At 72.7% G+C, this 57,671-nt stretch carries 49 protein-coding genes and 1 tRNA gene (2 of these 50 cut by a window edge); 34 read left to right on the top strand and 16 right to left on the bottom strand.

What is annotated here, in order from left to right; all coding sequences use genetic code 11:
- The 23 genes from ACZ4UV_RS05885 to ACZ4UV_RS05775 form a co-directional block, all read left to right on the top strand.
- On the top strand, window positions 1-1,408 hold the 3' portion of the coding sequence (locus tag ACZ4UV_RS05885; RefSeq protein WP_451021736.1) for an MFS transporter. The gene continues 62 nt to the left of window position 1, outside the view; only the last 1,408 of its 1,470 coding nucleotides appear in the window; its start codon lies beyond the left edge, outside the window; its stop codon occupies window positions 1,406-1,408.
- Window positions 1,409-1,565: 157 nt separating this feature from the next.
- Window positions 1,566-2,486 carry a MarR family winged helix-turn-helix transcriptional regulator gene (locus ACZ4UV_RS05880; protein ID WP_467836592.1) on the top strand — a complete coding sequence of 307 codons (921 nt, stop codon included), beginning with the start codon at window positions 1,566-1,568 and terminating at the stop codon, window positions 2,484-2,486.
- Between the two features lie 178 nt (window positions 2,487-2,664).
- On the top strand, window positions 2,665-4,380 hold the full coding sequence (locus ACZ4UV_RS05875; protein ID WP_451021735.1) for an NAD(P)/FAD-dependent oxidoreductase: 1,716 nt from the start codon (window positions 2,665-2,667) through the stop codon (window positions 4,378-4,380).
- A 31-nt stretch (window positions 4,381-4,411) separates the two neighbouring features.
- Window positions 4,412-4,981, top strand: coding sequence for a flavin reductase family protein (locus tag ACZ4UV_RS05870; RefSeq protein ID WP_451021734.1), 570 nt, complete (start codon window positions 4,412-4,414; stop codon window positions 4,979-4,981).
- Between the two features lies 1 nt (window position 4,982).
- Complete coding sequence (locus ACZ4UV_RS05865; RefSeq protein ID WP_451021733.1) at window positions 4,983-6,746, top strand: acetyl/propionyl/methylcrotonyl-CoA carboxylase subunit alpha; 1,764 nt, start codon at window positions 4,983-4,985, stop codon at window positions 6,744-6,746.
- 5 nt (window positions 6,747-6,751) lie between these two features.
- Window positions 6,752-7,708, top strand: coding sequence for a hypothetical protein (locus ACZ4UV_RS05860; RefSeq protein ID WP_467835953.1), 957 nt, complete (start codon window positions 6,752-6,754; stop codon window positions 7,706-7,708).
- A 62-nt stretch (window positions 7,709-7,770) separates the two neighbouring features.
- Complete coding sequence (locus tag ACZ4UV_RS05855; protein WP_451023316.1) at window positions 7,771-9,228, top strand: FAD-dependent monooxygenase; 1,458 nt, start codon at window positions 7,771-7,773, stop codon at window positions 9,226-9,228.
- Between the two features lie 138 nt (window positions 9,229-9,366).
- Window positions 9,367-9,696: a TcmI family type II polyketide cyclase gene (locus ACZ4UV_RS05850; RefSeq protein WP_451023243.1), complete on the top strand. Its 330-nt coding sequence runs from the start codon at window positions 9,367-9,369 to the stop codon at window positions 9,694-9,696.
- Window positions 9,693-10,967, top strand: coding sequence for a beta-ketoacyl-[acyl-carrier-protein] synthase family protein (locus ACZ4UV_RS05845; protein WP_390039919.1), 1,275 nt, complete (start codon window positions 9,693-9,695; stop codon window positions 10,965-10,967). The genes ACZ4UV_RS05850 and ACZ4UV_RS05845 overlap by 4 nt, the downstream gene beginning before the upstream one ends.
- On the top strand, window positions 10,964-12,172 hold the full coding sequence (locus ACZ4UV_RS05840) for a ketosynthase chain-length factor (protein ID WP_467835952.1): 1,209 nt from the start codon (window positions 10,964-10,966) through the stop codon (window positions 12,170-12,172). The genes ACZ4UV_RS05845 and ACZ4UV_RS05840 overlap by 4 nt, the downstream gene beginning before the upstream one ends.
- 401 nt (window positions 12,173-12,573) lie before the next feature.
- A complete protein-coding gene (locus tag ACZ4UV_RS05835; RefSeq protein ID WP_351500603.1) occupies window positions 12,574-12,846 on the top strand; it encodes an acyl carrier protein in 273 nt (90 codons plus the stop codon).
- A gap of 85 nt (window positions 12,847-12,931) precedes the next feature.
- The gene (gene fabG / locus ACZ4UV_RS05830; protein WP_390039923.1) at window positions 12,932-13,717 is read left to right on the top strand and encodes a 3-oxoacyl-ACP reductase FabG; all 786 of its coding nucleotides are present in this window, start codon (window positions 12,932-12,934) and stop codon (window positions 13,715-13,717) included.
- A gap of 29 nt (window positions 13,718-13,746) precedes the next feature.
- Window positions 13,747-14,685: an aromatase/cyclase gene (locus tag ACZ4UV_RS05825; protein WP_467835949.1), complete on the top strand. Its 939-nt coding sequence runs from the start codon at window positions 13,747-13,749 to the stop codon at window positions 14,683-14,685.
- A gap of 3 nt (window positions 14,686-14,688) precedes the next feature.
- Entirely contained in the window at window positions 14,689-16,947 is a 2,259-nt protein-coding gene (locus ACZ4UV_RS05820; protein WP_451022071.1) for an SDR family oxidoreductase, read from the top strand.
- Between the two features lie 4 nt (window positions 16,948-16,951).
- Window positions 16,952-18,559 carry an MFS transporter gene (locus ACZ4UV_RS05815; RefSeq protein ID WP_467835947.1) on the top strand — a complete coding sequence of 536 codons (1,608 nt, stop codon included), beginning with the start codon at window positions 16,952-16,954 and terminating at the stop codon, window positions 18,557-18,559.
- Between the two features lie 2 nt (window positions 18,560-18,561).
- The gene (locus ACZ4UV_RS05810; protein WP_390039931.1) at window positions 18,562-19,017 is read left to right on the top strand and encodes an acyl carrier protein; all 456 of its coding nucleotides are present in this window, start codon (window positions 18,562-18,564) and stop codon (window positions 19,015-19,017) included.
- Window positions 19,018-19,025: 8 nt separating this feature from the next.
- Window positions 19,026-19,868 carry a 4'-phosphopantetheinyl transferase family protein gene (locus ACZ4UV_RS05805; RefSeq protein WP_351502895.1) on the top strand — a complete coding sequence of 281 codons (843 nt, stop codon included), beginning with the start codon at window positions 19,026-19,028 and terminating at the stop codon, window positions 19,866-19,868.
- Between the two features lie 7 nt (window positions 19,869-19,875).
- Window positions 19,876-21,495 (top strand): acyl-CoA carboxylase subunit beta, encoded by a 1,620-nt coding sequence (locus ACZ4UV_RS05800; protein WP_467835945.1) that lies wholly within the window; start codon window positions 19,876-19,878, stop codon window positions 21,493-21,495.
- On the top strand, window positions 21,492-21,737 hold the full coding sequence (locus tag ACZ4UV_RS05795; protein ID WP_390039937.1) for an acyl-CoA carboxylase epsilon subunit: 246 nt from the start codon (window positions 21,492-21,494) through the stop codon (window positions 21,735-21,737). Before ACZ4UV_RS05800 ends, ACZ4UV_RS05795 begins: the two co-directional genes overlap by 4 nt.
- A gap of 179 nt (window positions 21,738-21,916) precedes the next feature.
- The gene (locus tag ACZ4UV_RS05790; protein WP_451022927.1) at window positions 21,917-22,492 is read left to right on the top strand and encodes a nuclear transport factor 2 family protein; all 576 of its coding nucleotides are present in this window, start codon (window positions 21,917-21,919) and stop codon (window positions 22,490-22,492) included.
- Window positions 22,493-22,496: 4 nt separating this feature from the next.
- Window positions 22,497-22,805 carry an acyl carrier protein gene (locus tag ACZ4UV_RS05785; RefSeq protein ID WP_351500880.1) on the top strand — a complete coding sequence of 103 codons (309 nt, stop codon included), beginning with the start codon at window positions 22,497-22,499 and terminating at the stop codon, window positions 22,803-22,805.
- Between the two features lie 214 nt (window positions 22,806-23,019).
- Window positions 23,020-23,679, top strand: a complete 660-nt coding sequence (locus ACZ4UV_RS05780) for a TetR/AcrR family transcriptional regulator (RefSeq protein WP_451022926.1) — start codon at window positions 23,020-23,022, stop codon at window positions 23,677-23,679.
- 103 nt (window positions 23,680-23,782) lie between these two features.
- Window positions 23,783-24,472: a GAF and ANTAR domain-containing protein gene (locus ACZ4UV_RS05775; RefSeq protein ID WP_390040434.1), complete on the top strand. Its 690-nt coding sequence runs from the start codon at window positions 23,783-23,785 to the stop codon at window positions 24,470-24,472.
- Between the two features lie 15 nt (window positions 24,473-24,487).
- Here the strand turns inward: ACZ4UV_RS05775 and ACZ4UV_RS05770 are convergent, their stop codons facing one another.
- A complete protein-coding gene (locus ACZ4UV_RS05770; RefSeq protein WP_467835943.1) occupies window positions 24,488-25,123 on the bottom strand; it encodes a TetR/AcrR family transcriptional regulator in 636 nt (211 codons plus the stop codon).
- 224 nt (window positions 25,124-25,347) lie between these two features.
- Here ACZ4UV_RS05770 and ACZ4UV_RS05765 point away from each other — a divergent pair, with 224 nt between their 5' ends.
- Window positions 25,348-27,666, top strand: a complete 2,319-nt coding sequence (locus ACZ4UV_RS05765) for an ATP-binding SpoIIE family protein phosphatase (RefSeq protein ID WP_467835941.1) — start codon at window positions 25,348-25,350, stop codon at window positions 27,664-27,666.
- Window positions 27,667-27,961: 295 nt separating this feature from the next.
- On the opposite strand, the gene ACZ4UV_RS05760 is transcribed toward ACZ4UV_RS05765, so the two are convergent.
- Window positions 27,962-28,034, bottom strand: a tRNA-Arg gene (locus ACZ4UV_RS05760).
- A gap of 321 nt (window positions 28,035-28,355) precedes the next feature.
- On the opposite strand from ACZ4UV_RS05760, the gene ACZ4UV_RS05755 reads away from it, so the two are divergent.
- The 6 genes from ACZ4UV_RS05755 to ACZ4UV_RS05730 all read left to right on the top strand — a co-directional run bounded on the left by ACZ4UV_RS05755 (window position 28,356) and on the right by ACZ4UV_RS05730 (window position 35,701).
- A complete protein-coding gene (locus ACZ4UV_RS05755; RefSeq protein ID WP_390039945.1) occupies window positions 28,356-29,963 on the top strand; it encodes a dynamin family protein in 1,608 nt (535 codons plus the stop codon).
- Window positions 29,964-29,966: 3 nt separating this feature from the next.
- The gene (locus tag ACZ4UV_RS05750) at window positions 29,967-32,135 is read left to right on the top strand and encodes a GTPase (RefSeq protein ID WP_467835939.1); all 2,169 of its coding nucleotides are present in this window, start codon (window positions 29,967-29,969) and stop codon (window positions 32,133-32,135) included.
- Between the two features lie 264 nt (window positions 32,136-32,399).
- Window positions 32,400-32,879: a single-stranded DNA-binding protein gene (locus ACZ4UV_RS05745; protein ID WP_390039949.1), complete on the top strand. Its 480-nt coding sequence runs from the start codon at window positions 32,400-32,402 to the stop codon at window positions 32,877-32,879.
- A gap of 485 nt (window positions 32,880-33,364) precedes the next feature.
- Window positions 33,365-34,747 (top strand): Cys-Gln thioester bond-forming surface protein, encoded by a 1,383-nt coding sequence (locus ACZ4UV_RS05740; protein ID WP_451018369.1) that lies wholly within the window; start codon window positions 33,365-33,367, stop codon window positions 34,745-34,747.
- A gap of 24 nt (window positions 34,748-34,771) precedes the next feature.
- Complete coding sequence (locus ACZ4UV_RS05735; protein ID WP_390039953.1) at window positions 34,772-35,134, top strand: hypothetical protein; 363 nt, start codon at window positions 34,772-34,774, stop codon at window positions 35,132-35,134.
- Between the two features lie 147 nt (window positions 35,135-35,281).
- Complete coding sequence (locus tag ACZ4UV_RS05730; protein ID WP_390039955.1) at window positions 35,282-35,701, top strand: hypothetical protein; 420 nt, start codon at window positions 35,282-35,284, stop codon at window positions 35,699-35,701.
- Between the two features lie 136 nt (window positions 35,702-35,837).
- Here ACZ4UV_RS05730 and ACZ4UV_RS05725 read toward each other — a convergent pair whose 3' ends face one another.
- The gene (locus ACZ4UV_RS05725) at window positions 35,838-36,902 is read right to left on the bottom strand and encodes a zinc-dependent alcohol dehydrogenase family protein (protein WP_467835937.1); all 1,065 of its coding nucleotides are present in this window, start codon (window positions 36,900-36,902) and stop codon (window positions 35,838-35,840) included.
- 103 nt (window positions 36,903-37,005) lie between these two features.
- Entirely contained in the window at window positions 37,006-38,574 is a 1,569-nt protein-coding gene (murJ, locus tag ACZ4UV_RS05720) for a murein biosynthesis integral membrane protein MurJ (RefSeq protein ID WP_451018374.1), read from the bottom strand.
- A gap of 277 nt (window positions 38,575-38,851) precedes the next feature.
- On the opposite strand from murJ, the gene ettA reads away from it, so the two are divergent.
- From ettA to ACZ4UV_RS05705, 3 genes are read left to right on the top strand one after another with little or no spacing between them, the layout of a single operon-like run.
- A complete protein-coding gene (gene ettA, locus ACZ4UV_RS05715; protein ID WP_451018367.1) occupies window positions 38,852-40,516 on the top strand; it encodes an energy-dependent translational throttle protein EttA in 1,665 nt (554 codons plus the stop codon).
- 6 nt (window positions 40,517-40,522) lie between these two features.
- Window positions 40,523-40,936 (top strand): acyl-CoA thioesterase, encoded by a 414-nt coding sequence (locus ACZ4UV_RS05710; RefSeq protein WP_351700066.1) that lies wholly within the window; start codon window positions 40,523-40,525, stop codon window positions 40,934-40,936.
- Window positions 40,933-41,619 (top strand): DUF8185 domain-containing protein, encoded by a 687-nt coding sequence (locus tag ACZ4UV_RS05705; protein WP_451018366.1) that lies wholly within the window; start codon window positions 40,933-40,935, stop codon window positions 41,617-41,619. The genes ACZ4UV_RS05710 and ACZ4UV_RS05705 overlap by 4 nt, the downstream gene beginning before the upstream one ends.
- Window positions 41,620-41,634: 15 nt before the next feature.
- On the opposite strand, the gene ACZ4UV_RS05700 is transcribed toward ACZ4UV_RS05705, so the two are convergent.
- Window positions 41,635-42,039 carry a globin gene (locus tag ACZ4UV_RS05700; protein ID WP_451018365.1) on the bottom strand — a complete coding sequence of 135 codons (405 nt, stop codon included), beginning with the start codon at window positions 42,037-42,039 and terminating at the stop codon, window positions 41,635-41,637.
- Between the two features lie 79 nt (window positions 42,040-42,118).
- Between ACZ4UV_RS05700 and ACZ4UV_RS05695 the strand changes: the two genes are divergently transcribed.
- Window positions 42,119-43,090 (top strand): methyltransferase domain-containing protein, encoded by a 972-nt coding sequence (locus tag ACZ4UV_RS05695; RefSeq protein WP_451018364.1) that lies wholly within the window; start codon window positions 42,119-42,121, stop codon window positions 43,088-43,090.
- 97 nt (window positions 43,091-43,187) lie between these two features.
- Here the strand turns inward: ACZ4UV_RS05695 and ACZ4UV_RS05690 are convergent, their stop codons facing one another.
- From ACZ4UV_RS05690 to ACZ4UV_RS05640, 11 genes are all read right to left on the bottom strand, one after another.
- A complete protein-coding gene (locus ACZ4UV_RS05690) occupies window positions 43,188-44,888 on the bottom strand; it encodes an FHA domain-containing protein (protein ID WP_467835934.1) in 1,701 nt (566 codons plus the stop codon).
- A gap of 68 nt (window positions 44,889-44,956) precedes the next feature.
- The gene (locus ACZ4UV_RS05685) at window positions 44,957-46,297 is read right to left on the bottom strand and encodes a vWA domain-containing protein (RefSeq protein WP_467835932.1); all 1,341 of its coding nucleotides are present in this window, start codon (window positions 46,295-46,297) and stop codon (window positions 44,957-44,959) included.
- A gap of 150 nt (window positions 46,298-46,447) precedes the next feature.
- The gene (locus ACZ4UV_RS05680; RefSeq protein WP_467835930.1) at window positions 46,448-47,845 is read right to left on the bottom strand and encodes a PP2C family serine/threonine-protein phosphatase; all 1,398 of its coding nucleotides are present in this window, start codon (window positions 47,843-47,845) and stop codon (window positions 46,448-46,450) included.
- A gap of 3 nt (window positions 47,846-47,848) precedes the next feature.
- The gene (locus tag ACZ4UV_RS05675) at window positions 47,849-50,356 is read right to left on the bottom strand and encodes a serine/threonine-protein kinase (protein ID WP_451018360.1); all 2,508 of its coding nucleotides are present in this window, start codon (window positions 50,354-50,356) and stop codon (window positions 47,849-47,851) included.
- A 2-nt stretch (window positions 50,357-50,358) separates the two neighbouring features.
- Window positions 50,359-51,684: a hypothetical protein gene (locus tag ACZ4UV_RS05670; RefSeq protein ID WP_351502369.1), complete on the bottom strand. Its 1,326-nt coding sequence runs from the start codon at window positions 51,682-51,684 to the stop codon at window positions 50,359-50,361.
- 47 nt (window positions 51,685-51,731) lie between these two features.
- Window positions 51,732-52,772: a glutamate ABC transporter substrate-binding protein gene (locus ACZ4UV_RS05665; RefSeq protein WP_451018373.1), complete on the bottom strand. Its 1,041-nt coding sequence runs from the start codon at window positions 52,770-52,772 to the stop codon at window positions 51,732-51,734.
- 14 nt (window positions 52,773-52,786) lie between these two features.
- A complete protein-coding gene (locus ACZ4UV_RS05660; protein WP_467835928.1) occupies window positions 52,787-54,202 on the bottom strand; it encodes a hypothetical protein in 1,416 nt (471 codons plus the stop codon).
- Window positions 54,203-54,534: 332 nt separating this feature from the next.
- The gene (locus tag ACZ4UV_RS05655) at window positions 54,535-55,506 is read right to left on the bottom strand and encodes an N-acetylglucosamine kinase (RefSeq protein WP_467835926.1); all 972 of its coding nucleotides are present in this window, start codon (window positions 55,504-55,506) and stop codon (window positions 54,535-54,537) included.
- Entirely contained in the window at window positions 55,497-56,765 is a 1,269-nt protein-coding gene (locus ACZ4UV_RS05650; protein ID WP_451018988.1) for a 6-phospho-beta-glucosidase, read from the bottom strand. The genes ACZ4UV_RS05655 and ACZ4UV_RS05650 overlap by 10 nt, the downstream gene beginning before the upstream one ends.
- A 6-nt stretch (window positions 56,766-56,771) precedes the next feature.
- The gene (locus ACZ4UV_RS05645) at window positions 56,772-57,665 is read right to left on the bottom strand and encodes a carbohydrate ABC transporter permease (RefSeq protein WP_451018987.1); all 894 of its coding nucleotides are present in this window, start codon (window positions 57,663-57,665) and stop codon (window positions 56,772-56,774) included.
- Window positions 57,666-57,667: 2 nt separating this feature from the next.
- Window positions 57,668-57,671, bottom strand: the 3' end of a protein-coding gene (locus ACZ4UV_RS05640) for a carbohydrate ABC transporter permease (RefSeq protein ID WP_351495410.1). Its footprint extends 938 nt past the window's final position; 4 of the gene's 942 nt are visible here — the last part of the coding sequence; its start codon lies beyond the right edge, outside the window; the stop codon is at window positions 57,668-57,670.

Raw genomic sequence — 57,671 nt, 5'->3', positions numbered from 1 at the left:
CAAACTCGGACTGGCGTTACTCGTGATCGCCGCGGCCCAGCTCATGCTCGTCCTCGACAACACGATCGTCGCCGTCGCCCTGCCCAGCATGCAGAGCGCCCTCGGGCTCAGCGAGTCCGGCCTCGGCTGGATCGTCACCGCCTACGCCCTGGCCTTCGGCGGTCTGCTGCTGGCCGGCGGCCGCGCCGGTGACCTCTTCGGCCGCCGCCGGGTCTTCCGCACCGGACTGGTCCTGTTCACCGCCGCCTCACTGCTCGGCGGCCTCGCCCAGAGCGGTGAACTGCTCATCGCCGCCCGGGTGATCCAGGGCGCGGGCGCCGCCATCGCCGCCCCCACCGCCCTGTCCCTGCTGGCCACCACCTTCCCGGCCGGCCCCGCCCGCAACAAGGCGCTCGGTGTCTACGGCGCGATGGGCGGCCTCGGTTCGGTCGTCGGCCTGCTGCTCGGCGGCGCGCTCACCGAGTACCTGAGCTGGCGCTGGGTGATGTTCGTGAACATCCCGATCGCCCTGGCCGTCCTGTTCGGCACCGGCGTCCTCGTCGAGGGCGAGCGCGAGCGCGGCAAGGTCGACGTGCCCGGCGCGCTCACCGCCACCCTGGGCTTCGGTTCGCTCGTCTACGCCATCAACCGCGCCGGCGACAAGGGCTTCGGCGACGGCGTCACCCTGATCGGCCTGGGCGCCGCGCTCGTCCTGATCCTCGCCTTCGTCCTGATCCAGCGCGCGAGCAAGGCGCCGATGATCCCGCGCGGGGTGCTCGCCGACAGGAGCCGCGTCGGCGCCAACCTGATCATGTTCCTGGTCGGCGCGGGCATGCTCGCCACCTTCTACTTCCTGACCCTCTACATGCAGCTCGTCAAGGGCTACGCCCCGATGGTCACCGGCGTCGCCTACCTGCCCTTCGCCCTCGGCATGGGCATCGCGGCCGGCGGCGTCGGCCCGCAGCTGCTCGCCAAGCTGCCCGAGCGCAACGTGATCGCCCTCGGTCTGGTGATCGGCACCGCCGGCATGGTCTGGTTCAGCTTCATCGAGCCCGGCCAGACCCCGTGGGCCGCGCTGCTGCCGGCCCAGCTGGTCGCCGGTCTCGGCCTCGGCATGGTCTTCGTGGCCGTCACCATCGTCAGCGTCCGCGGGGTCGCCCCGCAGGCCACCGGCGCGGCCTCCGGTCTGGTCAACACCGCCCAGCAGATCGGCGGCGCCATCGGCCTGGCGGCCCTCGCCGCGGCGGCCACCGCCATCACCGACCACGAGCTGCCGGGCAGCGTCCCGCACGCCCTCACCACCGGCTACTCGTACGGGTTCCTGCTCGGCGGCGCCTTCTACCTGCTGGCCCTGATCGTGGCCCTGGCCACTCTCCCGGGCACCCGCCCCCAGCAGCAGGACGCCGAGCACCCGCCCGTCGCCCTGTGACCGACCCCGGCGGCCCCGCCCTGACTGCTTCCGGGCGGGGTCGCCGGTTCCCGGTTCCGGCAGCCGGTGTCGGTGTCGGAGCCGGCCGGCAAGCCGTCGATATACTCGGGCAGGAGGTGCTGTCTTGCGGTACGAGAGCGACGACGAGCGCGGCCCGGTGACCCGGACCGAGCAGACCGCGGAGGTCCCCGGCGTCCTCCCGGACGCGCTCACCGACTTCATCGGCTACCTCCTGCGCCGCGTCTACGCGCAGTTCGCCGCCACCGACGACGGCGGCGGCAGCGACCCCCGCGACTTCCTGGTCCTCGACGCGCTCACCGGCCGCAACTGGGAGTCCCAGCTCGACCTCGCCGAAAGGCTCGGCATCAACCGCACCATCATGGTCGGTGTCATCGACCGGCTGGAGGCCCGCGACGAGGTCCGGCGCACCCGCAACCCCGACAACCGGCGCCAGTACGTGCTCTCCCTGACCGACCGCGGACGCGAGGCCGTCGAGGCCAGCCGGCGGGCGGTCGCCGAGCGGGACGCCCGGCTCACCGCCGTACTGACGGACGAGGAGACCGCCCGGCTGGACGAGCTGCTGGCCCGGCTGCTGCCCGAGTCCGCGCAGCCTCTCGTGCAGGGCACCGAGTACCTGGTCGGGCAGGCCCACCACCGGCTGCGCAAGCACGGCGACGACAAACTGGCCGGCACCGGACTCAGGGTGCGGCACTACGGCCCGCTCTCCGCCCTCGACGTGCTCGGGCCCATCGCCCAGCAGCGGCTCGCCGAACTGCTCGCCATCACCGGGCCCGCCGCCTCCCAGCTCGTCGACGAACTCGTCAAGCTGGGCCTGGTGCGCCGCGGCCGGGACCCGCACGACCGGCGCCGCTACGCCCTCGAAGTGACCGACCTCGGCCGCGAGCAACTCGGTGTCGTGGCCCGGGCCGTCGCGGGGCTCGCCGCGGACGTCGCCGCCATGCTCGGCCCCGGCGGCGAGGACGAACTGCGGGAACTGCTGCTGAAACTCCTGGCCCCGACGCATTCCGGTCCGGCATTCGCCGAGAACACCAAGTCATCCGTTTCCGCAAGGGGTTGACCCTCTGGCCAAAGGATGTCACGCTTAATTCAGCGGATACTCCGCGCCCTTTTCCAGGCTCTTCGCACCGCCCTTCCGATTTCCTTTCGGAAGGGCCGCGAGGGGTCTTTTTTCATGCGGATGTCCCGCGGCACATGGTTTTCCCGTTGCGCACCGCCCCTCGACGAAGGAGACAGTCATGGTCGCCCAGAAGACCGACGGCGCGCCGGAACCGGCGCGCATACCCGAGGACATGACCTTCGACGTCATCATCCTCGGCTCGGGCCTCGCCGGCTCCGTCACCGGTGCCGTCCTGGCCAAGCACGGTGCAAAGGTGCTGCTCGTCGACGCCGCCGCGCACCCGCGCTTCGCCATCGGCGAGTCCATGACCCCGCAGCTCGTGGAATGGATCCACATCCTCTCCGAACGCCACGACATTCCCGAGCTGAAAAGCCTGGCGAGTGTCGAGGCCTCCACCCGTGACATCGCACCGACCTTCGGCACGAAGGCCCACTTCGGCTTCATGAAGCACGAGGTCGGAAAAGAGCCGAACCCGCGTGAGGCCACCCAGCTCGCACTGCCGAAGATATTCCACCAGAACAGCCACATGTTCCGGCAGGACAGCGACTCCTTCATGTTCCACGTCGCCGTCAAGTACGGATGCACCCCCCGGCAGAACTGGCGTGCGAACGAGGTCGAGTTCGACGAGGACGGCGTCACCGTCCTCGGCCGCAGCGCCGCCCCCGGCGCCGAACCCGAGCTGTACCGGGCGAAGTACCTGGTGGACGCCTCCGGCTTCCGCTCCCCGCTCGCCGACAAGTTCGACCTGCGCGACAAGCCCACCGCCCGCTTCAAGCACCACTCCCGCTCGATGTTCACGCACTACGTCGGCATCAAGCGGTTCGACGACGTCAGCGGCCACCCCCAGGAGCTGCGCCCGCCGGCCGACTGGCACACCGGCACCATGCACCACCTCATCGAGCGCGGCTGGTTCTGGATCATCCCCTTCGACAACCACCCCAAGTCCCGCAACCCGCTGTGCAGCGTCGGCCTGACGATGGACGAGCGCACCTACCCCAAGCCCAAGGACCTCACCCCGGAGCAGGAGTTCCAGTCCTTCCTCGACAAGTACCCGGCGGTCAAGCGCCAGTTCGACGGCGCCACCCGGGTCCGCGAGTGGATCTCCACCGACCGGCTGCAGTACTCCTCGAAGCAGACCATCGGCGACCGCTGGTGCCTGATGTCCCACGCGGCCGGCTTCCTCGACCCGCTGTTCTCCCGCGGCCTGTCCAACACCATGGAGGTCGTCGACGCGCTCACCTCGCGGCTGATCCCCGCCCTCAAGGACGGCGACTTCTCCGCCGAGCGCTTCGCGTACGTCGAACGCGTCGAGCAGGGCCTGCTCCAGTACAACGACGACCTGGTCAACAGCTCCTTCATCGCCTTCTCCCACTTCCGGCTGTGGAACGCGGTCTTCCGGGTCTGGGGCTCCTTCATCACCCCCGGCACCATGCGGCTGACCCGGGCCCGCCTCAAGCACTTCAAGGACCACGACGTACGCCACTTCGACGAGCTGGAGAACGTGGCCCACCCCGGCCTGTGGTGGCCGCAGAGCGACTCCTTCAAGCGGATCCTGGAGACCACCGCCGAGACCTGCGAGAAGTACGAGGCAGGCGCGCTCACCGGCGACGAGGCCGCCGACATCGTCTTCGGGCTGCTCAAGGAGTCCCCGGTCGTCAACCCGGTCTTCGGCTGGAAGGACGAGGAGCGGCGGTTCATCTACCCGTCCACGCTGACCATGGCGCGCTTCCTGTACTGGGCCTCCGTCGAGGCCCCCGCCGAGATGAACAGCGTCGGCCGCGAGTTCCTGCTCGGCATCCTCAAGGCCGGTGCGAAGGTCCGCAAGCTCCTCTGACCACTCCCAGCCAAGCCAGAAAGGGATCCGCATGTCCGCAGCAGCGCGGTCGCTGACCCGCGCCGAAGAGACCCGGCCCGTCGAACCGCTGGATCTGCGCCGCGTGTGCGGCCTGTTCACGACCGGCGTCACGGTCATCACCACCGGCCCCGACGGCGACGCGGACGGCACCACCGTCAACTCGTTCACCTCGGTCTCGCTGGACCCCCCGCTGGTGCTGTTCTGTCTGCACCACCAGTCCCGGCTGCACACGCTCCTGGAGCGGAGCGGCGGGTTCACCGTGAACTTCCTGTCCGGACGGCAGCAGCCGCTGGCCCGGCACTTCGCCGGACGCCGGACCACCGCCGGCGCGAGCGCCTTCGAGGGCGTCCCGCACCACTTCACCGAGGACGGGCTGCCCGTGCTCAGCGAGGCCCTCGCCCACCTGACCTGCACCACGGTCGACGTGCACACCGCCGGCGACCACGACATCGTCATCGGCGAGGTGGTGGAGCTGGGCGTCCCCGAGCACGGCCTGGAACCGCTGATCTTCTTCGACGGCTCCCTGGGCCCGCTGGAGACCGGCGCGGACCGCTTCCAGCACGCCCGGCAGGCGTCCTGACATGCGCAGGGTGCTCATCGCCAACCGTGGCGAGATAGCCGTACGCGTGGCCAGAGCCTGCCGGGACGCCGGGATCGCGAGCGTCGCCGTCTACGCGGACCCGGACCGCGACGCCCTGCACGTCAAGGTCGCCGACACGGCCTTCGCCCTGGGCGGTGACACCCCGGCCACCAGCTACCTGGACATCGGGAAGGTCCTGCGGGCCGCCCGGGAGACCGGGGCGGACGCCGTCCACCCCGGCTACGGGTTCCTCTCCGAGAACGCCGAGTTCGCGCAGGCGGTCCTGGACGCGGGCCTGACCTGGATCGGCCCGCCGCCGCAGGCGATCCGCGACCTCGGCGACAAGGTGGCGGCCCGGCACATCGCCCAGCGGGCGGGCGCGCCCCTGGTGGCCGGCACCCCGGACCCGGTGGGCGGTGCGGACGAGGTCGTGGCGTTCGCCGAGCAGCACGGCCTGCCGATCGCCATCAAAGCGGCCTTCGGCGGCGGCGGGCGCGGGCTGAAGGTCGCCCGGACCCTGGAGGAGGTGCCGGAGCTCTATGAGTCGGCGGTGCGGGAGGCGGTGGCCGCCTTCGGACGCGGCGAGTGCTTCGTGGAGCGCTACCTGGACCGGCCGCGGCACGTCGAGACGCAGTGCCTCGCGGACCGGTACGGCAACGTCGTGGTCGTATCGACCCGTGACTGCTCGCTGCAGCGCCGCCACCAGAAGCTGGTGGAGGAGGCTCCGGCACCGTTCCTGACGCCGGAGCAGACCGCCGAGCTGTACCGGGCGTCCAAGGCCATCCTGCGCGAGGCCGGCTACGTCGGCGCCGGAACCTGCGAGTTCCTCGTCGGGCAGGACGGCACGATCTCCTTCCTGGAGGTCAACACCCGGCTCCAGGTGGAGCATCCGGTGACCGAGGAGGTCGCCGGCATCGACCTGGTGCGGGAGATGTTCCGGATCGCCGACGGCGAGAAACTCGGCTACGGGGACCCCGAGCTGCGGGGCCATTCCTTCGAGTTCCGGATCAACGGCGAGGACCCGGGCCGGGGTTTCCTGCCCGCGCCGGGCACCGTGACGGTCTTCGAGCCGCCGTCGGGTCCGGGGGTACGACTGGACGCGGGCGTGGAGTCGGGCAGCGTGATCGGCCCGGCCTGGGACTCGCTCCTCGCCAAGCTGATCGTCACCGGCCGCACCCGCGCCGAGGCGCTGGAGCGGGCCGCACGGGCGCTCGACGAGTTCCGCGTGGAGGGGATGGCCACGGCGATCCCGTTCCACCGGGCGGTCGTCAGGGACTCGGCCTTCACCGGGGACCCGTTCCGCATCCACACCCGGTGGATCGAGACCGAGTTCGTCAACGGGATCGAGGCCTTCACCGCGGCCCCGGCCGCCGGTTCCGAGACGGAGGAGGCCGGTCGCGAGACGGTGGTGGTCGAGGTCGGCGGGCACCGGCTGGAGGTCTCGCTGCCGGCGGCGCTGGGCAGGGTCCCCGACCGGACGCTCGTGGGGGCGGCCGCCGCGCCCCGGTCCCGCCGCCGCACCGCGGGCGGTTCGGCCCCCGCCGCCTCCGGGGACACGCTCAGCTCTCCCATGCAGGGCACCGTCGTCAAGGTCGCCGTCGCCGAGGGGCAGCCGGTCGAGAAGGGCGACCTGGTCGTCGTACTCGAGGCCATGAAGATGGAGCAGCCGCTCACCGCGCACCGGTCCGGCACGGTCACCGGTATTGCCGCCGAGGTGGGGCAGGCCCTCGCCGCCGGGGCCGCGATCTGCGACATCAAGGACTGATCGCCTTGGCAGCACTCACCTACACCGACGCCATGAACGGTGCCCTGGAGCGGCTGCGTTCCGTGGGGTACGAACACGGGCGCAGCTTCGTCAACCACGCCCCGATGGCCGCCGAGGCCCTCGCCCACATGGGCTACGCCGACGAGGTGCCCGGCTGGGTGGAGGGCCATCTGCGCAGCCACACCTTCCACGACGTGCCCGAGCGGCGGTTCACCCTCGACCCGGCCGACGAGGCCGACTGGCGGCAGGCGCTCGGCGAGTTCGGCCGGGTCGCCGACTGGACCGGCCTGTTCGAGCGCGAGCTGGCCGAGGGGGAGTGGACCGACGTCCTGGCCCGCTGGTGGCCCCGGCTGCTGCCCGGCATGTCCGGGGTGCTCACCCACGGGGTGATCCGCACCGCGCACGCGGTCCGGGCGGTGGTGACCGCCGGCCCCGACCACCGCATGCAACTGGCAGAACTGGCACAGGGGCTGGGGTACTGGGCGGCCCGGTACTCCGAGGGCGGAGTCGTGGTCCCGGAGCACCCAGCCGGTGACGACGGCGACGGCGACGGCGGTGATGTCGTACGGGCGCTGGACGAGCTCGTCGCCGAGTTCTGCGGGATCTACGCCACGCTCTCCCTTCCGCACCCGATCCCGCTGATCCACTCGGTCACCGGGCCCGCCGCCGTACGGCTGGTGGTGGAGCACCTGCCGGCGGAGCAGCGGTGGCCGTCGTACCGGGTGGCGCGGGCCGTCAGCCGCACGATGCTCGACTGGTTCCACGCCGTGCCCCGGCCCGCGGCCCCGCTGCCGGCGGCCCCCGACCCGGCCGCCCTGTTCGCCGAGGCCGTCCGGATCGGCGACGAGCACGCCATCAAGCTCGCCGAAGTCGCCGTACGGCACGAGGCGCTGGCACCCGACCCGCGGCACGCGGCGGCCGCGCACGTGGCCAACCGGGCGATCGGCCGCCTGTACCGCTGACAGTTCGTCTTCGCCGACGGTCTCCCCGACGGAGCCGTACGGAACCGTTTTCGAGGAGTGTCATGGACGCACAAGTCATCGTCGTGGGCGCCGGTCCTGCCGGCATGATGCTCGCGGGCGAGCTACGGCTCGCGGGCGCCGACGTCATCGTCTTGGAGAAGCTGCCCGCGCGCACCGGAGAGTCGCGCGGGCTCGGCTTCACCGCCCGCACCATGGAGGTCTTCGACCAGCGCGGACTGCTGCCCCGCTTCGGGGACATCGAGGTCAGCAACGTGGGCCACTTCGGCGGCCTGCCGGTCGACTTCGGTGTCCTCGACGGCGCCCACCAGGCTGCCAAAACGATCCCGCAGTCGGTCACCGAGACCGTCCTGGAGGAGTGGGCCGGCCGGCTCGGCGCGGACATCCGGCGCCGGCACGAGGTGCTCTCCGTCAAGGAGAAGGAGGACAGCGTCGAGGTCGAGGTGCGCGGCCCCGAGGGCGTGCACCGGCTGCGCGCCGAGTACCTCGTGGGATGCGACGGCGGCCGCTCGACCATCCGCAAGGCCGCCGGGTTCGACTTCCCGGGGACGCCGTCGACGCTGGAGATGTACCTCGCCGACGTGCGCGGCATCGAGCTGGAGCCCCGGATGATCGGGGAGACCCTGCCCGGCGGGATGGTGATGGTCGGGCCGCTGCCCGGCGGCATCACCCGGCTGATCATCTGCGAGCGCGGCACCCCGCCGCAGCGCCGCGAGAAGCCGCCGACCTGGGCGGAGGCCGCGGCGGCCTGGCAGCGGCTGACCGGCGACGACATCTCGCACGCCGAGGCGGTGTGGGTGTCGTCCTTCGGCGACGGCACACGCCTGGTCACCGAGTACCGGCGGGGCCGGATCCTCCTCGCCGGCGACTCCGCGCACATCCACCTCCCGGCCGGCGGGCAGGGCATGAACACCAGCATCCAGGACGCCGTGAACCTCGGCTGGAAGCTGGGTGCGGTGGTGCGGGGGCGGGCGCCGGAGACGCTGCTCGACACCTACCACGACGAACGGCACCCGGTCGGGGAGCGGCTGATGATGAACACCCGGGCGCAGGGGCTGCTGTTCCTGTCCGGGCCCGAGGTGCAGCCGCTGCGCGACGTGCTCAACGAGCTGATCCGGTATCCGGAGGTCAGCAGGCACCTGGCGGCGATGGTGTCGGGTCTTGAGATCCACTACGACCTCGACGGGGGCGCGGGCGCGCTGCTCGGCCGACGGCTGCCGAACGTGCCGCTCACCGGGCACAGGAGGGTGGCCTCCAGCACGGAGGCGCTGCGCGCCGGGCGAGGTGTCCTGCTCGACCTTGCCGACAACGAGAAGTTGCGGGACCGCGCCTGGGCCTGGCGGGATCGAGTGGACGTGGTGACCGCGGTGGCGACGGACGGCTCGCTCGCAGGTACCACGGCTGTGTTGGTGAGGCCCGACGGATATGTGGCGTGGGCGGCGCCGGGTAGTCACGCGGATCTGCCGATGGCCCTTGAGCGGTGGTTCGGGCCTGCGCGGTGAGGATGCCAGGTTGCGTCGAGTTGCGGCTGACCCGCCGTCGTGGCTGGTCGCGCAGTTCCTCCCCCAGCCTTCGGCCGGGGGTGCCCCCAGCGCCCCTGACGGGGCGCTTCTTGCTGGACACCTTTGAGGAGTGAACCCATGCACAGCACTTTGATCGTCGCCCGGATGGAACCGGGTAGCAGTACGGAAGTCGCCCGACTGTTCGGGGAGTTCGACCGGACCGAGATGCCGCATCTGATGGGCACGCGGCGGCGGGAGCTCTTCGCGTACCGCGGGCTGTACTTCCACCTCCAGAGCTTCGACACCGACAACGGCGGTGAGCTGATCGAGGAGGCCAAGAGCGACCCGCGGTTCGTGCGGATCAGCGAGGACCTCAAGCCGTTCATCCAGGCGTACGACCCCGCCACCTGGCGGTCTCCCGCCGACGCGGTCGCCACGCGCTTCTACGACTGGGAGGGCCGGGCGTGAACGCCAGGCGAGTGGTCATCACCGGGGTCGGTGTCATCGCCCCCGGCGGTGTCGGCACCAAGAACTTCTGGAACCTGCTCAGCGAGGGCCGCACCGCGACCCGCGGCATCACCTTCTTCGACCCGTCCTCCTTCCGCTCCCGGGTCGCCGCCGAGGTCGACTTCGATCCGGAGGAGCACGGGCTGAGCCCGCAGGAGATACGGCGGATGGACCGGGCGGCGCAGCTGGCCGTCGTGAGCGCCCGGGAGGCCCTCGCCGACAGCGGGCTCGACCTGTCCGGCGCCGACCCCTACCGGGTCGGGGTCACCATCGGCAGCGCGGTCGGCGCGACCATGGGGCTCGACCAGGAGTACCGGGTGGTCAGCGACGGCGGCCGGCTCGACCTCGTCGACCACACCTACGCCGTCCCGCACCTCTACAACTACCTGGTGCCCAGTTCGTTCGCGGCGGAGGTCGCCTGGGCGGTGGGCGCGGAGGGCGCGGCCACGGTCGTGTCGACCGGCTGCACGTCGGGGCTCGACTCCGTCGGGCACGCCGTGGAGCTGATCCGGGAGGGCTCGGCCTGCGCGATGATCGCCGGCGCCACCGACGCCCCGATCTCCCCGATCACCCTGGCCTGCTTCGACGCCATCAAGGCCACCACCCCGCGCAACGACGACCCCGAGCACGCCTCCCGCCCCTTCGACGGCACCCGCAACGGGTTCGTGCTGGGGGAGGGGTCGGCCGTCTTCGTCCTGGAGGAGCTGGAGGCCGCGAAGCGGCGGGGCGCGCACATCTACGCCGAGATCGCCGGGTACGCCTCCCGCTGCAACGCCTTCCACATGACCGGGCTGCGGCCCGACGGCGCGGAGATGGCCGAGGCCATCACGGTCGCCCTGAACGAGGCGCACCTCGACCCCGGGGCGATCGACTACATCAACGCGCACGGCTCCGGCACCAAGCAGAACGACCGGCACGAGACCGCCGCGTTCAAGAAGAGCCTCGGCGACCACGCCTACCGGACCCCGGTCTCCTCGATCAAGTCGATGGTCGGGCACTCGCTCGGCGCGATCGGCTCCATCGAGATCGCCGCGTCCGTCCTCGCCATGGAGCACAACGTCGTGCCCCCGACGGCGAACCTGCACACCCCCGACCCCGAGTGCGACCTGGACTACGTCCCGCTCACCGCCCGCGAGCACCGCACCGACGCGGTGCTCACCGTGGGCAGCGGGTTCGGCGGCTTCCAGAGCGCGATGGTGCTCGCCCGACCGGAGAGGAGCGCGGCCGCATGAGCACGCGGACCGTGGTGACCGGGCTCGGCATCGCCGCGCCCAACGGCCTTGGCACGACCGACTACTGGGCGGCCGCCCGCGCCGGGAAGAGCGGGATCGGCCGCATCACGCGGTTCGACCCGTCCGGGTATCCGGCGAAGCTGGCCGGTGAGGTGCCCGGGTTCAGCGCCGGGGAACACCTGCCGAGCCGGCTGCTCGCCCAGACCGACCACATGACCCGCCTTGCGCTCGTCGCGACGGACTGGGCGCTGGCCGACGCGGAGGTCACTCCGGCCGACCTGCCCGCCTACGACATGGGCGTCGTCACCGCCAGCTCCTCCGGCGGCTTCGAGTTCGGGCAGGGCGAGCTGCAGAAGCTGTGGAGCCAGGGCAGCCAGTTCGTCTCGGCATACCAGTCGTTCGCCTGGTTCTACGCCGTCAACAGCGGCCAGATCTCCATCCGCAACGGCATGAAGGGCCCGAGCGGGGTCGTCGTCTCCGACCAGGCGGGCGGCCTCGAGGCCCTCGCGCACGCGCGCCGGCAGATCCGGAAGGGGACGCAGCTCATCGTCTCCGGGGCGATCGACGCGTCCATCTGCCCGTGGGGCTGGGTGGCGCAGCTCGCCAGCGACCGGCTGTCCACGTCGGAGGAGCCGGACCGGTCGTACCTGCCCTTCGACTCCGCCGCGGCCGGGCACGTGGCCGGCGAGGGCGGGGCGATCCTGATCCTGGAGGCCGAGGAGACGGCCGTACGGCGCGGTGCCCGGGTGTACGGGGAGATCGCGGGGTACGGCGCGACGTTCGACCCGGCGCCGGGGAGCGGGCGGCCGCCGGGGCTGCGCAAGGCGATCGAGCTGGCCCTCGCCGACGCGGGCGCCGACGCGGCCGACGTGGACGTGGTGTTCGCCGACGCGGCGGCCGTGCCGGAGCTGGACCGGGTGGAGGCGGACGCGATCAGCGACGTGTTCGGGCCGCACGGGGTGCCGGTGACCGCGCCGAAGACGATGACCGGGCGGCTCTACTCGGGAGCGGCGCCGCTGGATGTCGCCACGGCGCTGCTGGCCGTCCGGGACGGGGTGGTGCCGGCGACGGTGAACGTCGCGCCGGAGGCGGGCTACGACCTCGACCTGGTGGTGGGGGAGCCGCGACTGACCGAGGTGCGGACGGCACTGGTGCTGGCGCGCGGGTACGCCGGGTTCAACTCTGCGATGGTCGTGCGGGCGTAGCGCTCGCCCACGGCCGTAGGCGCTGGTGCGGTGGCGCGGCTGCAGGCCGGTGGGGGCTGATCGCGCAGTTCCTCCCCCAGCCTTCGGCCGGGGGTACCCCCAGCGCCCCTGACGGGGCGCTGCCCCACCGCGTCCTACGTAGCCGCGGGCGGCCGCGTCAGCTCATCCAGCCGCGGGCAGTCGTGCCGCTGGGGCGGCACGGGTGGGCGCTGGGGGTCCCCCCGGCCGAAGGCTGGGGGAGGCACCCGGCCAGCGCCGGTGAGCGTCCCTCCCCCCACCCCAGCCCCCGCTGACCTCAGCCCTCTCAAAGACCCGCCCGTCCTCCCGGCCCCTCCATCTCTCCCACGCCCGGGGCCGGCAGGGCGGGCGTTCCCATTCGTAGTCGTGAAAGGAAGATCACCGTGGCCACCCAGTCCTTCACCCTCGACGACCTCAAGCGGATCCTGCTGGAGGCCGCCGGCGCCGATGAGAGCGTCGATCTCGACGGGGACATCCTCGACACCGACTTCGAGGAGCTCAGCTACGAGTCGCTCGCCATCCTGGAGACCTGCGGGCGCATCGAGCGGGAGTACGACATCACGCTGGACGACACCGTGGTGACCGAGGCCAAGACGCCCCGCGAGCTGCTCGCCGTCGTCAACACGCAGCTCGGTGACGTCGCCGCCGCTGCCTGACCTTCTCCCCACCCCCTCCGGCCGCCGGCGCCCGCCCTGACCGGGCGCCGGCGGCTCCCCCATGCCCTGAAAGGGAGCTGCAGACATGTCCGAACAGCAGCAGAGGGTCGCCCTGGTCTCCGGGGCCACCAGCGGAATCGGTCTCGCCTCGGCGCGGCTGCTGGCCCGGCAGGGCCACCGCGTCTTCATCGGCTCCCGCGACGCCGGGAACGTCGAGCGGACCGTCAAGGAACTGCGCGCGGAGGACCTCGACGTCGACGGGACCACCCTCGACGTGCGGTCCGCGCTGTCCATCGAGAACTTCGTGCGGGCCGCCGTCGAGCGGTACGGCACCGTCGACGTGCTGGTCAACAACGCCGGGCGGTCCGGCGGCGGCGTGACCGCCGACATCGACGACGAGCTCTGGTACGACGTCGTCGAGACCAACCTCAACAGCGTCTTCCGCCTCACCCGCGCCGCCCTCACCACCGGCGGCATGCGGGAGAAGAGCCGGGGGCGGATCATCAACATCGCGTCCACGGCCGGCAAGCAGGGCGTCGTGCTCGGGGCGCCGTACTCCGCCTCCAAGCACGGGGTGGTCGGGTTCACCAAGGCCCTCGGCAACGAGCTGGCCCCCACCGGCATCACCGTCAACGCCGTCTGCCCGGGGTACGTCGAGACGCCCATGGCGCAGCGCGTACGCGCCGGTTACGCCGCCGCCTACGACACCAGCGAGGACGCCATCCTCGACAAGTTCACGGCGAAGATCCCGCTCGGCCGCTACTCGACCCCCGAGGAGGTCGCCGGGCTTGTCGGCTACCTCGCCTCCGACACCGCCGCCTCCATCACCGCACAGGCCCTCAACGTCTGCGGCGGCCTCGGCAACTTCTGAAAACCCCGGCATCTTCTAGGAGTTCACCCATGTCCGAGCCGAAGGAAGTCGAGCACGAGGTCACGATCTCGGCGCCGGCCGCCGAGGTCTACCGGCTGATCGCCGACGTGGCCAACTGGCCGCGGATCTTCCCGCCGACCATCTACGTCGACCACCTGGAGCGCTCCGGGAACGAGGAGCTGATCGGGATCTGGGCCACCGCCAACGGCGAGGCCAAGAACTGGACCTCGCGCCGCGTCCTGGACCCCGAGGGCCTGCGGATCACCTTCCGCCAGACCGTCTCCACCCCGCCCGTCGCGAGCATGGGCGGTACCTGGATCATCGAGCCCCTCGACGCGGCCACCTCCCGGGTGCGGCTGCTGCACGACTACACCGCCGTCGGCGACGACCCGACGGGGCTGGCCTGGATCGACGAGGCCGTCGACCGCAACTCCCGCTCCGAGCTCGCCGCGCTGAAGACCAACGTCGAACTCGCCACCGCCTCGCAGGAGCTGACGTTCTCCTTCGAGGACACCGTCCGGGTCGAGGGGGCCGCCAAGGACCTCTACGACTTCGTGAACGAGGCCGACCGCTGGTCCGAGCGGCTGCCGCACGTGGCGACCGTCCGGCTCACCGAGGACACCCCGGGCCTGCAGACCCTGGAGATGGACACCCGCGCCAAGGACGGCTCGACGCACACCACCAAGTCGTACCGGGTCTGCCTGGACGGCCGGAAGATCGCCTACAAGCAGACCACCCTGCCGGCCCTGATGAACCTGCACACCGGCTACTGGACCTTCCGCGAGACCGACGAGGGCACCTTCGCCTCCTCGCAGCACACCGTCGTGCTGCGCCCCGAGAACATCGCGAGGATCCTCGGTCCCGAGGCGGGCGTCGCCGAGGCCCGTGAGTACGTGCAGGGCGCGCTCAGCACCAACAGCCGCGCCACCCTGAACCACGCCAAGGCGTACGCCGAAGCGAGGCGCTGACCGATGGCCGGTGCCGACGCGGTCGACACGCACGTCCTGGTGGTCGGCGCCGGACCCGTCGGGCTGATGCTCGCCGGGGAACTGCGCCTCGGCGGCGCCGACGTGACCGTCCTGGAACGGCTGGCCGCCCCGACGACGGAGTCCCGGGCGTCCACCCTGCACGCACGGACGATGGAACTGCTGCGGCAGCGCGGGCTGCTGGACGGCCCCGGCGGCCTCGCCGACCCCGAGCCGCCGCCGAACGAGCCCCGCGGCCACTTCGGCGGCCTCCCCCTCGACCTCACCCTGCCCAGCAGCCACCCCGGGCAGTGGAAGGTCCCGCAGACCCGCACCGAGGAACTCCTCGGCGCGTGGGCCGAGCGGCTCGGGGCGCGGGTGCTACGGGGCCATGAGGTCCTGGACCTCGGGCAGGAGCAGGACCGCGTCCGGGTCGTCGCAGAACACCATGGCACCCGCCGTGAGTTCACGGCCCGCTACGCCGTCGGCTGCGACGGCGAGGGGTCGGCCGTCCGGCGCCTCGCGGGCATCGGTTTCCCCGGCAACGACGCCGAACGGGAGCTGATCCGCGCCGACGTCGACGGCATCGACATCCCGAACCGGCGGTTCCAGCGGCTGCCGAACGGGCTCGCCATCGCCGCCCGGCGCGGGGACGGCGTCACCCGGGTGATGGTCCACCGCTTCGGCACCCCGCCGCGCGCGGGCGAGGCCCGCTTCGCCGACATCGTCAGTGCCTGGCGGGACGTCACCGGCGAGGACATCGGCCACGGCACCCCGCTGTGGGTGAACTCCTTCGGCGACGCCTCCCGGCAGGCCGAGCACTACCGCGCGGGCCGGGTGCTGCTCGCCGGCGACGCGGCCCACCAGCAGATGCCGATCGGCGGGCAGGCCCTCAACCTCGGCCTCCAGGACGCCGTGAACCTCGGCTGGAAGCTCGCGGCCACCGTCCTCGGCCGGGCCCCGGCGGGGCTGCTGGACAGCTACCACGACGAACGGCACGCCGTCGGGCGCCGTGTCCTGTCCACCATCCGCGCCCAGGCCCGGCTGCTGCTCGGCGGGCCCGAGGTGGAGTCCCTGCGTTCGGTCGTCGGCGAACTCACCTCGTACGAGCCGGTCCGGGCGCACCTCGCCGGGACGATCAGCGGCCTCGACGTGCGGTACGGGGACGACGAGAACGTGCTGGTCGGCGCACGGCTGCCCGAGACGCGGCTCGACTCGGGGGCGACCACGGCCGAACTGCTCCACTCCGCCCGCGGGTTGCTGCTCGTGACCGACCCGGCGCTCGGCGGGGCGGCGGCGGACCGGTCCGCGTCGGTGGACACGGTCGTCACCCGTCCCGCAGGGCCCCTCGACGGCCTCGCCGCCGTGCTCGTACGGCCGGACGGCTACGTCGCCTGGGCCGGCGACGCGGCGGAGGACGGCCTGCACGAGGCCCTCGGCCGCTGGTTCGCACCCGACCCACGCGTCCCCCGCACACCACAACCAACCGTCAGGAGAAGGAAGATGGGCAACCTGGCCGGAAAGACCGCCCTCGTCACCGGCGCCAGCCGGGGCATGGGCCGGGCCACCGCCGAACGGCTGGCCGCCGACGGCGCCCTGGTCGCCGTGCACTACGGCAGCAGCGCGGAGGCCGCCGCCGAGGTGGTCGCCGGGATAGAGAAGGACGGCGGGCGGGCGTTCGCCGTCGGGGCCGAACTGGGCACGCCCGGCGACGTCCACGAGCTGTTCCTCGCCCTGGAGGCGGGACTCAAGGAGCGCACCGGCGAGACCGAGCTGAACATCCTGGTCAACAACGCCGGAGTGATGGGCGGGGTCAAGGCCGAGGACACCACCCCGGAGGAGTTCGACCGGATCTTCGCCGTCAACGCCAAGGCGCCGTTCTTCGTCATCCAGCGGGCGCTCGCCGACATGCCCGACGGCGGCCGGATCGTGAACATCTCCTCCGGGCTGACCAGGTTCGCCAACCCGGACGAGATCGCCTACGCCATGAGCAAGGGCGCCGTGGAGCAACTGGCGCTCCATTACGCCAAGTTGCTCGGTCCGCGCGGGATCACCGTGAACAGCGTCGCGCCGGGCATCACCCGCAACGGCAACCCGCTGTTCGACATCCCCGAGGCCGTCGAGGCCATGTCCGCGCTGTCCGCCTTCAACCGTGTCGGCGAGCCGCAGGACGTCGCCGACGTCATCGCCTTCCTCGTCTCCGACGACGCCCGCTGGGTCACCGGCTCCTTCGTCGACGCGAGCGGCGGCACACTCCTCGGGTGACGCGGTGACCAGGACCCTTCCGGCACCGGTCGCCGCCGGCACGGACGAGCGGTTCGGCCCCCGGCTGTGGGGGCTGCTGCTCGTCCTCGCCGGCAACATGCTCATCGACGCGCTGGAGGTGTCCGTGGCGGTGGTGGCGCTGCCCGCCATCGGCACGGACCTGGGGCAGCCGCCGACCGTCACCCAGTGGGCGATGACCGGCTTCGCCGCCGGCTTCGGCGGCCTGCTCCTCTTCGGCGCCCGCGTGGTGACCCTCCTCGGCCGCCGCCGCGTCTACCTGGCGGCCCTCCTCGCCTTCGCCGCCGCCTCCGCGCTCAGCGCCCTCGCCCACGACCCCTGGCTGCTCCTCGCCACCCGACTGACCAAAGGCTTCTGCGCCGCCCTGACCGCCCCCACCGGCCTCGCCATCATCACCGCCACCTTCCCGGAGGGCCGCCCCCGCTCCCGGGCGGTCTCCGTCTACACCCTCTTCGGCGCAGGCGGCTTCACAGCAGGCCTCCTCCTCTCCGGCTGGCTGACACAAACCTCCTGGCGCTGGGCCTTCGCCTTCCCGGCCCCGGTGGTACTGCTGCTCTTCGCGTTCGGCCTGCGCCTGATACCGAGGGGCGCCGACGAGAGCGCGCCGAAGGGGACTGACCTCAGCGGTCCAAGAAGGCCCGCGGAGAGCGCCCCGAAGGGGACTGACCTGAGCATTCCAAGAAGGGACGGCGAGAGCGCCCCACAGGGGCGCGGGGAACTGCGCGACCAGCCCCCACGGCGCCGCACCATGACCGCGACGGCACAGCGCTACGACATCCCCGGTGCCCTCACCTTGTTGGCGGCCCTCCTGGCCCTGGTCCAGGGCATCACCCAACTCCCTGACCACGGCTGGAGCGACCCGAGAGCCGTCGGACCGCTCACCGCGGCCGCCCTCCTCCTCCTGCTGCTCTGGCGAGTAGAGCGGCACGCCCCGGCTCCCCTCCTGAACACCGCCCCCCTGCGCGGCAACCCCACCCTCATCCGCTCCGCCCTCGGCGCAGCCTGCCTCAACGGCTCCTACCTGGGCCTCCTGTTCGTCCTGACGTACCAGGCCCAGACCCTCGCCGGCTGGTCCCCCCTCCACACGGCGTTCGCCCTGCTCCCGGCCGCCGCGCCCCCGGCGCTCACCGCGCTGGCCTCCGGCCGCCTGGTCGCCACGTTCGGCGCCCCCCGCCTCATCGTGGCCGGCGCCGCCTGCGCCTTCGTGGGCGGGCTGCTCCAACTCCGGCCGCACGCATGGCCGTTGGATTACCAGGGCCGGATGCTGCCGACCCTCCTCCTCGTCGGCGCCGCCTTCGTGCTCTCCTTCGCCGCACTCAACATGCAGGCGATGTCCCGCCTCGCCCCCGCCGACCGGCTCACCGGCAGCGGCCTGTACCAGACGGCCGTCCAGCTCGCCGCGGTCCTCGCGGTCGCGCTCGTCGCCGCCCTGCTCGCCGCCCACGCGCCCGCCCCCGGCGCGGGTCCGGCCGCCGCGGCGGCGGCCTGCCGGCCGGCGCTGACCCTGGTCGCCACCCTCGGCTTCCTGGGCCTGCTCGTCGGCCTCACCGGCCTGATCCGCACCCCACCCTCCTCACTCCACCACGGGGAATGACCATGGACCAGACAACGCAGACCTGGGTCTTCGACGACCTGGACGACGAACTCGACGATCTGGACTACGAGTTCGAGCGCGACAAGATCGTCGAGGTGGTGCCGCCCAGCCTCGCGCACCTCGCCTCCGTCGGCCTCGCCGAGCGCACCCGACTCATCGACGCGTACGTGCGCGGCGAACTCGCCCGAGTGCTGCGCGTGGCACCGGACAGCATCGACACCGTGGGCCGCCCGATGAACAGCCTCGGCATCGGCTCCATCAACGGCCTGGAACTCCAGCGCCGCATGGAGGCCGCGCTGCGTGTCGACGTCAACCTCAACCGGCTGCTGCGCGCCAACAGCGCCGCCGAGCTGGTCGACTGCCTGGCCGGCCAGCTCGGCCCGGAGGACAGCCCGCACAAGCACGCAGGCCGGGGCCGGCACCACCTGGTCGCGCACGACGTGCCGAGCCCGAGGTGATCGGGGAGATGCCGGTCCTGGAGTTCGGCACGGCCACCCTCGCCGTCGAGCCGAGACTGCCCGCCGCCGGGCAGCTGGACGTCTGGCTGGTCCGCCGGGCCGCCCTGGAGACCGCGGCCGAGCTGCTCGACCTGTCCGAGCTGAGCGAGGCGGAGCGCCGGCGGACCGCGTCCTTCGTACGGCCCACGGACGGGGTGACGTACGCCTCCGCGCATGTCGCCCTGCGCCGGCTGCTCGGCGGCTACCTGGGGCGGCCCCCGCAGGACGTGCCGTTCGTGCGGGAGCCCTGCCCGGGCTGCGCCGAGCCGCACGGCCGGCCGGCGGTCGCCCACCCCGACCCGCCGCTGCACTTCTCCCTCGCGCACAGCCACGGCATGGCCGTGGTCGCCGTCTCCCGTACGGTCGTCGGCGCCGACGTGGAGCGGCTGCCGCGGGCCGAGACCGTCGAGGTCTGCACCCCGGCCCTGCACCCGGGGGAGCAGGCCGAGCTGGCCGCGCTCGGCGACGCCGGGGAGCGGCGCGCTGCCTTCGGGCGGCTGTGGACGCGCAAGGAGGCCTATCTCAAGGCGCTCGGCACCGGGCTCTCCCGCGACCCCGGCCACGACTACCTGGGCGCCGACCCGCGCCGCAGGCCGGTCGGCTGGACGCTGCTCGACCTGCCGTCCGGACCCCGGCACAACGCGGCCGTCGCGGTGCGCGGCACGGCACCGGAACAGGTCACCGTCCGCTGGGTGCCGCCGGCCGCGCTGTACGCGGGCGGGACGGTCGACCTGGACGCCGACGGGACGGTGGGCGTGCCCGTAGCCGTGCCCGTGGGCGTGACCACCCGAGTATCCGACTGGGGAGCGTGACCCGCCAATGTCACTCGAACAGAAAGCCGGTCCGATGGCCGGCCGCCCGAGCCTGCACGACCGTGAGCACCGCGGCCAGTGGACCGCCGCCGAGCGCATCGAGGAGCTCGGCCTGATGAAGGAGGCCGCCCGGCACGGCGACCCCCTCGCCACCGAGCGCCAGCACGCCAAGGGCAAGCTCACCGCGTACGAACGTATCGAACTCCTGCTCGACGAGGGGTCGTTCAACGAGGTCGAGATGCTCCGCCGGCACCGTGCCACCGGCTTCGGCCTGGAGAAGAAGCGGCCGTACACCGACGGCGTCATCACCGGCTGGGGCACCGTCCACGGCCGTACCGTCTTCGTCTACGCGCACGACTTCCGCATCTTCGGCGGCGCCCTCGGCGAGGCCCACGCCCAGAAGATCCACAAGATCATGGACATGGCCATGGCGGCCGGGGCCCCGCTGGTGTCGCTGAACGACGGCGCCGGCGCCCGGATCCAGGAGGGCGTCTCCGCGCTCGCCGGGTACGGCGGCATCTTCCAGCGCAACACCCGCGCCTCCGGGGTGATCCCGCAGATCAGCGTGATGCTCGGGCCGTGCGCGGGCGGCGCCGCCTACTCGCCCGCCCTGACCGACTTCGTCTTCATGGTCCGGGACATCTCCCAGATGTTCATCACGGGACCGGACGTGGTGAAGGCGGTGACCGGCGAGGAGATCACCCAGAACGACCTCGGCGGCGCCGATGTCCACGCCGGTGCCTCCGGCGTGGCCCACTTCGCCTACGACGACGTGCGCAGCTGCATGGAGGACGTACGGCACCTGCTGTCGCTGCTGCCGTCCAACAACCGTGACCTGCCGCCCCGTTCGGCGACCACCGACCCGGCCGACCGCCGTACCGACCGGGTGGTGGAACTGGTCCCGGACGACCCCGGGCGGGTCTACGACATCCGGACCGTCATCGAGGAGATCGTCGACGACGGCGACTACTTCGAGATCCAGCCCGGCTGGGCGACCAACGTGGTGTGCGCGCTGTCCCGGCTCGACGGCGAGGTCGTCGGCCTCGTCGCCAGCCAGCCGGCCTCCTTCGCCGGGGTCCTGGACATCGACGCGAGCGAAAAGGCGGCGCGGTTCGTGCAGTTCTGCGACGCCTTCAACATCCCGCTGGTCACCCTGATCGACGTGCCGGGCTTCCTGCCGGGCGTGGACCAGGAGCACAACGGCATCATCCGGCGCGGCGCCAAGCTGCTCTACGCGTACTGCAACGCCACCGTGCCGCGGATCTCCCTGGTGCTGCGCAAGGCGTACGGCGGCGCGTACATCGTCATGGACTCCCGGTCCATCGGCACCGACCTCGCCCTCGCCTGGCCGTCCAACGAGATCGCCGTGATGGGCGCCGAGGGCGCGGCGAACGTCATCTTCCGCCGGGAGATCGCGGCCGCGGACGACCCCGAGTCCACCCGCGCGCAGAAGATCAAGGAGTACCAGGCGGAGCTGATGCATCCCTACTACGCGGCCGAGCGCGGTCTGATCGACGACGTGATCGATCCGCGCGAGACCCGCTCCACCCTGATCCGCGCCCTCGCGATGCTCCGCAGCAAGCAGGCCGACCTGCCGTGCCGCAAGCACGGCAACCCGCCGCAGTGAGCGCGCCGGAGAGCACGGACGGTGCGGAGGGCGCCCTGGTCATCAGGGTCGTCAAGGGGCAGGCGAGCCCCGCCGAGCTCGCCGCCCTCACCACCGTCCTGCTCGCCCGCGCCGCCGCCCTGGCCGCGGTGGCCCCCTGCCCCCTGGAGCCCCGCCCGGTGGCCGCCTGGCGCCGTCCGGAACGCCTCGCGACGCACCGCGACCCCCGCGGCTGGCGCGTCACCGGCGGCCGGGCGGCATGAGCGGGCCCGCCTGGGCAGCGCCCCGGCAGGGGCGCTGGGGGTACCCCCGGCCGAAGGCTGGGGGAGGAACCGCGCGACCAGCCACGACGGTGCCGCAGCCGGCCGACGGCCTGTCGCGGCACTGCCAGTCGGCCGGCCCCCTCGCCCGCATCCCCGACCGAATCGGAGTCCCGGACCCCATGACCTCCCCGTCCCTCGACCGCACCGACACGGTCGCCGAACTCCGCTCCGAACTCGACGCCCTGCGCACCGAGTTCGGAGCCCTCGCCGACCGCGCGGCGGTCGCCGAGCTGGTCGACCGCTACATCACGCTGCTCGACACCCAGGACGACCACGGCTTCGACCCCACCTGGCCGGCCACGGTCTTCACCCCGGACTGCCGCCTGGAGTTCCCGGTCGGCACCGTCGAGGGCCGCGACCGGGCCGCCGCCTTCCACCACGACCGCAAGTCCCGCTTCGCCCGCACCCACCACCTGGCCGCCAACTACGGCATCCGGGTGTCGGGGGACACCGCCCGGATCCGCGTCCACCTCGTCGCGTCCCACGTGCACCACGAGGACGGCCCGGACCCGGACGGCCGCTTCGACATCGGCGGCCACAGCGAGGGCGAGGCGGTCCGCACCCCGGACGGCTGGCGGCTGCACCGCTGGCGGTTCCGGCTGGTGTGGTCCGACGGCGCCGGCCCGCGTCCCGGCCCCGACCCCCGCGAACTGCGCAGTTCCCAGCCCCGACCACGCCACCCGAAAGGACGATGAGACCGTGTCAGGCACACCGACGACCGCGCTGAACCTGGGCGCCCTGCGCGACACCTCCGGCGACGACCGCAGGCAGGCGTTCGAGACGTTCCTCTGCCGCAACCTGGCCCAGCACCTGGACATCCCCCCGGCCCACCGCATCGCCCGCAACCGCCCCCTCTACACCCAGGGCATCGACTCCCTCACCGCGCTGACCCTCCAGCGCACCCTGGAGTCGGCCCTGAACATCCCGGTACCGGCCCACCACCTGCTGCGCGAGCAGTCGGTGGGCGAACTGGCCGCGACCCTGAGCGAGCTGGTCGACCGGACCTGAGCCCCATGGCGACGCCACCGGTGGGACGACGTCGGGACGGCCACCGGTGGCATCGGGCGCACCCGCATGCGGCCACCGGTGGCATCGGGCGCACCCGCATGCGGCCACCGGTGGCATCGGGTGCCCGGCTTCTGACAACGTTGTCCATCACCCCGGGCCGCCCATGTCAGAATGAGGGCGCCCGTCGTCCGTCCGGTCTTCATCGAGGTTGTCCGTGTCCCAGCCCGTCGGCCGCGTGCCGCAGCGTCGCAACGCACGGTCCAACCGGGCGCGCATCCTGGCCACCGCCCGCCAGGAGCTCGGCCGGAACCCCGACATCACCCTGGAGGAACTGGCCCGCGCCTCCGGTGTCGTACGGCGCACCCTCTTCGGGCACTTCCCGGGCCGGGCCGCGCTCCTGGAGGCGCTGGCCGAGGAGGCCGCCGAGACGCTCCAGGCCGCCGTGGCGCGGGGCGCGGAGCCGGCGGAGCCGGCGGACCGGGCCCTCGCGCGTTTCTCCCTGTCGATGTGGCCGGTGGGCGACCGCTACCGGATGCTGCTGGCCCTCGCCCACCGGGACCTGGGCGCGGAACGCGTCGCCGAGGTCCTCCGGCCCGCCCGGGTCCGGGCCACGGCCGTCGTGGAGCGCGGCCAGCGGGACGGCGTCTTCCACCCCCACCTCCCGCCCGCGGTGCTCGGCGCCGCCCTGGAGGGCATGACGATCGCCCTGCTGGAAGAGGTCAACAGCGGAACGTTCGAGGACGACGGCACCCGCACGGCCGTCGCCAGCCTCATCGCGGCCGGGGTCCCCGAGAAGCAGGCCCGCACGGTGGTCGACGAGATCGCCGCCGAGATCGCCGCCGGGGCCGGGCCGGAGGGGCCCGTCGGGGCCTGAACCGCGCGCCCCCGCGCGGCGGGCGCCTCGTGGGTACGGTCCGGTGGGCGTGGCATGCTGAGGGCGCGGCTTCGGCGCAACCGACCGGGAGGTGGCGGGCGTGGTGGACTGGGCCCGGTTCGCGCAGCAGCTCGCGGCGATGGCGCGGGATCTCCTGGCGCAGGAGTCGGTCGACGCCACCCTGGCCCGGATCACCGGCTCGGCCGTGGAGCTCGTGGAGGGCTGCGAGGCGGCCGGCATCCTGGTGCTGCACGGCGGGAAGGTGCGGACGCTCGCGCCCACCGGGCAACTGGTCGTCGACAGCGACCGGTTGCAGGAGCGGCTGGGTGAGGGGCCCTGCTTCGACGCCGCCCGTACCAGGGCGGGGGAGCGGGTGTTCCGGATCCGGGACCTCACCCGGGAGCAGCCGCGCTGGCCCGCCTTCGCCCCCGAGATCCACCGGCTCGGCGTCGGCAGCATGATGGGCTTCCTGCTGTACACCGAGGACGAGGAACTCGGCGCGCTGAACATCTACTCCCACCGGCCCGGCGCCTTCACCGAGGCCGGTGAGCTGGCCGGCTGGCTGCTGGCCTCGCACGCGGCGGTCGCCTTCTCCAGCGCCCGCACCCAGGCCCAGCTGGAGCAGGCCGTCGCCACCCGCCACCTGATCGGCGAGGCCATGGGCATCCTCATGGGCAGTCACCGCCTCACCGAGGAACAGGCCTTCGACGTGCTGCGCCGCTACTCGCAGGAGAACAACGTCAAGCTCCGCGAGGTCGCCCGCCGGGTCTGCGACCAGGGCAGCCTGTCCTAGGGCAGGCCCTGGCGGTCAGCCGAGTCCGGGCAGCGGGCGCCGGGCCACCTCGTGGGCGTCGTCCGGCGGTACGCCCAGCATGCGCAGGACCATCTCGGCGAGGTTCGCCGCGGCCTCGTCGCCGTCCACCTCGGGGCGGGCGAACCGCAGCTCCACCAGGGACAGCAGGCTGCCGCCGAGGGCACACAGGGCCACGGTCGGGTCGACGGCGGTGAAGCGGCCGGAGGCCGTGCCCACCTGGACGTCCCGGAGCGCCCTCCTGATCAGGCCGTTCTCGGCGTGGATGTGCCCGAGGCCGCGGCGGCGCAGGACCTGCATCAGCTCCGGGTGCGAGTCCGCCATCCGGGCGCTGAGCCGGAAACCCGCGGCGACCAGCTCCGCCGGGTCGTCGATCCCGGTCAGCCGCTCGTCGAAGGCCTGGCCGAACTCCTCCAGGGCGTCCACCACGGCCGTCTCGAACAGCTCCGCCTTGGAGCCGAAGTGGTTGTGGAAGGAGCCGAACCCGACGTCGGCCTGTTCGGCGATCGCCTGGATGCCGGCGCTGGTGTCGCCGGTCTCGACGAGGATGCGCCGGGCCGCGCGCACGAGCGCCTGACGGGTCTCGGCGCGGCGCCGTTCGAACCGGTTGCCGACCGGGGCTGACGTAGGCATGCGCAGAGTCCAGCGCTGGGGCCGATGTCGGCCACAGTTCTGATGAATCCACCATTCACCTCGGGTGATGCGCTGCCGACGGCCGCGGCCGCGGTGCTCCGCCTGCGCCCGGAGATCCGCCGGCCCGGGCGCCGCCCGCCGCCGTGCTGTCCCTGGCGGCGGTGGTGTACGCCTGCCTCTGCGTCGTCGCGAAGCGGCCACCCCCGGGGCGTACCGTCGACTGTGTGGACGGCACCGCCGACGGGCTCGTCTCCCGGGCCGCACATGAACTCGCCCCGCGGGTGGACGAGCTGGTCGCGGACGTCGTCCGGTGCCTGCGCGCCGAGGTCCCCGAGCTGTGGGAGGACCGGGAGCTCGCCCGGATGACCTCCGAGAACATCGCCGACCACGTCGCCGGCGTGCTGACCGGCCTGGAGGCGGGCCTCGACCTGCGGGCCCTGGAGCCGCCCCCGGTCGACGTGGACCGTGTCCGCAGGCTGGCCCGGCGCGGCATCCCCGCCACCGCGATGCTGCGGGCGCACCGGCTCGGCGAGGGCGTCTTCCTCGACGTCCTCCTCGCCGAACTGCCCCGGCTGACGGACGACCCCGAACTGGTCGACGCGGCCGCGCGCCGGCTGCTCGCCCTGTCCACCCGGTACGTCGACCGCATCGCCGAGCAGGGCGTCCTCGCCTTCCAGGAGGAACGGGACCGGCGCCTGCAGTGGCGGATGTCCCTGGTCAACGAGGCCGGCCTGCGGGTCGGGACCACCCTGGACATCGCCCGCACCACCCAGGAGCTGGCCGACCTCGCCACCGAGGACTTCGCCGACCTCGTCACCGTCGACCTGCTCGACTCCGTGGTGCGCGGCCACGATCCCCCGGCGGCGGAGCGGTTCCTGCTGCGCCGGGTCGCCCAGGGAACGTACGCGGCGGGCGGCGGCCCGGAACCGGCGGTCAAGGTGCAGGAGCTGCACAGCTGCCCGGACGGGTCACCGGCGGCCCGCGCCCTGGCCACCGGACGGCCCGCCCGGCACACCGAGGCGGACCGCGCCACGCTGGTGGTGCCGCTGACCGCCCGCGGCAGCACCCTCGGTGTCGCCCGGTTCTCCCGGCACCGCCACCCCGCCCGCTTCGACGACGAGGACCTGCTCCTCGCGCAGGAGATCGCGGCCCGGGCCGCCGTCGCCGTCGACAACGCCTGCCGCTACACCCACGCCCGGGCCACCGCCCTCACCCTCCAGCGCAGCCTGCTGCCGCGGCGCACCGCCGAGCAGTCCGCCGTGGAGGTCGCCTGCCGCTACCTGCCGGCCGGCGGCCGGGCCGGGGTGGGCGGTGACTGGTACGACGTGATCCCGCTGTCCGGCGCCCGGGTCGCCCTGGTGGTCGGCGACGTCGTCGGCCACGGCATCCACGCGGCCGCGACGATGGGCCGGCTGCGCACCGCCGTCCGTACCCTCGCGGACATCGACCTGCCGCCCGACGAACTGCTGACCCACCTGGACGACGTCGTCATCCGGCTCTCCGCGGAGGCCGCCGTCGACCCGGATCCGGACCCCGGTTTCGGCTCCGGCCCGGACCCCGGTTTCGGCTCCGGCCCTGGCCCTGGCCCCGGTTTCGGCTCCGGCCCGGACCCCGGTTTCGGCTCCGGCCCCGGCCCTGGCCCCGGCCTCGGCTCCGACCTCGGCCCCGGTCCTGTTCTGGGTCCCGACGGGGCGTCGGCCGGGGACATCGGCGCCACCTGCCTGTACGCCGTCTACGACCCTGTCGCCGGCCGCTGCAGCCTGGCCCGCGCCGGCCATGTGCTGCCCACCGTGGTGCACCGCGACGGCACCGCCGGTCTCCTCGACCTGCCGCCGGGACCGCCGCTGGGCCTGGGCGGGCTGCCGTTCGAGGCGGTGGAGGCGGACCTGCCGGAGGGCAGTCTGCTCGCCCTGTACACCGACGGCCTGCTCGAAGGCCGCGACCACGACGTGGAGGAGGGCCTCGCCGCCCTGCGGGCGGTCCTCGCCCGGCCCGCCGCCTCCCTGGAGGCGGCCTGCGACACGGTGCTCCAGGCACTGCTGTCCACCGACCGGCCGTACGACGACGTCGCGCTGCTGCTGGTCCGTCCCCGCACCCTGGGCGCGGACCGGGTCGCCGTCTGGGACCTGGAACCGGACCCGGCGGCCGTCGCCCCGGCCCGCTCCGGCGTCGCACGGCAGCTCGCCGCCTGGGGACTGGACGAACTCGCCTTCGCCGCCGAACTGGTGGTCAGCGAACTCGTCACCAACGCCATCCGCTACGGCAGGCCGCCCGTCCGGCTGCGCCTGATCCTCCCCCGGCGTCCCGACCGGCCCGGCGACGATCCCGCCCGCGCCGTCCTGTGCGAGGTCTCCGACGCCGGCGGCACCGTTCCGCACCTGCGCAGGGCCCGCACCTTCGACGAGGGCGGCCGCGGCCTGCTGCTGGTCGCCCAGCTCGCCGCACGCTGGGGAACCCGCCATGCCCGGCAGGGCAAGACGGTCTGGGCCGAACTGACCGAGGCCGGCCCGGCCGGATTTCCGGACCTGACCGCCGACCTGTGACCGCACATGACATGGGCTCACTTCAGAACCCCGCGAGGCTGGTTGGAGGTCCGCGCCGTGGAGCTGACCGACTCGGTCGTGCGAGGAGTCCGTCGGGGGCTCCACCGGGACGGGGAAGCGAGATGACCGACCGCCGGGCTGTCGGCCCTCCGGGTGATCTCGTCGGGTGAGAGGGCGCGATGATCGGTGTGGGTACGGAATGAGCCACCGTCCGCTTGCGGAACTTCCCCGCGGATTCACCGCGACCACCCGCCTGAACAGCAAAAACGCCCTCCCGGAGGAGGGCGGAGACGTGCGCCCCCGGCAGGACTCGAACCTGCGGCCAAGCGCTTAGAAGGCGCCTGCTCTATCCACTGAGCTACGGGGGCCGGCTGTGCTGGCCTCGTACGCACTGCCCTGGTGGGGGCGGGTCCGTGACGTTGCCGGGGACAAGGATAGAACTCCCCGATCCGTGTCCCTGTTGCTTCGCCTCCGTGGCTCAATGTGGAGGTTCGGTGAAGCGGTCCTGATAATCGCAGGCAGGTACGAATCGTGCATCGCTTTTGGCGCCCGACGCACCGGGTGTTGTGCACTCGTTATGCCTGGACTGTGCCTCCGTCCCAGTCGCCCCTTCCGCCCGTTGTGTCCTGTCGGCACGCAGACATGTCTATATGCTTCAGAATTCCCCTAAAATTGGGCATTCTTCGCATGTGGTGACCTTGGACGTACGGCCTCAGCTGCTCGACACACTTTCCGCCCTGCGCGACCGTGTCGCTGCCGCACGCTTCCCGCTGCCCCTGGCGGGGGCTCCACGCGCGCGTGCCAACCGCGACGAACTGCTCGCACAGCTCGACGACTATCTGGTGCCCCGCCTCAAAGAGCCCGAAGCGCCACTTCTGGCCGTGGTGGGCGGATCCACGGGCGCCGGGAAGTCGACCCTCGTCAACTCACTGGTGGGCCGCCGGGTCAGCGAGGCGGGCGTGCTGCGGCCGACCACCCGCACGCCGGTTCTGGTCTGTCATCCGGAGGACCATCACTGGTTCAGCGGCATGCGCGTGCTGCCCGACCTCACCCGAGAGTGGGTACCGCACCAGGAGCCCAGCGACGACCCCTTCCTGCCCGGCGAGAACGCCGCGCGCGTGCTGCGCGTCGAGACCGCCGACAGCATCCCGCGCGGCCTCGCGCTGCTCGACGCCCCCGACATCGACTCCCTGGTCGTCGACAACCGCGTCCTCGCCGCAGAGCTCATCTGCGCCGCCGACGTCTGGGTGATGGTGACCACGGCCGCCCGCTACGCCGACGCCGTCCCCTGGCACCTGCTGCGCGCCGCCAAGGAGTACGACGCCACCCTGGTGACCGTCCTCGACCGGGTCCCGCACACGGTCGTGTCCGAGGTCTCGCGACAGTACGGCGCCCTCCTCACCAAGGCCGGACTAGGCGACGTACCCCGGTTCACGGTGCCCGAGCTGCCCGAGTCGGCCTGGGGCGGCGGCCTGCTCCCGGCCACCGCGGTCGCCCCGCTGCGCGCCTGGCTCCTCCACCAGGCCCAGGACCCCGGCGCCCGCAGCCACACCCTGGCCCGCACCGCTCACGGCCTTCTCGACTCCCTCAAGGCCCGTATGCCCGAACTGGCCGGCGCCGCCGCCGCCCAGTACGCCGCCGCGCTGCGCCTGACCTCCGCCGTCGACACGGCGTACGACAGCGAGCACGCGCGCGTACGGGGACGCCTGCAGAGCGGAGCCGTCCTCGCCGGCGACGCCCTCAAGCGCTGGCGCGCCTACCCCCTCGACTGCTCCGCCGACGAACTGCTGGACGCCCTGGTGGAGAGCCTCGCCGCCCTGCTGCTCTGCTCCGTCACCGCCGCCGACGAACGCGTCGACGACGCCTGGCGCCGCGAGCCGGCCTCCGCCGCCCCCGGACTCACCGACCGCGACCCGTCCATGGAAAGCGCCGAGCACCGCATCGGCCTCGCCGTCCGGCGCTGGCGGCGCGAGCTGGAGGAGTACGCCGAGGACGAGGTGCGCGAGCTCGACCGCAGCGTCGCCCCGGACTCCGAGGTCGTCGCCGCCCTGGTGGCCACCGCGCTGCTCGGCGGCCGGCGCACCAAGATCGCGGGGGAGCGGCTCGCCGAGCGCATCGGCGCCCACGGCGCGCTGCGGCTGCGCGACCGTGCGGGACGGCTGCTCACCGAGCACGTCGACCGCGTCCTGTACGCCGAACGCGAGCGCCGCCTCGCCCCGCTCGACGCCCTCGACGTGCACCCCGAACCCCAGGCCGAACTCATCGCCGCCCTGTCCGTCCTGCAGAAGGAGAGGTGACCGGTGACCGCCGTCACTGACCACGACCACACGGATCACATGGAACGCATGGATCACACCAGTGACTTCACCGGTGACTACGCCAGCGACTTCGAGAGCGGACCGACCACGACGGACCCCACACCGGACGCCGCACGGGAGCCCGCACGAGACCGTGCCCCGGACGGCGCCCAGCACCGGGACGACAGTGGCAAGGACCTCAAGGAGTCCAAAGGCCTCGAGGAGTTCAAGGACCTCGAGGAGTCCAAGGAGTCCAAGGAGCGCGCGGGCACGGCAGGAGCCCCTGGATCTCCGCCCGGATCTCCCGCGGTCAAGCAGGCCTCCGAGGCGGCCGAAGCCGCCGAGCCGGCCGCCGGGACCGAGAGCGTCCCGCACGCACGCGTGCGGGAGCAACGGGAGCCGGCCGACGACCGCCCGCCCGCTACCGCCACCACCGACGACCACCCGCCCGCCGACGACGATCCGGCCACCGGCGACGACGTCTGGGACGACGGTCTCATCGCCCGCCGGGTCACCGAGACCGCCAAAGCCGCCGTCCCCGTCGTGGAGACCCGCGGCCCGGGCGCCCCGACCCCCGCCCCGCTCGCGTACGACGGACCGCTGCGCTCCCGTCTCGACGCCCTGCGCGAACTCGTCGGCCTCTCCCGCACCCGCCTCGACAGCAACACCCTCGCCGAGGCCGGCCGGGTCCTGGACGAGGCGGCCACCCGCCGCCGGCTCTCCGGCCAGCACACCGTCGTCGCCCTCGCCGGTGCGACCGGCAGCGGCAAGTCCCAGCTCTTCAACGCGCTGGCCGGAGTCGCGATCTCGGAGACCGGGGTACGCCGGCCCACCACCGCCGCGCCCATCGCGTGCACCTGGAGCGACGGCAGCGCCGCCCTCATCGACCGGCTCGGCATCCCGGGCCGGCTGCGCCGCCGCCCCGTGCACAACCCGGAGGCGGACGCGCAGCTGCGCGGGCTGGTCCTGATCGACCTGCCCGACCACGACTCGGCCGCGGTCCAGCACCGCGCACAGGTCGACCGGATCCTGAAACTCGTCGACGCGGTGATCTGGGTCGTCGACCCCGAGAAGTACGCCGACGCCGTCCTCCACGAGCGTTATCTGCGGCCCATGGCCGGCCACGCCGAGGTCATGTTCATCGTCCTCAACCAGACCGACCGGCTGCCCGGCGAGGCCACCGACCTGGTCCTGGACGATCTGCGCCGGCTGCTCGACGACGACGGCATCGCCCTCGGCGAGTACGGCGACCCGGGCGCGACCGTGCTCGCGCTGTCCGCGCTCACCGGCGACGGCGTCGGCGAACTGCGCGAGGTGCTCGGCCAGTTCGTGTCCGAGCGGGGCGCGGCGGCCCGCCGCGTCGCCGCCGACGTGGACGCCGCCGCGGCCCGGCTGCGGCCCGTCTACGCCACCGGCAGGCGCGCCGGGCTCAGCGAGGAGGCGCGCGACGAGTTCGCCGGGCGGCTCGCGGACGCGGTCGGTGCCACCGCCGCCGGCGAGGCCGCCGAACGCGCCTGGCGGCGCAACGCCAACCGGGCCTGCGGCACGCCCTGGCTCCGGCTGTGGCGCTGGTACCAGAAGCGCGCCGAGCCGCCCACCGGACGCCTGCAGAAGGCCCAGCCGGAGGAGGAGGCCACCGCGCGGCAGCGCGTCGAGCAGGCGGTGCGCACGGTCTCCGAGCGGGCCTCGGCCGGGCTGCCCGTGCCCTGGGCGCAGGCGGTGCGCGAGGCGGCCGTACGCGGCTCGCAGGGCCTTCCGGAGGCGCTCGACGACCTGGCCGCACGGGCCGGGCTGCCGCCGGGGCGGCCGCCGCGGCCGGGCTGGTGGCCGGTGGCGGTGCTCGCCCAGGCCGCCATGACGCTCCTCCAGGTGCTCGGCGGACTGTGGCTGATGGGGCAGATCGCCGGGGTGACGGCGCCCAACCTGGGCGTTCCGGTGCTGCTGATGGTCTCCGGGATCATCGGCGGCCCGCTGGTCGAGTGGGGCTGCCGGATGGCGGCCCGGGGCCCGGCCCGCCGGTACGGCCTGGAGGCGGAACGCCGGCTCCGCGAGGCGGCGGCCGGCTGCGGGCGGGCCCGGGTGCTGGATCCGGTGGCGGCGGAGCTGCTGCGGTACCAGGAGGTGCGGGAGCAGTACGCGCGGGTGAGGCGGACGGGCGCCGGAGTGGGGTGAGACTCCGTCCGGGGGGACGGAGTCACCCGCCCGGGTGGTGGAGTTTTCCACCGCCCGGCGGTGATCCACAGCGCTCGGCGGGCCCGGGCCGACGGCGGCAGTCTGGGGCCACGGCGATCGCGACCCACAGGGACGCACACGGGCGCATACCGATGCATACCGATGCATACACGCACCCGGTCGCCGCGGTGGACACAGCCGTACGGGACGGACCCGTACGCGGATCCGCCCGGCCGCGGCGGCCGGGCGAGGGAGGGGTTCGTGATGAACGAGACGATGGTCTGCGCGGTGGGCAACGTGGCGACGCAACCGGTGTTCCGGGAGCTGGCGGCAGGTCCGTCGGCCCGGTTCCGGCTGGCGGTGACCGCGCGCTACTGGGACCGCGAGAAGAACGCCTGGACGGACGGCCACACCAACTTCTTCACGGTGTGGGCCAACCGGCAGCTCGCCACCAATGCGGCGACCTCGCTGACGGTCGGCGACCCGGTCGTCGTACAGGGGCGGCTGAAGGTGCGCACCGAGACCCGGGAGGGCCAGCAGTGGGCCTCCGCCGACATCGACGCGGTGGCGATCGGCCACGACCTCGCCCGCGGCACGGCGGCCTTCCGGCGAACCGGCAGGCCGGACTCGACGGCACCGGCGCCACCGCGCCCGGAACCCGACTGGGAGACACCGGCGGAATCCCCCGACCCGCCCGCCCAGGCGCAACCGGAACCGGTGGCGGTGGCGGTGGCCGCACCGTGACGGGACGTGAAGTGGGTCGGCGTCAAGGCCTGTTGGCGCCGACTCGTCCGAACGGCAACAGAGCGACCGCCCGTTGACGCCCGCCGATGTCCGTCGACCGTCATCGCCGGCCGCCGACGGCCCCTGACCGGGCTCGACGGCCCTTGACGACCTTTGGCGATCCCTTGTCGGCCCTTGACGGCTTGTCGGCGAATGCGCTCCGAAGCGCCCGTCACCACGACCGGGTGGATTTGTCGATAGGACCCGCTCGTTCGCGCCTCCGCGATAACGATTACGGATCGGATCGCTCATCGGACCATCTCACCGGGAAAGGGTGGTGCGGCTGATCCATAGGATGCCGGGCATGGCCCCTGGGGCCGCTGATTCTGCTGGTGGGACCGCCCCCCCCCGCGTCCAACGGGTCCTGCTCGAAGGGGAATTCTGTGCTCGCTGCGTTCTCTGGTCTCTCGGCGCCCCGCGCGTCCACCAGGCACTACGGCACTGCCGTGGCCGCGAGAGGCGTGGTCCGCCTCGCCGCCGCGGCCCTGGTGTCCGGGCTGGTGGCCGCCGCCGCGCTGACCGGCGCCGGCCGGGCCGCGGCCGACGACGGGACCGCCCAGAGCCAGAGCGGGGCCACGGCGACCATGAACGGCCTGAAGACCTACGGCGAGGCCGTGGTCCACGGCGACAGCGGCGACGAGCAGGTGGCCGCGGGCCTGTTCGAGATGTCCGTGGACGGCGGCGGCACGCTCCAGACGTACTGCGTCGACCTCCACAACCCCGCCCAGCGGGACGCCAAGTACCAGGAGACGGCGTGGAGCGGCACCTCGCTCGGCGCCAACAAGAACGCCGGCGACGTCCGCTGGATCCTGCAGAACTCCTACCCGCAGGTCAACGACCTCGCCGCGCTGGCCCGCAAGGCCGGTGCCGGCAGCCTCACCGAGCAGGACGCGGCGGCCGGCACCCAGGTGGCGATCTGGCGCTTCTCGGACGGCGCGGACGTCGACGCCGTCGATCCGCAGGCCGAGAAGCTCGCCGACTACCTGGAGAAGAACGCCCGCGGCCAGAACGAGCCGCAGGCCTCGCTGACCCTCTCCCCGCCGGCCGTGTCCGGCCGACCGGGCGGCCTGCTCGGCCCGGTGACGGTCCACACCAACGCGCGCACGGTCACCGTGGTCCCGCCGTCCGACGCGGCCCTCAGCGGCGTACGGATCACCGACAAGGCCGGCAAGCCGGTCACCACCGCGCAGGACGGCAGCGAGCTGTACTTCAAGGTCCCCGACGACGCCGCGGACTCCTCCGCCGAACTGACCGTCCAGGCGTCGACGACCGTCCCCGTCGGCCGGGCCTTCACCTCCGGGAGCCGCAGCCAGACGCAGATCCTGGCCGGCTCCAGCGAGTCCACGGTCGCCGCGACCGCGAACGCGACGTGGGCGGACCGGGGCGCGATACCGGCACTGTCGGCCGAGAAGAACTGCGCCCGGAGCGGCGTGGACATCACCGCGTCCAACACCGGGGACAAGCCGTTCACCTTCAAGCTGGTGAGCACGGAGTACGCCATCCCCGCCGGCGCCTCCCGGACGGTGACCGTGCCGCTCCAGGAGGACCAGGCCTACGACTTCACGATCACCGGCGCGAACGGCCTCGAACGCCGCTTCACCGGTGTCCTCGACTGCAGGACCCAGGGCACCGACGCGGGCCTCGCCACCCAGACCCTCAGCGAGCCCAGCCCGGCCTCGGTCGGCGGCACCGCCTCCGACGTCAACCTGGCCGCGACCGGCGGTGACTCCGCGACCGGCGTGATCACGGGCGTGGCCATCGGGCTGGTGGTGATCGGCGGGGCGGTCCTGGTGATCCTCCGCCAGCGGGAGAACCAGCAGACCGACTGACTCCCGGACGGGCACTATGACGTCATGACCAACTCACCCGCACCCGACAGGTCGTCGTCCTCCGACTCCGTCCTGTCCCTCTGGTCGCACGACTCGGTGCTGTCGATCGGTTCGGTGGGCTCGGTGCTCTCCATCGGATCGGTCGGCTCGGCCCTCTCCGTCGGCTCGATCGGCAGCGCCCTCTCGGCGGGCTCGATCGGCTCGGCCCTGTCCCTCGTCTCGGCCGGCTCCTGGCTGAGCACGGGCTCCGTCCTCTCGGCCAACTCCCGCTGGTCCGTCCTGTCCTGGCGCTCCACCCGCTCCTTCCGCACGGCGGGCGTAGTGGGAGCGGCGGCGGCAACGGCCCTCCTCCTCCACAGGACCCTGCAAGGCTCTCCGACCCGGTGACCGGCCCTTGAAAGCCACTGGCCGGCGTGCTCACCTTGTGCGGTGACTTACGGCTGGAAGAGACGTTCTCTCGTGCTCCTCTTCGTGGCCTCGACGGGGGTTCCGGCGGCACTCGTCCTCGGAGCCGCCACGGGGTGGAGCCGTTCGGTGATCGGCACACCGGCCTGGGTGGCGTGGATGCTCGCGGCTCTGGCGATCTGCATCGGTGTGCCGCTCGCCTGGTTCTCCACACCGTCAGGTACCAGAAGCGCGACGAACCTCCTGCTCAAGGCCTATCGCCGGGAGGGACTGGAGGCCGTCGAACGGCAGTATCTGTCCGTCTTGGCCCCTTACAAGGCCGGGCTCCAGTTGTTCAACCTGGCCCTCGCCCTCGATCGCGCGGGCGATCAGGACGACGCCTGCACGGTCTACCGGCACGCGGCAGACCGCGGATTTCCGCCGGCCATGGCCAATCTGGCGTACTGCCTGAGCCTACGGGGTGAAGAGGACGAGGCTCAGGACTGGTACCGCCGCGCAGTGGAGGCCGGATACAAGCGAGTTGTGCCGGGGCAGGGAGAGGGTGAGTAGAAGGCGCTGCGTCGCCAGGGGTGTGCCGGGCGGCGACCGGGTCTGGCGATAGGCACCACCGAGCAAGGACAACGACGACGCGTGTCTCCGCTGTCCGAATACTGTGTCACACCACGCCGTAGCGCTTCACACCGCTTCATACCTGCCTGTCGTCCTCGGGCCGGACGACGTCGAAGACGAGGAGCGGTTTGGCGCCATGGGCGGGCGCTTCGGCGAACGAGACGGCTTCGGCGAAGCGTTCGAGCGGGAACGGCCGGCCCTCGGGGATGGTCAGCACTCCATTGACGACGAGACTGCGCACCTCGCACAGCGCGTCCAGGACGTCCGCAGGTGAGGCGGCACCGAACCAGCGGTTCAGCCAGAACCCGCGGACCACTTTGGTCTCGTAGATGAGCGAGCGCGCCGACACGGGAATCGTCAGCGCCGCCGGATCGGTCTGACGGTGGGTGGAGAGCGCGCCGTAGACCACGACCTCGCCACCCGGAGCCAATGCCTGGGACACCTGGGCACCCAGCTGCCCCGCGACGCAGTCGGTGGCCTTGCGCACGCCGGCCGGCCCTGCGATCTCGGCCACCCGCTGCACCAGATCCTCGTCCTCCGTGCAGATGACCTCGTCGCCGCCCAGCGCCCTGATCTCCTCGACGGCATCGCGCCGCCGCACCACGTTGATCGTGCGAATCCCCAGATGCCCGGCCAGCTGGACGACGAGCCGGCCGACGGTGGAGCCCGCCGCCGTCTGCAACAGCCATTCGCCCGGCTGCACGTCGAGCTCGCGGGTCACCAGGAGCAGCGCGGTCAAGGGATTGACGGCGAGTTGGCAGGCTTCGGAGTCGCTCAGCCGATCGGGGACCGGCAGCAGCCTCTGCGCATCGGCCACGAGGTATTCCTGCCAGGTGCCGTCGACCCGCGGCCCCGGTACCGCCGGGATCGCGGCGTCCACCACGCGCTCGCCGATCCTCAGCCCCTCGGTGCCCGGACCGAGGGCCTCGATCCGGCCCACGCACTCCATGTATCCCCCGACCGTGGGGAACTCCGGGGAGAAACCGTAACGACCGCGCAGCACGTGCAGATCGCTGGCGTGCACCGGAGTCGCCGTCACGCGGACCAACGCCTGGCCGGCCTCCGCCAGGGGAACAGGCCGGGATTCCAGCCGCAGGACATCGTCCGGCTCGCCGACCTCGCCGGCTACGAGCGCACGCATGGATCGCGGCATGAGCGGCCTTTCGTCTCTCCCGGCCCTCCCAGCTTGCGCTGCCTCGCGAGCGCTGTCATGTCGTGGGCGACCGTGCCCCTGCGTGCCGGGTTCAACCCAGCCCGGGGAGGCTGCGCAGTTCCCCGACCCGCAGGAGCCGCGCCATGAGGACGAACAGCAGGACCATCGTGATGCCGCCCGCGGCCAGCGAGAGCGCCGGTGTCCAGGAGGCCGACGCCAGGTCCTGACCGCAGGCTCGGGCGATGAGCCACCCGGCGGCCCCGGCGGCGGTGGCGGCGGCCGTCAGCCGTGTGTAGGTGCGGCAGATCCGCCGGCCGTCCAGCAGACCCTCGACGCGCCGCCGCAGCCGTACGGCCGTCAGCAGCAGGCCGATCGCGTAGGCCACGGCATAGGCGGCGGCCATCCCGGTGACCGCCCAGCGCGGCGGCAACAGGAGGTGACAGGCCACAGCGAGAGCGATGTCGATGCCGCTGATCCACACCGCCATCCGGAACGGTGTACGGGTGTCCTCGAAGGCGTAGAAGCCGCGCAGCAGGAGGTACTGGGCGGAGAACGGGACCAGCCCCAGGCCGAAGGCCTGCAGCATGTGGCCCAGCGGGCGGGTGGCCGAGGCGTCCGCCGCGCCGTGGGCGAACAGCAGCTGCGCGATCTGCGGTCCGAAGACGAGGAAGAAGAAGGCGGCCGGGACGACGACCACGCCGCTGACCCGCAGCGCCCGGGACAGGTCCGTGCGCAGATCGCCGACGCGGCGTTCGGCCACGGCCCGGCTCATGCGCGGCAGCAGGGCGGTCACGAGGGACACGGTGACGATCGACTGCGGCAGCATCCAGATCTGCTGGGCATAGCTGTAGGCGGTGTAGCCGACGCCGTCGTGCGGCAGCGCGGCGTCCGCGGAGGAGGCCAGGCGGGTGACGACCGTGCTCGCCACGAGGTTGGCCAGCACGAACAACAGGGTCCACCGGGCCGCGCTCACGCTCTTGCGCAGGCCGGTGCCGCGCCAGTCGAAGCGCGGGCGGAAGCGGAAACCGGCCGCCAGAGCGTAGGGGACCAGGGCGAGCGCCTGGAGGGCCAGGGCGAGCGTGGTCCCTGTCCCGAGCAGCCTGACCTGCGCATCGGTGATGTCCGAGACCTGGTCGGGGGCGGTCATCAGACCGAGGTAGAGGCCGAACATGACGGTCAGAACGAGATTGTTCAGGACCGGCGTCCACATCATCGCCCCGAAGCGGTCCCGGGCATTGAGGACCTGGCCGAAGATGCTGAACACGCCGTAGAAGAAGATCTGCGGGAGCAGGAAACGGGCGAAGACCACGGTCAGCTCGAACGCGGCGTGTGTGGCGGGCGTGTCCCGCTGGTAGACGCCGATGATCTCGGGGGCGGCCCACGTGGCCAGCGCGGTACCCGCACCGAGGACGCACAGCACCAGGGTGACCAGGCGCTGTTCGAAGGCGGCGCCGCCGTCGGGGTCCTCCGCGCGGGCCCGGACCAGCTGGGGGACCAGGACGGAGTTCAGCGCGCCGCCGATCAGCAGGAAGTACAGGCTGGTCGGCACCGTGTTGGCCTGGTTGTAGGTGGTGGCCAGCAGCCCGGTGCCCAGCGCGGCGGCCTGCAGCACCTGCCGTATCAACCCGGTGGCCCGCGAGACCACCGTCCCCGCCGCCATCAACGCCGACGAACGCAGCAGACCGCCGCCCCCGGCCTTCTTCGGCGCGGCATGCCTCCGTCTGGTGGCCGACCGGTCTAACCCGTCAGGCGATGCATCTTCGATCACGGCCCCTATCTACGATCCCCGCCCCGCCCCCGAACAAGCCCACCGCACCCAACCACGAACCCCCAGGTCACAGCTCCCCGCCCCAACGAGTTTCCGCACAGGGCTGGCCGTACGGCAAGATGGGGTGTATCTGCCCACTGCCAGATTTCAAGCTGCCGGACGGTTTCTCTTGGCTGAGTTCATTTACACCATGCGCAAGACGCGCAAGGCGCACGGCGACAAGGTGATTCTCGATGACGTCACCCTGAACTTCCTGCCGGGGGCCAAGATCGGCGTCGTCGGTCCGAACGGTGCCGGTAAGTCGACCGTGCTGAAGATCATGGCGGGACTGGAGCAGCCGTCCAACGGTGACGCCTTCATCTCGCCCGGTTACAGCGTCGGCATCCTCATGCAGGAGCCCACGCTCACCGAGGACAAGACCGTCCTGGAGAACGTCCAGGAGGGCGTCGCCGAGATCAAGGGCAAGCTCGACCGGTTCAACGAGATCGCCGAGCTGATGGCCACCGACTACTCGGACGCGCTGCTCGACGAGATGGGCAAGCTGCAGGAGGACCTGGACCACTCCAACGCCTGGGACCTGGACGCCCAGCTGGAGCAGGCCATGGATGCGCTCGGGTGCCCCCCGGGCGACTGGCCCGTCACCACGCTCTCCGGTGGTGAGAAGCGGCGCGTCGCGCTCTGCAAGCTGCTGCTGGAGGCCCCCGACCTGCTGCTCCTCGACGAGCCCACCAACCACCTCGACGCCGAGTCGGTGAACTGGCTGGAGCAGCACCTCGCCAAGTACGCCGGCACCGTGGTGGCCATCACCCACGACCGGTACTTCCTCGACAACGTCGCCGAGTGGATCCTGGAGCTCGACCGCGGGCGTGCCTACCCCTACGAGGGCAACTACTCCACCTACCTGGAGACCAAGGCCACCCGTCTCAAGGTCGAGGGCCAGAAGGACGCCAAGCGGCAGAAGCGGCTCAAGGAAGAGCTGGAGTGGGTGCGGTCGAACGCGAAGGGGCGGCAGGCCAAGTCCAAGGCCCGTCTCGCGCGGTACGAGGAGATGGCCGCCGAGGCCGACAAGATGCGGAAGCTGGACTTCGAGGAGATCCAGATCCCGCCGGGCCCGCGGCTCGGCAACGTCGTCGTCGAGGTCGACAAGCTGAACAAGGCCTTCGGTGAGAAGGTCCTCGTCGACGGGCTCAGCTTCACGCTGCCGCGCAACGGGATCGTCGGCGTCATCGGTCCGAACGGTGCCGGCAAGACCACCCTCTTCAAGATGATCCAGGGCCTGGAGACCCCGGACTCCGGTGACATCAAGGTCGGCGAGACCGTCAAGATCTCGTACGTCGACCAGGGCCGCGCCAACATCGACCCCAAGAAGACGCTGTGGGAGGTCGTGTCCGACGGGCTCGACTACATCAACGTCGGTCAGGTCGAGATGCCGAGCCGCGCGTACGTGTCCGCCTTCGGGTTCAAGGGGCCGGACCAGCAGAAGCCCGCCGGCATCCTCTCCGGCGGTGAGCGCAACCGCCTCAACCTCGCGCTCACCCTCAAGCAGGGCGGCAACCTGCTGCTCCTCGACGAGCCCACCAACGACCTGGACGTCGAGACCCTCTCCAGCCTGGAGAACGCGCTGCTGGAGTTCCCCGGCTGCGCCGTCGTCGTCTCCCACGACCGCTGGTTCCTGGACCGGGTCGCGACGCACATCCTCGCCTACGAGGGCGAGTCCAAGTGGTTCTGGTTCGAGGGCAACTTCGAGTCGTACGAGAAGAACAAGATCGAGCGGCTGGGACCGGACGCCGCGCGTCCGCACCGTGCCACCTACAAGAAGCTGACCCGGGGCTGATCGAACTTGCGTCATCTCTACCGCTGCCCCCTGCGCTGGTCCGACATGGACGCGTACGGCCATGTCAACAACGCGGTCTTCATCCGCTACCTGGAGGAGGCCCGGATCGACTTCCTGTTCCGCCCGGACAAGGAGTTCAAGCAGGGGTCGGTGGTGGCGCGCCACGAGATCGACTACAAGCGGCAGCTCGTCCACCGGCACCACCCGGTCGACATCGAGCTGTGGATCACCGAGATCAGGGCCGCGTCCTTCACCATCACCTACGAGGTGAAGGACGACGACCTGGTCTACGTACGGGCCTCGACGGTCGTCGTGCCGTTCGACTTCGACGCCGGACGGCCGCGCCGGATCACCGCCGAGGAGCGGGACTTCCTGGAGGAGTACCGCGACGACGACAAGGAGGAGGCCGTCGCCGCATGACGGTGCTCCACCTGGCCGACGACGGGGAGACGGCGGATCTCGCCGCCTTCCTCTCCCGGCTGCTCCACTACGACCGCTCGGCCGCGGTGCGGCTGCAGGCGGCCGGCACCGCGCTCGCCGTCTTCGGGCGCCCGCCGTCCTTCGAGGTGCTGGCGATCCGCGCGGTGCGGCTCGCCAAGCCGTACGAGGACGGACTCGACGTCACCCTCGACGTGACCGTGTCGGCGGGGGAGCTGCTGGAGTCGGTCGACGAGCCGGCCGCCACCGCCACCGTGCCGGGGGCGGTCACCGGCCCGCCGTGGGCCGGGGTGCTGCCGCCGAGGGGCGGCTGGCAGCCGGAGCCCGGGCTCCCCGCGCCGCAGGCGCTGCGCGCCACGGTGGCCGCCGCGGTACGTGAATTCCGGTCCCGTACGCAGGAGTTGGCACCGGACGGCCGTACCCGGGCCGAACTCGACCGGATCGGGCGGGACATCTGGTCCCGGACCGTGGGCGGTACCCCGCTCCCGGTACGGGCCGTGCACGCCGCCCAGTCGCTCGGCTTCCTGCGGCCGGCCGCCGCGACCGACATGGCCGACGATGTCGTGCTGCTGTCCTCGGGAGCGTGGCTGCGACTGCGGACGCCGTACGGGTCGATCGCCGTACGGCGGGCCGGGCTCGGGGCGCTGGGCGTCAGCGTCCGCTGAAGGCCGCGCGGCCGCTCAGTCGGGGGTGTTGACCATCGAGGCGGCCGCGTAGGTGAGGTAGTTCCAGAGCTGATCCCGGTGCTCCTCGGAGAGGCCGAGCTCGTCCACCGCCACCCGCATGTGCCGCAGCCAGGCGTCGTGCGCCGCCCGGTCCACGGTGAACGGGGCGTGCCGCATCCGCAGCCGCGGATGGCCGCGGTTGTCGCTGTACGTCGTCGGGCCGCCCCAGTACTGGATCAGGAACAGCGTGAGCCGCTCCTCGGCCGGGCCCAGGTCCTCCTCCGGGTACATCGGCCGCAGGAGCTCGTCCTCGGCGACGCCCTCGTAGAAACGGTGGACCAGCCGACGGAACGTCTCCTCCCCGCCGACCTGCTCGTAGAAGGTCTTCTCCTGAAGCGTGCCGCGCCGAATCTCTCTCACCCGTACATGGTCTCAGACGGGGTGACCGAGGACTCAAGGCTTAGGACCGGGAGCGGGGGCGCGGATCTAGGGTGGACGCATGGGCGCCTACGACTCGCAGACCGAGGGGCCGGCCGCCGTGGCGCGGGCCGGGCTGGTGCGGGAGATCGACGCGGAGGGGGTCTGGGCCGGGGACCCGGTGTGGCGGGAGGCCTTCGCGGCGGTGCCCCGGCATCTGTTCGTGCCCTACTACTACGTCGCCGGGACGCGCGGCTACGAGCGCCGGTGGGGCGAGAGCCCGGATCCGGCGGCCCGGGAGCGGTGGGTGCGCGGCGCCTACGAGGACGTACCGCTGGCCACCCGGCTGCGCGACGGCGAACTGCTCTCCTCCAGCAGCCAGCCCTCGCTGATGGCGCGGATGCTGGTCGCGCTGGAGGTCACGGACGGCGACCGGGTCCTGGAGATCGGCGCGGGGACCGGGTACAACGCGGCGCTGCTGGCGCACCGGATGGGCGACGACGGTCTCGTCACGACCGTCGACGTGGATCCGGAGATCACCGAGTCCGCGCGGCGTCATCTGGCCGCGGCCGGGTACCGGCCGGCCGTCGTCACGGGGGACGGGGCACGGGGGGTGCCGGAGCGGGCGCCGTACGACCGGATCATCGGGACCTGTGCGCTGCCGGGTGTGCCGCGGGCGTGGGTCGAACAGTGCGCGGAGGGGGCGCGGATCCTCACGCCGGTGGCCACCGGGTTGCTGGCGCTGACCGTGCGGGGAGGGGGCGCGGAGGGGAGGTTTCTGCCGTCGGCGGCGTTCTTCGTGCCGTTGCGGGGCGTGGCGAGGGCGGGGGTGGGGGATACGGCCGGGGTGCCGTCCCAGGCTCTCGAGGACGAGCTGTTCCAGTTCCTGGTCGAGCTGACCCAGGGAGTGCTCAGTCCGCGGGAGGCGTATGAGGTGTGGGTGGGGGAGGGAAGGCCCGGGCGCGAGCGGTACGGGGTGTGCGTCGAGAAGGACAGGGAGTGGGCGTGGCTGGACGACCGGGAGGGGCCGTTCGTCTGGCCGCTCCCGGTCTGAGTGCAGTACTTCGGCTGCGGGCCGGTGGGGGCCGGTCGCGCACTTCCTCCCCCAGCCTTCGGCCGGGGGTACCCCCAGCGCCCCTGGGCAGGGATCCCTAGCCCCGCCTGACAGTGATCGTTGTCCACGCCCCCACGTGTACCCGGTCCCCGTCCTGCAGCGGTACCGGGACGAAGGGCTGGATGGGCTCCTCGCCGCCGTTCACCGTGGTGCCGTTCGTCGAGTTCTGGTCGACGACCGCCCAGCTGCCGTCCGGCTGCTGGACCAGGACCGCGTGCTGGTGCGAGACGCCCGGGTCCTCCGGCGGTACCGACAGGTCGATGTCGGGGGTGTCGCCGGTGGAGTGCCGACGGCGGCCGATGGTGACCTGGTTGCCGGTGAGCGTGCGCTGCTGCTCGGGGGAGTACGCGGGCAGGTTGAGACCGGCCGCCTCCGGGCCCGAGCGCTGCATCATCGCCATGAAGTACTCGCGGTCCGGACCGATCGTCGCCGTCCAGGTCGCCGGAGCCTGCGGGGCCTGCGGGAAGCCGGGGCCGGGTGGGGCCTGGGTGGCGCCGGGCTGCGGGTAGCCGTAGCCGCCGGGACGGGCGGGCGCGCCGGGGCCGGCAGGACCGCCGGCCGGTCCGGGCGGGGAGATCACCCAGTCGTCGTCACCGCCGCCGAAGGACGGGCCGCCGGCCGGCTGCCTGGTCTCCTGCGGGAAGCCGGGCGGGGCGGGCGGGGCCGACTGCTGGAAGGCGCCGGGAGCGCCGCCGGTGGTCGCACCGGGGCCGCCCGGCGGCCGGGACGGGTCCGAGCCACCGAAGGGTCCGCCGGCGGGATCGCGGGTGTACGGGCCGGAGGCCTGACCGGCGCCGGGAGGAGCACCGAAGGCGGACGCGCCGCCGGCGTTCTGGCCCGGGCCGCCGCCGAACTGCGGGGGCGGCGGAGAAGAGGGACCGCGTTCGCCGCCGTAGGGCGGGGGAGCGGACTGGCCTCGGTCGCCGCCGCCGAACGCGGGCGGGCCGGACTGGCCTCGGTCGCCGCCGCCGAACGCCGGGGGACCGGACTGGCCACGGTCGTCACCACCGAAACCCGACGGGCCGGACTGGCCTCGGTCGCCGCCGCCGAACGCCGGGGGACCCGACTGGCCTCGGTCGCCGCCGCCGAACGCCGGGGGACCCGACTGGCCTCGGTCGCCGCCGCCGAACGCGGGCGGGCCGGACTGGCCTCGGTCGCCGCCCCCGAACGCCGGGGGACCCGACGGACCCGACGGCGGTGCCGAGGGGCCGCGGTCGGCGCCGAAGGCGGACGGGCCGCCGCGCTCGCCCGCGAACGGCGTCGGGCCCGAGGGCTCGCTGCCGAAGGACGGGATCGGCTCGGCCGGACGGTTCACCTGTGAGGGGCGCGAGCCCTGGTACTCGAACGAGTCGCCGCCGCCGTACGACGGCGGGGCCGGCGGCCGGAAGTTCGGCGCGGCCGGACCGCCGCCCGCAGGCGGGCGCGGGGCGGCCGGGGTGTACGAGGTGGCCGTGTTGGTCAGGAAGTTCCAGCGGCACTCCTCGCAGAACGGCGCACCGCCCTCACGGGGCGTACGGCACTGCGGGCAGAGCTCGGGCTCGGGCGAGTTCGGCACGGCGGACAGATGGCGGCCGCCGCCCATGGGACCACCGGCCGGGGCGCCGGGCGCCGGCGGCGGGAAGCCGTAGCCGCCGGCGGTCGGCGGGGGCGGAGGAGGTACGGCACCGGCCATGCGGTGACCGCACACCTCGCACCAGTCGTCGGAACCCGACTGGTGTCCGTTCGGGCAGGTCGGCATGGCGGGCTTCCCTCTCTGTCAGGATCGTCCTGAGCCTGTCTGGGTGGTCCTGCGTGTGGACTGTCAGGTCACTTCTTTACACGAACAGTCTTTGTGGACCTTGTCTCGAGAGTCATCTCGTCGGCCTCCTCGACCTTCGCCTTCAGTCGCACAGTACCTGTCGTGGCATCGACCACGTCCACCACCTTCGCAAGCAGTTTCGCAGTATCCGCGTTCCCGGAAGCGCTTGCCAACTGAACGGCCCGACCCAGTTTGGCCGTTGCCCCGTCCATATCGCCCGCTTTGCGGAGGTCCAGCCCCTGTTGGATGGCTTGTGCCAGTTCGGCCTGGCCGGTGTAGTGGGCGACTTGGGGGTTGATGGAGGTCGAGGCGACCATGTCGTCCGTCCATACCGCCCTGATCAGGCCTTGTGCGCCCAGGTTCTGGACGCTGCCGTCGGGCTGCGGGACGACCAACGACACGCGCGCGGCGAGCATTTCCTGGCCGAGGCCGGCTGTCGGGACCTCCACGCAGACGTGGTAGTCACGGGACTCGTCGCCCCACGAGCCGGTGGGGTAGTCCCCGGCCCGCGGCCCGGCCTCGGTGCGGCGGTCGGTCAACTGCTCCACCGTGGGCGCCACTTGCTTGACGAACCTGATGGTCGTGCCGACCGGGGTCCACAGCCGCAGCGCGACGTCGGCGACCTCCTTGCCCATCGCCGTCTCCATCATCTGCGTGAAGTCGGCGGCCAGGCCCGTGGGGTCGGCGACTATGTCGGCGGTGCCGAGGAGCGCGGAGGCGATCCCTGTGACTTCTTTCACTTCCCAGTCGGTACCGACACCGCGCGCGTCACAGGTGAACCGCCCGGCACAGGAGTCCAGGGCGGCCTTGAGGTCCTCCGGTGACTCGTGCTCGTTGCGGCCGTCGGTGAGCAGGATGCCGTGCCGGATGGTGACGTCCGCGGAGGACAGGAGCCGGTCGGCGAGCCGGAGCCAGGTGCCGATCGCCGTCCCGCCGCCCGCGCTGAGCCTGCGCAGCGCCTGCTTGGCCTGCTCGCGCGAGGTACGGTCGGCCACCGCGAGCCGGCCGCCGCCCGGGTAGACCTCCTTGGCCACGTGCGTGCCGCCGATCACCGCGAAGTGGGTGCCGTCGCGCAGGGTGTCGATCGCGGCCGCGGTGGCGTCCCGGGCGTTGCGCATCTTGGTGGGCGGGTAGTCCATCGACCCCGAGCAGTCGACCATGATCGCGACCCCGGCGGCGGGCCCCTGCCCAGGGGCGTACGACGCCCCGACCGCGGTCCCGACGGTGCCGCCGCCGGTCGCCGTCACCGTGACGATCGCGTTGACCTCGCGGCCGCCCTCCGGCAGGTACTCGTTCTGGTACACGTCCACCGAGAACTGCGGCACACTCGACTTCGAGAAATTGGCCATGACTGCTCTGGTCCCCCTCCACCCCACACGTGGGTGCTGACGGTGTGCGGACCGGTCCCCTCCGGTCCGCCGCTGCTTCCCCGTACGTCTTCCGCCGTACGCCTCTTTCCCGGTGCGTCTCGCTCCCGTTTGCGGCCGTTTGCGGCGGCCTCAGGCGGATCCTGCCCCCTGGGGCGGTTCCGGGAACGGGAGCAGCGCCACTGTTACGTTGTCGTGGCCCCCGCCGTCCAGGGCGTGGCCGACCAGCACCCGGGCCGCGTGCAGCGGCCGTACGTCCGCGTCGGCGGGGACGATCTCGGCCATCTCCTCGGCCGTCTCCGCGTAGTTCCACAGGCCGTCGGTGCACACCACCACCACACCGGGCCGGTCCGGCTTGAAGGAAGCGGTGTGCGGCTCCACCTCGTAGGCATCCGCGCCGAGCCAGCCGGTGATCGCGTGGGCGCGCTCGTCGGCGTACGCCTCCGCCTCGCTCATCAGGCCCGCGGCGACCATCTGGGCGGCCCAGGAGTCGTCCTCGGTGAGCCGGGCGGCCGGGGCGCCGCGGTCCACCGGCACCCAGTAGACGCGGCTGTCGCCGACCCAGCCGACCACCAGCAGGCCCGAGGCCACGATCGAGGCGACGATCGTGCACGCCGGGGCGTTCTGGTGCGGGGCGTGCTCACGGGCCGAGGGGGGCTCCTCCGCGAGGGCGTTGACGGCCTGGGAGGCCGCGACGATCGCGTCGTGCAGCGCGGCCTGCGGATGGGTGCCCTGCGGCAGCGCGGCCAGCAGCGCCTCGATGGCGGCCCGGGAGGCGGCCATCGAGGCCTCGTCGGGACGGGTCGCCGAGGAGACGCCGTCGCAGACGACCGCCAGCGCGGCCGGGGTGCCGTCGGGCAGCGCGGTGTGGCCGACGGCGAACGCGTCCTCGTTGCGGTGGTGGCGCAGGCCGCGGTCGCTGACCGCGGCCACCGGCCCCGACTCCTGCTCCATGTGGTCGCGCTCGCGCGGCTGGGCGTGCCCGCAGTTCTCGCAGTAGCCGTCGTCGTCGACCCGGCCCGCGCGGCAGGCCACGCAGACCTTCGGCAGCTCGGTGGTGTCGGCCGTCCCGGCCGATTCGGCCGTCTCGGCGGCGGAGGCGGCCACCCGCGGGTCCGGCGCCTGCAGCGGGTACTCGTCCGGCTCCGGCGGCCGGTCGAACCGCACCCCGGAGGCCGGCGACACCGGCGAACCGTGCGGGGGCGAGCCGTGCGGCGGCGGGGAGGCCGGCGAGCCGTGCGGGGGCGGCGACACCGGCAGCGACGTGCCGCCCGAGTCGGTGCCGGGCAGGTCGGTCGGCAGATGCGGTGCCGCGGGCGTACCGGAGCTCTCCGGCTCGGGCGGGGGCCAGTCCACGCCCGAGGATCCCACACCGGCGGCGCCCATGGTGAGGGTCGGGTGGTCCTGCGGCGCGGCGGGCACGGCCGACAGGTCGTACCCGCACGCACCGCAGAACAGGTCACCCGATTCGAGCGGCTCCGCGCAGCTCGGGCACTTCGCCGGTGCTGCCTGCTGGGGCATCTGCGACATCAACTACACCCACGTCCGGGGGCGGTAACGGTTGGCCCGTTCCACCAGGTCGATCCTCTCCTCACCGCCGGTCGCCAGTCTGGCCAGCGTGCGGTACGAGCGTTCCAGGCCGAAGCGGAGGCCCCGCTCGTCCAGACCGCTGCCCAGCAGCACCCGGCCGCCGACAGTGGGCTGGGAGTCCTGGCCCCCGGAGAGTATCCAGTCCAGCGCGCAGCCGAGGACTTCCGCCGACAACTGCTCGCGCCGGGCCGGATCCAGACCGTACGCGTCCAGCGCCTCGATCTGCCCGGCGGCGGCCGTCAGGTCGTCCAGGAACGGCGTGTCGTCGGCCGCCGCGGTCCGGTGCCGCAGCCGCGCCCGTACGGCCGCCACCCGGGCCGCCGTGTAGTGGATCGAGGCCTCCGGCACCGACTCCAGCGTCCGTACGGCACCCCGCCGGTCCCCGGCCGCCAGCTGCACCCGGCCCAGGCCGAACGCGGCGCTGACGAAGCCCGGGTCGGTCGCCCACACCAGCCGGTAGTACTCGGCCGCGTTGTCCAGCTGGCCGAGCACCTCCGCGCACAGGCCGAGCGCCAGCTTGGGCGCGGTCTCGCCGGGGAAGGCGTCGTAGATCGCGTCGAAGGCGAGCGCCGCGCCCTCGAAGTCGCCCGTGACCAGGCCGGCCACGCCCCGGCACCAGACCACCCGCCAGTCGTCGGGCCGCTCGTCCTCCAGCCGGCCGAGGCTCACCTGCGCGGCCTCGAAGTCGCCGTTCTCCAGCCGCGCGCGGACCTGCCGCAGCTCGGTCTCCACCGTCTGCGTCGGGGCCGCGGCCAGCGCGCTGAGCAGGCTGACCTCGCCCACCAGCGAGGTCGACAGGCCGGCCAGGAAACCGGCGTTCGGGTCGCTCTGGTCGACCAGCGGGACCGGCAGGGCCAGCGCGGCGGCCGGGGTGGCGATGGGCCTGACGAGGGCGGGGTCGGCGGGGGCCGCAGCCCCTCCCGACGGCTCCAAAGCGAGCGTCCGGGAGGCCACCGTCCGCGCGCCCAGCCGGGACACGTCCCCGTCCAGCTTCGGGAACAGCTCGGTGTCCGTGACCTTCACCTCGGGCCCGAACAGCGTCGACAGCGCGGGCCGGGCCGTGCCGGTCTGCACCGAGACGACCTCGCGCAGCACACCGGTCAGCTGCTCCGCCATCTCCTGCGCGGAGGCGAACCGGCGCGCCGGGTCGGGGTCGGTGGCCCGGACCAGCAGCCGGTAGAACGACTCGTACTGCCGGAACACCTCGATGTTGTCCGGGTCGGGCAGCGAGTCCACGAAGACGGTCGTGTAGCCCTGGAAGTCGAAGGTGAGGACCGCGAGGGTCCGGCCCACCGTGTACAGGTCGGAGGCGACGGACGGGCCGACCTCGGCGACCTCGGGTGCCTGGTAGCCGACCGTGCCGTAGATGGCCGACTCCTCGTCGTCCATCCGGCGCACCGCGCCCATGTCGATCAGCTTGAGCTGGTCCTCGGTCTGGATGGCGTTGTCGACCTTGAAGTCGCAGTACAGGAGGTTGCGGCTGTGCAGGTGGCCCAGGGCCTCCAGGGCCTCGATGCCATAAGCACACGCCTGCTCCACCGGGAGCGGGTCGCGGCGGCCCTCCGGGGTACGGCGGCCGTTGGCGATCTCCTTGAGGGACTTGCCGCCGACGTACTCCATGACGATGTAGCCGTCGAGGGAGCCGGTGCGCTGGTCGAGGTGCTCGACGAAGTTGTAGATCCGCACGATGTTGGCGTGCTCGATCTCCGCGAGGAACCGCCGCTCGGAGATGGCCGCGGCCATCGCGTCCTGGTCACCGGTGTCCAGCAGGCCCTTGAGGACCACCCAGCGGTCGGAGACGGCCCGGTCCACCGCGAGGTAGATCCAGCCCAGGCCGCCGTGCGCGAGACAGCCCACGACCTCGTACTGGCCGTGCACCACGTCGCCGCCCTTGAGCTTGGGCACGAACGAATACGGGTTGCCGCACTTGGTGCAGAAGCCCTCGGTCCGGCCCGGCCGCTCCCCGCGGGCCCGCCCGACCGGCGCCCCGCAGTCCGCCCGCGAGCAGAACCGCTTGCGCTCCGGCACCTCGGGGTTCTCCAGGACCATCTCGCGCGGGTCCGGCTTCGGCACCTGCGGCACCGTGACCAGACCGGCTCCCAGCCGGCTGCGCCCGGACGTGCTCGCCGAGGAACCGGAGCTGCGCACCGACACCGAACGGCCCGTCGACTTCCCCGACAGGGACCGCGACAGCCGCCCGGAGACCGAGCGCCGGGACTTCGACGACTGCGACGACGTACGCGAACTGCTCCGGCTGCTGGACCCCGAACTCCCGCTGCCCGCCGAGCCCTTGCCGCCGGCCGTGATCCCGGTGGGCGGCGAGCCGACCATCCCCTTCGCCGAGACGACCGGCGCCAGACCGCAGGTGTCGCAGTACAGCTCACCGCCGCCGACGTCCTCGTACGACCCCTCGCAGCCCGGCCGCTGGCAGCTCTCTCCCGCCTGACTCACGACTACTCCCCCCTCCGGTCCTCGGGCCCGCTCTGCTGCGGCACCCGCGGCGCCCCCAGCGCCTCGGCCACCGACTGCTGGTAGCGCAGCACCGCCTGCTCCGCGACCCTCAGATCGCAGGGCGCGCTCCACAGCATCCGCCGGGCCGCGTCGTACCGCTCGACCAGGAACGGGTCCTCCGCCAGCCCGTGTCGGGCCACCTTCGCCTTGTACGCGTCCAGCCGGCCGCGCAGCTCCGCGCGGACCGCGAGCGGAGCGGTGACCGCCGTCAACGACTCACGGGCCCGCAGCAGTTCGTCCTCCGCCTTCTGCTCCAGGGACTCCAGCAGCGGCGACAGGCGGTGCCACTGGGCCCCTCTGCGGTACTCGGCGGCCGTCGCCAGCTGCTCCTGCAGCACGGTCGGCGGGCCGCTGACCACTGGCACCTCGGTCGCCGCGATCTTCGCCAGCACCTCACCGCGCGCCGTGCGCGCCTCCGCGAGGGTGCGGTCCGCGCGGGACAGCACGTCCCGCAGCTTGATCAGCCGGGCCTCGGCGTCCTGCCGTACCGTCAGCACGGCGTCGATCTCCCGCCGCACCTCCTCCAGTGCCCGCGCCTCCCGGTCGTACACCGTGGTGTCGGGCCGGCCGCCGCCGGGCGCCGAACTCCCCGGCGCCGGCACCCAGAACGCCAGCGGATCGGAGACCACGTCCTCGCGGAGCTTCGTCAGCGTGCGGGTGATCCGCTCCAGGTCGTCGCCCGCCGGGTGCTCGCCGGGGCGCACGCCGACGGAGTGCGCCAGCTTGCGGGTGCGCTGCAGCTCGGCGGCGAGTAAATCGATCCGCGCGGGCAGCGCCGACCACACCGCGTCGGCGGTGACGACCATGTCCAGCGAGGTCGCGTACAGCTCGTTCATCCGGTCGACCAGACCGGTCAGCGAGAAGCGCTCGCTGAGCCGGCCGGCCGCGGACAGCAGGGTGGGCGCGTTCGCCGTCGCGGTCGCGCTGCCCGCCACCGTCACGGACTCGCCGCGCAGCAGCTCGGTCAGCTCCACCAGGTCCTCACGGCTGGACCAGCGGCGCCGGGCCCTGATCTCCCGGGCGGAGCGCAACGCGTCCGTGTAGGCGTCGAAATAGGCCCACAGCAGGGTGATCGAGGCGTCGGCGGCCGTCCACCGCTCCCGGGTCGTCCCGGTCAGTTCGGCGCCTTCGAGGAGCCTGCGGCCCGCGTGGTCCTGCAGGGCGAGCAGTGAGGTCTCGATCGCCTCGTGCTCCGCGCCGAGCCGCGCCAGCGCACGGTCCACCTCGTCCCGGTCCATCACCGGCCCGGCGGGGTCCGTGACGCCCATCGATCACCTCTCGCTTGCTCGTCGGGGCTGGGCCTCGCGGATGCGGGTCAGCTGGTGCGCAGGTACTGCGGCGCGGGTGGCTTCGACGCCGCCGAGTCCGCTCCCAGTGTCGCCGACAACCACTTGTCGTACGACGCCTGCCAGCCGTCGGACCGGTACTCCACCAGGATCTGGTTGACCCGGCGGACCAGATCGGTCGCGTCCTTCTTCATCGCCACCCCGTAGTACTCGGTCGTGAAGGCGGCACCCTTGAGCTCGACCGTCGGGTCCTGTGCGGCCTGGCTGGCGGCCAGCGCGCCGTCGGTGACCACCGCGTCGACCTCACCGAGCTGCAGCCGCACCAGGCAGTCGAGCTGGTTGGGGACGGTGGTGGAGATGTCCGCCGAGGAGACCAGCTTGCCGGACTTCCGGTCGGCGGCCAGCTTGGTGTACGCCGTCGAACCGGCCGCCGTGCAGATCCTCTTGTGCGCCAGCGTGTCGTTGTACCCCGTGATCGGCGACGACTTGGGGGCGAGAACCTGCTGACCGGTCTTGAAGTACGGCGCGGAGAACGCGACGTCCTTCAGGCGGTCGCAGTTGATGGTCATCGTGCGCACCACCATGTCGACGCGGCCGTCCTGGATCGCCGGTATCCGCTGGCTCGTCGGAATCGCCTTGAACTGCACGGCGTTCGGGTCACCGAGGATGTCCTGGGCGATCCGGTGCACCAGGTCGATGTCGAAACCCTCCAGCTCCGCGTCCGAGTTGTTCGGGTTGCGGTAGCCCCAGCGGTAGCTGTTCTGGTCGACGCCGACGATCAGCTTCCGCTTGGCGCCGGTACGGGCCTTGATGGCGTCGATGGTGGACCCGTCCGCGCCCGACGGCGACCAGGTCTCGTTCTGTGCCTCGGAGTCCACGCAGTCGTCGGCCTTCGCCGGGCTGCCGGTCGCCAGTCCCGGACCGCCGAGCCCCTCGCCCTGGCCGCCCGCACCGTGGGACTGGGTGAGCGGCAGCAGCAGGACGAACGCCAGCGCCAGGGCGCAGCCGACCGCCATCGCGCCCACTCCGCCCCAGCCGCGCAGGGAGGCCCTCATCCGCCGCACGAACATCGTCACGCCCCCTCTCACCGGTACTCCGAAAGCCTGCGCCCGATGCCGAACAGCGCGCCGGCCGCCGCCGCGACCCCCAGCATGGCGGCTCCGATGGGCAGTCCGGACATCGCGTCCCGCCCGTCGGTGGCCCGCTCCCTGAACTGGGTCTCCTCGTACGCCAGCGCGTTCTTCAGGTTCGTGTCGACGCTGTCGAAGCACTCGGCGGTCGCGTCCTTCGTGCCTATCACCTTGTCCAGCGCCGCCTGGTAGTCGCCGTTCTCGTCCTCGGTGCGGGCGTCGGCGTGCCGCTCCTTCCACACCTTCATGTTCCCCTCGGCCGCCACGACGGGCTTGCTGCCGGCCTTGTCGTCCGCGAGCGCCGCGGCCTCGGTGAGGCCCTTGCCGAGCGCGGTCATGTCCTTGTCGAAGTCGTAGTAGTACGCGTCGTACGTCTGCCCGCCGACCGTGACCGTCTCGGCGCCGCGTGCCACCAGGCTCAGGTTCTCGTTCCCGCGCGCCTTCAGGGAGGCGATCCGGGCGTCGTGCAGCACGTTCAGCGAGCGGACGCCGTGGTCGTAGGAGCCGTCCAGGCCGGCGCGGGCGAGGGTGTGGCCGACGACCAGCCACAGCAGCGTGACGACCGTGGCCGCCGAGGCCGCGACCAGGCCGTGGTTCAGCAGGCGGTTGGTCCGGCGGTAGTGGCGCAGCTGGGCCCAGGCGAGCGCGGCGAGCGCGAGGAGGCCGAGGACGATCGCCGCCCAGGGGTACGGGGTCGCGTCCGAGTAGTCGGAGGCGAGGCGCGCGTTCTCCTTCGTGTAGAGGTCCTGCGCCGCCGGGAGCATCTCCTGCTGCATCTTCTCGTTCGCGTACCGCAGGTACGCGCCGCCGACCGGGTAGCCCTGCCGGTTGTACACCCGGGCCCGCTCGACCAGCCCCTTGTACTCCGGCAGCAGCGTGTTCAGCTTCGCGATGGCCGCCTCGGAGGGCGAGCCGGGCTCGGAGTTGGCGGCGGCGGTGACCAGCTTGGCGGCGGCGGTCCGGATGTCCTTCTCGTACCGCGCGCGGGAGGCGGTCGTCTCCTGACCGCCCGCCAGGAAGCCGCTGGAAGCCGTGGTGTTGGCGTCCGCCAGCGAACGGTAGATGTCGGCGGCGCCCGAACTCAGCGGCTGGCTGCGGTGCAGCACGTCGTCGGCGGCGGCCGCGCGGTCGGTCATCTGCCAGGCGGTGACGGCCCCGAAGGCGACGATCAGCACGGCGAGGACGGCGCCGATGACGCGGAGCCGGCCGGGCTCGGTGGTGGCGGCGGCGCGCAGCTGCTCGGCGCCCTCCGCGAACGCGGAGCGGCGGCGTGGGGGCGCCGCCTCGGGCGTGGGGGAGCCGGTCCGCTGCGCGGGCAGGGCTGCGCCCGCGCCTGGCGGTGCCGCGCTTTTCGTCGGCGGGTGTGTCACGTGACCTCCCCCATGGTCATCCGGTCGCCGCCCAGTATCGCCGCCCGGACTGACATTCGGCACCGGCCTTCACTGGATCTTGATCGGATCGCAGCGGAACCCCTGCCCATGAATACGCCGGGGGCATCGGTTCGGTTCCTAGGGGGTGGTGTTGCATCGTCGCGGGGTGCGGGTGGGCGGGGGGTTGCTCGCGCAGTTCCCCGCGCCCCTGACGGGGCGCTCCTCAGCCGCGTCCTACATAGCTGCGGGCAGGCGTGCCGCAGGGCGGCACGGGTGGGCGCAGCGGCACCCTGCAAGCGCCGGTAAGCGTCCCCCCCCGCCCCCGCCCCGGGTCACCCCTCGAAGTACGCCCGCACCCTCTCCTGCACAGCCACCCCCGCCCCGACCACGTCCAGCCCCAGCAGCGCAGCGCCCAGCACCGGCCGCGCCGTCACCACCCTCGGTACTGCCTTCGGTGCCCGCGCCGCCAGCAACTCCCGCACTCCGTCGTCGAGTTGCGGATGCCCGCCCGCGAGCACACCGCCTCCCAGCAGCACCGGCGTCTCCTCGTCCAGCAGATCCAGGCGCGTCAGCGCGACCACCGCCATGGCCACCACCTCCTGCGCCAGCCGGTCCACGACCGCCCGGGCCACCGGGTCGCCGTCGGCCGCCGTCGCGAACAGCACCGGCGTCAGCTCGTGGCGCCGGGCGGGCTCGACCTCCTCCCGGTGCAGCGCCTCGATCAGCGCGAGCATGCTGTCGTACCCGAAGTACGCCGGGAGCGCGCGGGCCAGGGCCGTACCCTCCCCGCGGCCGTCCTCCGCGCGGGCCGCGTGCCACAGGGCCTCCTCCGCCAGCCCCCAACCGCCGCCCCAGTCACCGGAGATGCGGCCCAGCGCGGGGAAGCGGGCGGTGCGGCCGTCGGGGCGCATGCCGACGCAGTTGATGCCGGCGCCGCAGACGACGGCGACCCCGCGCGGCTCGGTGACACCGGCCCGGAGGATCGCGAAGGTGTCGTTGCGGACCTCCACCGTCGCCCCCCACGCGCGCGTGGCCAGCGCGGCGGCCAGCTGCTCCTCCTCGAAGGGGAAGTCGGCGTTGGCCAGGCACGCCGAGACGTGGGCGGCCGAGGTGACCCCGGCGGCGGCGTACGCCTCGGCGACCGCCCCGGCCACCTCGTCCACGGCCTGCTCCACGCCCACCACCGGCGGCCGGAAGCCGCCGGCCCGGGCCGTGGCGAGGACCTCGCCGTCCGCCGCCACCACCGCGACGTCGGTCTTGCTGTTGCCCGCGTCGATGGCGAGGACACTTGCGGTCAGGCCCACGCGAGGTGCTCCCGGTTGTGCGCGATCAGTCGGTCGGTCAGGGCGTCGGCGTACTCGTACTGGCCGACCAGGGGGTGGGCGAGCAGCGCCCGGAAGACGCGGTCCCGGCCGCCGCGCAGGGCCGCCTCCAGGGCCAGCTCCTCGTAGGCCGTCACGTTCGCGACGAGCCCGGCGAACAGCGGGTCGACGTCCGGGACGGGCAGGGGCCTCGGGCCGGCCGGGCCCACCGCCGCCTGGACCTCGATCACCGCGTCGTCGGGGAGGAACGGCAGTGTGCCGCCGTTGTAGGTGTTGACCACCTGGTAGGGGTTCCCGGCGCTGCCGAGCAGTGCCGCTGCCAGGTCGACCGCCGCCTCCGAGTAGTAGGCGCCGCCCCGCTTGGCGAGCAGCTCCGGCTTCTCGTCCAGGGCCGGGTCGCCGTACATCTCCAGCAACTGCTTCTCCATCGCCGCGACTTCGGCGGCCCGGGACGGCTTGGTGCGCAGCTCCCGCACCACCTCGTCGTGCGCGTAGTAGTAGCGCAGGTAGTAGGACGGGATGACGCCGCCCAGGCGGTCGAGGAGGGACGTCGGCAGCTTGAGGTCGGCGGCGATGGTGTCGCCGTGTTCCCCGAGCAGCTTGGGCAGGACGTTCTCGCCCTCGGGGCCCCCGAGGCGGACCGCCGTCTCCCAGGTGAGGTGGTTGAGGCCGAGGTGGTCCAGGTGGATCTCGGACGGCGTGACACCGAGCAGGTTCGCGAACTTCCGCTGGAAGCCGATCGCCACGTTGCACAGCCCGACCGCCTTGTGGCCGGCCTGGAGCAGGGCACGGGTCACGATCCCCACCGGGTTGGTGAAGTCGATGATCCAGGCGTTCGGGTTGGCACGGCGGACGCGTTCGGCGATGTCCAGGACCACGGGCACCGTGCGCAGGGCCTTGGCGAGGCCGCCGGCGCCGGTGGTCTCCTGACCGATGCAGCCGCACTCCAGCGGCCAGGTCTCGTCCTGCTGCCTGGCCGCCTGCCCGCCGACGCGCAGCTGGAGCAGCACCGCGTCGGCTCCCTCGACGCCCGCGTCCAGGTCCGAGGTGGTGACGATACGGCCGTCGTGGCCCTGCTTGGCGAAGATCCGGCGGGCCAGTCCGCCCACCAGTTCCAGGCGTTCGGCAGCCGGGTCGACCAGCACCAGTTCCTCGATGGGCAGGGTGTCCCGCAGCCGCGCGAAGCCGTCGATGAGTTCGGGGGTGTAGGTCGAGCCTCCGCCGACCACAGTGAGTTTCATGCTTGGTTAACCCTTCACTCCGGTGAGCGTGACGCCCTCGACGAACGCCTTCTGGGCGAAGAAGAAGACGAGGATCACGGGGGCCATGACCAGCACGGTCGCGGCCATGGTCAGGTTCCAGTCGGTGTGGTGCATGCCCTTGAACGACTCCAGGCCGTAGGAGAGGGTCCAGGCGCCCGGGTTCTCCGAGGCGTAGATCTGGGGGCCGAAGTAGTCGTTCCAGGCGTAGAAGAACTGGAAGAGGGCGACGGCGGCGATGCCCGGCCTCGCCATCGGGATGACCACCCTGAGCAGCGTCCTGAGGTCGCCGCAGCCGTCCACCTTCGCCGCGTCCAGGTACTCGTTCGGGATCGTCATCAGGAACTGGCGCAGCAGGAAGATGGAGAACGCGTCGCCGAACGCCATCGGCACGATCAGCGGCCACAGGGTGCCGGAGAGGTCCAGCTGCTTCGCCCAGAACAGGTACATCGGGATGATGACGACCTGCGGCGGCAGCATCATCATCGAGATCACCAGCATGAGCGACAGATTGCGGCCCCGGAAGCGGAACTTGGCGAGCGCGTACGCCACCGGGAGCGAGGACACGACGGTCAGGACGGTGCCGAGGCCCGCGTAGATCAGGGTGTTCTTCCACCAGGTCAGGAAGCCCGGGGTGTCGAACACCTTCTTGTAGTTGCCCCACTCCCAGGTGTGCGGGATCAGGTCCCGGCTCAGTGCCTGGCTGTCGCTCATCAGCGAGGTCAGGAACACGAACACGAAGGGGAGGGTGAAGAACAGGGCGGCGGCGACGCCGAGGGAGTGGACCGCCACCCAGTTCAGCAACGCCTTGCGGCGGGCGGTGCGTTCGGCCTCGGACACCGGGGCCTTCAGTTCCGCCGGCCGGTCCAGCACTTGGGTCATCGTCAG

The sequence above is a fragment of the Streptomyces sp. NPDC028289 genome, from assembly GCF_055565975.1.
The sequence above is the reverse complement of the archived record's forward strand: the minus strand, read 5'-3'. Positions and strand labels throughout refer to the sequence as shown.

Bases quoted from the DNA above. Each gene is read 5' to 3' on its own strand.
- ACZ4UV_RS05875 (WP_451021735.1), top strand. From the start codon at position 2,665: ATGGTCGCCCAGAAGACCGACGGCGCGCCGGAACCGGCGCGCATACCC.
- ACZ4UV_RS05870 (WP_451021734.1), top strand. From the start codon at position 4,412: ATGTCCGCAGCAGCGCGGTCGCTGACCCGCGCCGAAGAGACCCGGCCC.
- ACZ4UV_RS05865 (WP_451021733.1), top strand. From the start codon at position 4,983: ATGCGCAGGGTGCTCATCGCCAACCGTGGCGAGATAGCCGTACGCGTG.
- ACZ4UV_RS05855 (WP_451023316.1), top strand. From the start codon at position 7,771: ATGGACGCACAAGTCATCGTCGTGGGCGCCGGTCCTGCCGGCATGATG.
- ACZ4UV_RS05850 (WP_451023243.1), top strand. From the start codon at position 9,367: ATGCACAGCACTTTGATCGTCGCCCGGATGGAACCGGGTAGCAGTACG.
- ACZ4UV_RS05840 (WP_467835952.1), top strand. From the start codon at position 10,964: ATGAGCACGCGGACCGTGGTGACCGGGCTCGGCATCGCCGCGCCCAAC.
- fabG (WP_390039923.1), top strand. From the start codon at position 12,932: ATGTCCGAACAGCAGCAGAGGGTCGCCCTGGTCTCCGGGGCCACCAGC.
- ACZ4UV_RS05825 (WP_467835949.1), top strand. From the start codon at position 13,747: ATGTCCGAGCCGAAGGAAGTCGAGCACGAGGTCACGATCTCGGCGCCG.
- ACZ4UV_RS05820 (WP_451022071.1), top strand. From the start codon at position 14,689: ATGGCCGGTGCCGACGCGGTCGACACGCACGTCCTGGTGGTCGGCGCC.
- ACZ4UV_RS05810 (WP_390039931.1), top strand. From the start codon at position 18,562: ATGGACCAGACAACGCAGACCTGGGTCTTCGACGACCTGGACGACGAA.
- ACZ4UV_RS05805 (WP_351502895.1), top strand. From the start codon at position 19,026: ATGCCGGTCCTGGAGTTCGGCACGGCCACCCTCGCCGTCGAGCCGAGA.
- ACZ4UV_RS05800 (WP_467835945.1), top strand. From the start codon at position 19,876: ATGTCACTCGAACAGAAAGCCGGTCCGATGGCCGGCCGCCCGAGCCTG.
- ACZ4UV_RS05790 (WP_451022927.1), top strand. From the start codon at position 21,917: ATGACCTCCCCGTCCCTCGACCGCACCGACACGGTCGCCGAACTCCGC.
- ACZ4UV_RS05770 (WP_467835943.1), bottom strand. From the start codon at position 25,123: ATGCCTACGTCAGCCCCGGTCGGCAACCGGTTCGAACGGCGCCGCGCC.
- ACZ4UV_RS05745 (WP_390039949.1), top strand. From the start codon at position 32,400: ATGAACGAGACGATGGTCTGCGCGGTGGGCAACGTGGCGACGCAACCG.
- ACZ4UV_RS05735 (WP_390039953.1), top strand. From the start codon at position 34,772: ATGACCAACTCACCCGCACCCGACAGGTCGTCGTCCTCCGACTCCGTC.
- ACZ4UV_RS05725 (WP_467835937.1), bottom strand. From the start codon at position 36,902: ATGCGTGCGCTCGTAGCCGGCGAGGTCGGCGAGCCGGACGATGTCCTG.
- murJ (WP_451018374.1), bottom strand. From the start codon at position 38,574: ATGGCGGCGGGGACGGTGGTCTCGCGGGCCACCGGGTTGATACGGCAG.
- ACZ4UV_RS05705 (WP_451018366.1), top strand. From the start codon at position 40,933: ATGACGGTGCTCCACCTGGCCGACGACGGGGAGACGGCGGATCTCGCC.
- ACZ4UV_RS05695 (WP_451018364.1), top strand. From the start codon at position 42,119: ATGGGCGCCTACGACTCGCAGACCGAGGGGCCGGCCGCCGTGGCGCGG.
- ACZ4UV_RS05690 (WP_467835934.1), bottom strand. From the start codon at position 44,888: ATGCCGACCTGCCCGAACGGACACCAGTCGGGTTCCGACGACTGGTGC.
- ACZ4UV_RS05685 (WP_467835932.1), bottom strand. From the start codon at position 46,297: ATGGCCAATTTCTCGAAGTCGAGTGTGCCGCAGTTCTCGGTGGACGTG.
- ACZ4UV_RS05680 (WP_467835930.1), bottom strand. From the start codon at position 47,845: ATGTCGCAGATGCCCCAGCAGGCAGCACCGGCGAAGTGCCCGAGCTGC.
- ACZ4UV_RS05670 (WP_351502369.1), bottom strand. From the start codon at position 51,684: ATGGGCGTCACGGACCCCGCCGGGCCGGTGATGGACCGGGACGAGGTG.
- ACZ4UV_RS05665 (WP_451018373.1), bottom strand. From the start codon at position 52,772: ATGTTCGTGCGGCGGATGAGGGCCTCCCTGCGCGGCTGGGGCGGAGTG.
- ACZ4UV_RS05650 (WP_451018988.1), bottom strand. From the start codon at position 56,765: ATGAAACTCACTGTGGTCGGCGGAGGCTCGACCTACACCCCCGAACTC.
- ACZ4UV_RS05645 (WP_451018987.1), bottom strand. From the start codon at position 57,665: ATGACCCAAGTGCTGGACCGGCCGGCGGAACTGAAGGCCCCGGTGTCC.